Annotated in this window: 53 protein-coding genes and 1 tRNA gene (1 of these 54 cut by a window edge); 25 read left to right on the top strand and 29 right to left on the bottom strand. The window is 65.5% G+C overall.

The genetic code is table 11. The features are described from left to right. The 6 genes from WFP39_RS13000 to WFP39_RS12975 all read right to left on the bottom strand — a co-directional run. On the bottom strand, positions 1 to 203 hold a 203-nt coding region (locus WFP39_RS13000; protein ID WP_336920181.1), incomplete at its 3' end, for a head decoration protein. Between the two features lie 17 nt (positions 204 to 220). After that, the gene (locus tag WFP39_RS12995) at positions 221 to 1,537 is read right to left on the bottom strand and encodes a S49 family peptidase (protein ID WP_336920180.1); all 1,317 of its coding nucleotides are present in this window, start codon (positions 1,535 to 1,537) and stop codon (positions 221 to 223) included. Positions 1,538 to 1,544: 7 nt separating this feature from the next. Then, positions 1,545 to 3,020, bottom strand: coding sequence for a phage portal protein (locus WFP39_RS12990; RefSeq protein ID WP_336920179.1), 1,476 nt, complete (start codon positions 3,018 to 3,020; stop codon positions 1,545 to 1,547). Positions 3,021 to 3,023: 3 nt separating this feature from the next. Next, on the bottom strand, positions 3,024 to 3,236 hold the full coding sequence (locus WFP39_RS12985) for a phage head-tail joining protein (RefSeq protein ID WP_041375667.1): 213 nt from the start codon (positions 3,234 to 3,236) through the stop codon (positions 3,024 to 3,026). 10 nt (positions 3,237 to 3,246) lie between these two features. After that, positions 3,247 to 5,223: a phage terminase large subunit family protein gene (locus WFP39_RS12980; RefSeq protein WP_336920176.1), complete on the bottom strand. Its 1,977-nt coding sequence runs from the start codon at positions 5,221 to 5,223 to the stop codon at positions 3,247 to 3,249. Further along, a complete protein-coding gene (locus WFP39_RS12975) occupies positions 5,138 to 5,707 on the bottom strand; it encodes a hypothetical protein (protein WP_336920174.1) in 570 nt (189 codons plus the stop codon). Before WFP39_RS12975 ends, WFP39_RS12980 begins: the two co-directional genes overlap by 86 nt. Before the next feature lie 146 nt (positions 5,708 to 5,853). On the opposite strand from WFP39_RS12975, the gene WFP39_RS12970 reads away from it, so the two are divergent. The 3 genes from WFP39_RS12970 to WFP39_RS12960 all read left to right on the top strand — a co-directional run bounded on the left by WFP39_RS12970 (position 5,854) and on the right by WFP39_RS12960 (position 6,973). Continuing rightward, positions 5,854 to 6,075 carry a hypothetical protein gene (locus tag WFP39_RS12970; RefSeq protein ID WP_336920173.1) on the top strand — a complete coding sequence of 74 codons (222 nt, stop codon included), beginning with the start codon at positions 5,854 to 5,856 and terminating at the stop codon, positions 6,073 to 6,075. A 102-nt stretch (positions 6,076 to 6,177) separates the two neighbouring features. Next, complete coding sequence (locus tag WFP39_RS12965; RefSeq protein ID WP_336920172.1) at positions 6,178 to 6,723, top strand: DUF3489 domain-containing protein; 546 nt, start codon at positions 6,178 to 6,180, stop codon at positions 6,721 to 6,723. 4 nt (positions 6,724 to 6,727) lie between these two features. Continuing rightward, positions 6,728 to 6,973 carry a hypothetical protein gene (locus WFP39_RS12960; protein WP_336920171.1) on the top strand — a complete coding sequence of 82 codons (246 nt, stop codon included), beginning with the start codon at positions 6,728 to 6,730 and terminating at the stop codon, positions 6,971 to 6,973. A gap of 52 nt (positions 6,974 to 7,025) precedes the next feature. Here WFP39_RS12960 and WFP39_RS12955 read toward each other — a convergent pair whose 3' ends face one another. Next, on the bottom strand, positions 7,026 to 7,247 hold the full coding sequence (locus WFP39_RS12955) for a DUF7220 family protein (protein WP_336920170.1): 222 nt from the start codon (positions 7,245 to 7,247) through the stop codon (positions 7,026 to 7,028). Next, positions 7,244 to 8,566: a DNA modification methylase gene (locus WFP39_RS12950; RefSeq protein WP_336920169.1), complete on the bottom strand. Its 1,323-nt coding sequence runs from the start codon at positions 8,564 to 8,566 to the stop codon at positions 7,244 to 7,246. Before WFP39_RS12950 ends, WFP39_RS12955 begins: the two co-directional genes overlap by 4 nt. A 364-nt stretch (positions 8,567 to 8,930) precedes the next feature. Between WFP39_RS12950 and WFP39_RS12945 the strand changes: the two genes are divergently transcribed. Beyond that, positions 8,931 to 9,212, top strand: coding sequence for a type II toxin-antitoxin system RelE/ParE family toxin (locus WFP39_RS12945; RefSeq protein WP_336920167.1), 282 nt, complete (start codon positions 8,931 to 8,933; stop codon positions 9,210 to 9,212). Between the two features lie 6 nt (positions 9,213 to 9,218). Continuing rightward, positions 9,219 to 9,581, top strand: coding sequence for a HigA family addiction module antitoxin (locus tag WFP39_RS12940; protein ID WP_336920166.1), 363 nt, complete (start codon positions 9,219 to 9,221; stop codon positions 9,579 to 9,581). A gap of 134 nt (positions 9,582 to 9,715) precedes the next feature. Here the strand turns inward: WFP39_RS12940 and WFP39_RS12935 are convergent, their stop codons facing one another. The 17 genes from WFP39_RS12935 to WFP39_RS12855 all read right to left on the bottom strand — a co-directional run bounded on the left by WFP39_RS12935 (position 9,716) and on the right by WFP39_RS12855 (position 22,407). Next, complete coding sequence (locus WFP39_RS12935) at positions 9,716 to 10,156, bottom strand: DUF6362 family protein (RefSeq protein WP_336920165.1); 441 nt, start codon at positions 10,154 to 10,156, stop codon at positions 9,716 to 9,718. Then, entirely contained in the window at positions 10,149 to 10,349 is a 201-nt protein-coding gene (locus tag WFP39_RS12930) for a hypothetical protein (RefSeq protein WP_063185802.1), read from the bottom strand. Before WFP39_RS12930 ends, WFP39_RS12935 begins: the two co-directional genes overlap by 8 nt. Further along, positions 10,346 to 10,603, bottom strand: coding sequence for a DUF6378 domain-containing protein (locus WFP39_RS12925; RefSeq protein ID WP_186395544.1), 258 nt, complete (start codon positions 10,601 to 10,603; stop codon positions 10,346 to 10,348). The genes WFP39_RS12930 and WFP39_RS12925 overlap by 4 nt, the downstream gene beginning before the upstream one ends. Next, the gene (locus WFP39_RS12920) at positions 10,600 to 11,247 is read right to left on the bottom strand and encodes a hypothetical protein (protein WP_336920163.1); all 648 of its coding nucleotides are present in this window, start codon (positions 11,245 to 11,247) and stop codon (positions 10,600 to 10,602) included. The genes WFP39_RS12925 and WFP39_RS12920 overlap by 4 nt, the downstream gene beginning before the upstream one ends. Next, entirely contained in the window at positions 11,247 to 14,174 is a 2,928-nt protein-coding gene (locus WFP39_RS12915) for a DUF7146 domain-containing protein (RefSeq protein WP_336920161.1), read from the bottom strand. Before WFP39_RS12915 ends, WFP39_RS12920 begins: the two co-directional genes overlap by 1 nt. Next, positions 14,167 to 15,447 carry an ATP-dependent DNA helicase gene (locus WFP39_RS12910; RefSeq protein WP_336920159.1) on the bottom strand — a complete coding sequence of 427 codons (1,281 nt, stop codon included), beginning with the start codon at positions 15,445 to 15,447 and terminating at the stop codon, positions 14,167 to 14,169. The genes WFP39_RS12915 and WFP39_RS12910 overlap by 8 nt, the downstream gene beginning before the upstream one ends. After that, positions 15,444 to 16,214, bottom strand: a complete 771-nt coding sequence (locus WFP39_RS12905) for a hypothetical protein (RefSeq protein WP_336920157.1) — start codon at positions 16,212 to 16,214, stop codon at positions 15,444 to 15,446. Before WFP39_RS12905 ends, WFP39_RS12910 begins: the two co-directional genes overlap by 4 nt. 8 nt (positions 16,215 to 16,222) lie before the next feature. Then, complete coding sequence (locus WFP39_RS12900) at positions 16,223 to 16,438, bottom strand: DUF6511 domain-containing protein (RefSeq protein WP_206771947.1); 216 nt, start codon at positions 16,436 to 16,438, stop codon at positions 16,223 to 16,225. 140 nt (positions 16,439 to 16,578) lie between these two features. After that, on the bottom strand, positions 16,579 to 16,806 hold the full coding sequence (locus WFP39_RS12895) for a hypothetical protein (protein WP_027444218.1): 228 nt from the start codon (positions 16,804 to 16,806) through the stop codon (positions 16,579 to 16,581). A gap of 5 nt (positions 16,807 to 16,811) precedes the next feature. Further along, positions 16,812 to 17,555: a hypothetical protein gene (locus WFP39_RS12890; protein ID WP_336920152.1), complete on the bottom strand. Its 744-nt coding sequence runs from the start codon at positions 17,553 to 17,555 to the stop codon at positions 16,812 to 16,814. Positions 17,556 to 17,561: 6 nt separating this feature from the next. After that, complete coding sequence (locus WFP39_RS12885) at positions 17,562 to 18,395, bottom strand: ATP-binding protein (RefSeq protein ID WP_336920151.1); 834 nt, start codon at positions 18,393 to 18,395, stop codon at positions 17,562 to 17,564. Next, the gene (locus WFP39_RS12880) at positions 18,395 to 18,694 is read right to left on the bottom strand and encodes a hypothetical protein (protein ID WP_336920150.1); all 300 of its coding nucleotides are present in this window, start codon (positions 18,692 to 18,694) and stop codon (positions 18,395 to 18,397) included. The genes WFP39_RS12885 and WFP39_RS12880 overlap by 1 nt, the downstream gene beginning before the upstream one ends. Further along, a complete protein-coding gene (locus WFP39_RS12875) occupies positions 18,691 to 19,185 on the bottom strand; it encodes a hypothetical protein (protein WP_336920149.1) in 495 nt (164 codons plus the stop codon). Before WFP39_RS12875 ends, WFP39_RS12880 begins: the two co-directional genes overlap by 4 nt. After that, a complete protein-coding gene (locus WFP39_RS12870) occupies positions 19,185 to 19,526 on the bottom strand; it encodes a hypothetical protein (protein WP_336920147.1) in 342 nt (113 codons plus the stop codon). The genes WFP39_RS12875 and WFP39_RS12870 overlap by 1 nt, the downstream gene beginning before the upstream one ends. Positions 19,527 to 19,559: 33 nt before the next feature. Continuing rightward, a complete protein-coding gene (locus tag WFP39_RS12865) occupies positions 19,560 to 20,135 on the bottom strand; it encodes a hypothetical protein (protein WP_336920146.1) in 576 nt (191 codons plus the stop codon). A 129-nt stretch (positions 20,136 to 20,264) separates the two neighbouring features. Next, positions 20,265 to 21,200, bottom strand: a complete 936-nt coding sequence (locus tag WFP39_RS12860) for a hypothetical protein (RefSeq protein ID WP_336920144.1) — start codon at positions 21,198 to 21,200, stop codon at positions 20,265 to 20,267. Continuing rightward, positions 21,160 to 22,407, bottom strand: coding sequence for a hypothetical protein (locus WFP39_RS12855; RefSeq protein ID WP_336920142.1), 1,248 nt, complete (start codon positions 22,405 to 22,407; stop codon positions 21,160 to 21,162). Before WFP39_RS12855 ends, WFP39_RS12860 begins: the two co-directional genes overlap by 41 nt. Before the next feature lie 351 nt (positions 22,408 to 22,758). On the opposite strand from WFP39_RS12855, the gene WFP39_RS12850 reads away from it, so the two are divergent. The 11 genes from WFP39_RS12850 to WFP39_RS12800 all read left to right on the top strand — a co-directional run bounded on the left by WFP39_RS12850 (position 22,759) and on the right by WFP39_RS12800 (position 34,209). Continuing rightward, entirely contained in the window at positions 22,759 to 23,211 is a 453-nt protein-coding gene (locus WFP39_RS12850; protein ID WP_027444209.1) for a DUF2924 domain-containing protein, read from the top strand. Beyond that, positions 23,208 to 24,539 (top strand): recombinase family protein, encoded by a 1,332-nt coding sequence (locus WFP39_RS12845; protein ID WP_336920134.1) that lies wholly within the window; start codon positions 23,208 to 23,210, stop codon positions 24,537 to 24,539. Before WFP39_RS12850 ends, WFP39_RS12845 begins: the two co-directional genes overlap by 4 nt. Next, positions 24,536 to 24,964 (top strand): hypothetical protein, encoded by a 429-nt coding sequence (locus tag WFP39_RS12840; RefSeq protein WP_336920132.1) that lies wholly within the window; start codon positions 24,536 to 24,538, stop codon positions 24,962 to 24,964. The genes WFP39_RS12845 and WFP39_RS12840 overlap by 4 nt, the downstream gene beginning before the upstream one ends. A gap of 135 nt (positions 24,965 to 25,099) precedes the next feature. Further along, positions 25,100 to 25,726, top strand: coding sequence for a restriction endonuclease subunit S domain-containing protein (locus WFP39_RS12835; RefSeq protein ID WP_336920130.1), 627 nt, complete (start codon positions 25,100 to 25,102; stop codon positions 25,724 to 25,726). A 41-nt stretch (positions 25,727 to 25,767) separates the two neighbouring features. Further along, complete coding sequence (locus tag WFP39_RS12830; protein ID WP_336920128.1) at positions 25,768 to 26,073, top strand: hypothetical protein; 306 nt, start codon at positions 25,768 to 25,770, stop codon at positions 26,071 to 26,073. Positions 26,074 to 26,129: 56 nt separating this feature from the next. Further along, positions 26,130 to 27,668, top strand: a complete 1,539-nt coding sequence (locus WFP39_RS12825; protein WP_336920126.1) for a type I restriction-modification system subunit M — start codon at positions 26,130 to 26,132, stop codon at positions 27,666 to 27,668. Beyond that, complete coding sequence (locus tag WFP39_RS12820; RefSeq protein WP_336920125.1) at positions 27,661 to 28,875, top strand: restriction endonuclease subunit S; 1,215 nt, start codon at positions 27,661 to 27,663, stop codon at positions 28,873 to 28,875. Before WFP39_RS12825 ends, WFP39_RS12820 begins: the two co-directional genes overlap by 8 nt. Next, the gene (locus tag WFP39_RS12815; protein ID WP_336920123.1) at positions 28,872 to 29,573 is read left to right on the top strand and encodes a DUF3800 domain-containing protein; all 702 of its coding nucleotides are present in this window, start codon (positions 28,872 to 28,874) and stop codon (positions 29,571 to 29,573) included. Before WFP39_RS12820 ends, WFP39_RS12815 begins: the two co-directional genes overlap by 4 nt. Then, on the top strand, positions 29,573 to 30,034 hold the full coding sequence (locus WFP39_RS12810) for a hypothetical protein (RefSeq protein WP_336920121.1): 462 nt from the start codon (positions 29,573 to 29,575) through the stop codon (positions 30,032 to 30,034). Before WFP39_RS12815 ends, WFP39_RS12810 begins: the two co-directional genes overlap by 1 nt. Positions 30,035 to 30,295: 261 nt before the next feature. Next, a complete protein-coding gene (locus WFP39_RS12805; RefSeq protein ID WP_336920119.1) occupies positions 30,296 to 33,505 on the top strand; it encodes a type I restriction endonuclease subunit R in 3,210 nt (1,069 codons plus the stop codon). Next, the gene (locus WFP39_RS12800) at positions 33,505 to 34,209 is read left to right on the top strand and encodes a M48 family metallopeptidase (protein ID WP_063185851.1); all 705 of its coding nucleotides are present in this window, start codon (positions 33,505 to 33,507) and stop codon (positions 34,207 to 34,209) included. The genes WFP39_RS12805 and WFP39_RS12800 overlap by 1 nt, the downstream gene beginning before the upstream one ends. Positions 34,210 to 34,485: 276 nt before the next feature. Here the strand turns inward: WFP39_RS12800 and WFP39_RS12795 are convergent. Then, positions 34,486 to 34,576 (bottom strand) — tRNA-Ser (locus WFP39_RS12795). 204 nt (positions 34,577 to 34,780) lie between these two features. On the opposite strand from WFP39_RS12795, the gene WFP39_RS12790 reads away from it, so the two are divergent. The 3 genes from WFP39_RS12790 (at position 34,781) to WFP39_RS12780 (ending at position 36,584) form a co-directional block, all read left to right on the top strand. Further along, complete coding sequence (locus WFP39_RS12790; protein WP_336920117.1) at positions 34,781 to 35,185, top strand: metallopeptidase family protein; 405 nt, start codon at positions 34,781 to 34,783, stop codon at positions 35,183 to 35,185. Positions 35,186 to 35,292: 107 nt separating this feature from the next. Next, entirely contained in the window at positions 35,293 to 36,252 is a 960-nt protein-coding gene (locus tag WFP39_RS12785) for a peptidylprolyl isomerase (protein ID WP_336920116.1), read from the top strand. Beyond that, positions 36,249 to 36,584 carry a DUF1905 domain-containing protein gene (locus WFP39_RS12780; RefSeq protein ID WP_336920115.1) on the top strand — a complete coding sequence of 112 codons (336 nt, stop codon included), beginning with the start codon at positions 36,249 to 36,251 and terminating at the stop codon, positions 36,582 to 36,584. Before WFP39_RS12785 ends, WFP39_RS12780 begins: the two co-directional genes overlap by 4 nt. A gap of 136 nt (positions 36,585 to 36,720) precedes the next feature. On the opposite strand, the gene WFP39_RS12775 is transcribed toward WFP39_RS12780, so the two are convergent. Then, positions 36,721 to 38,802 carry a RelA/SpoT family protein gene (locus WFP39_RS12775; RefSeq protein ID WP_336920114.1) on the bottom strand — a complete coding sequence of 694 codons (2,082 nt, stop codon included), beginning with the start codon at positions 38,800 to 38,802 and terminating at the stop codon, positions 36,721 to 36,723. Positions 38,803 to 38,899: 97 nt separating this feature from the next. On the opposite strand from WFP39_RS12775, the gene gntA reads away from it, so the two are divergent. Both gntA and WFP39_RS12765 read left to right on the top strand, forming a co-directional pair. After that, positions 38,900 to 39,607, top strand: a complete 708-nt coding sequence (gntA, locus tag WFP39_RS12770; protein WP_336920113.1) for a guanitoxin biosynthesis heme-dependent pre-guanitoxin N-hydroxylase GntA — start codon at positions 38,900 to 38,902, stop codon at positions 39,605 to 39,607. Further along, complete coding sequence (locus tag WFP39_RS12765; protein WP_336920112.1) at positions 39,604 to 40,197, top strand: urea carboxylase-associated family protein; 594 nt, start codon at positions 39,604 to 39,606, stop codon at positions 40,195 to 40,197. Before gntA ends, WFP39_RS12765 begins: the two co-directional genes overlap by 4 nt. Here the strand turns inward: WFP39_RS12765 and WFP39_RS12760 are convergent. Continuing rightward, complete coding sequence (locus WFP39_RS12760; protein ID WP_336920110.1) at positions 40,194 to 42,125, bottom strand: M1 family metallopeptidase; 1,932 nt, start codon at positions 42,123 to 42,125, stop codon at positions 40,194 to 40,196. The two genes, WFP39_RS12765 and WFP39_RS12760, sit on opposite strands and share 4 nt — an antisense overlap. A gap of 176 nt (positions 42,126 to 42,301) precedes the next feature. On the opposite strand from WFP39_RS12760, the gene WFP39_RS12755 reads away from it, so the two are divergent. Further along, positions 42,302 to 43,186, top strand: coding sequence for a hypothetical protein (locus WFP39_RS12755; RefSeq protein ID WP_336920108.1), 885 nt, complete (start codon positions 42,302 to 42,304; stop codon positions 43,184 to 43,186). A gap of 37 nt (positions 43,187 to 43,223) precedes the next feature. Here the strand turns inward: WFP39_RS12755 and hemF are convergent, their stop codons facing one another. Then, positions 43,224 to 44,081: an oxygen-dependent coproporphyrinogen oxidase gene (gene hemF / locus WFP39_RS12750; RefSeq protein ID WP_336920107.1), complete on the bottom strand. Its 858-nt coding sequence runs from the start codon at positions 44,079 to 44,081 to the stop codon at positions 43,224 to 43,226. A 45-nt stretch (positions 44,082 to 44,126) separates the two neighbouring features. Between hemF and pdeM the strand changes: the two genes are divergently transcribed. From pdeM to WFP39_RS12735, 3 genes are all read left to right on the top strand, one after another. Then, entirely contained in the window at positions 44,127 to 44,864 is a 738-nt protein-coding gene (gene pdeM, locus WFP39_RS12745) for a ligase-associated DNA damage response endonuclease PdeM (protein ID WP_336920106.1), read from the top strand. A gap of 117 nt (positions 44,865 to 44,981) precedes the next feature. Beyond that, a complete protein-coding gene (gene infC / locus WFP39_RS12740; protein WP_336920105.1) occupies positions 44,982 to 45,503 on the top strand; it encodes a translation initiation factor IF-3 in 522 nt (173 codons plus the stop codon). A gap of 43 nt (positions 45,504 to 45,546) precedes the next feature. Further along, a protein-coding gene (locus WFP39_RS12735; RefSeq protein ID WP_336920104.1) for an SLC13 family permease crosses the window boundary here: on the top strand, positions 45,547 to 45,884 show its 5' end (the start). 1,117 nt of this gene lie beyond the right edge of the window; 338 of the gene's 1,455 nt are visible here — the first part of the coding sequence; the start codon lies at positions 45,547 to 45,549; its stop codon lies beyond the right edge, outside the window.

Raw genomic sequence — 45,884 nt, 5'->3', positions numbered from 1 at the left:
CTTGCGACTTCCGCGCCCTCGTCACCGACAACCTGGGCCGCCGGCGAGAGCCGGTACTTGCCCGAAGCGGTGATCCGGCCGAGGACGGATCCGAGCGCGTAGTTCGTGCCAGCCTTGAGGGTCACAGCCTCGCGGCAGTAGCTCGCGTTGAGCTCGTATTTGAGCAGGTCGCCGAGGGTCGGCGACATGGTGAGAACGGTCATGATGATCCTCCTTGTCGTCAGCTGCGGTTGGCCGAGGCGCGCTCACGCGCACGACGCACAATGGGGCTTTCGCCGCCGTTCGAGGCCGGCGAGCCGGCCGGTGACGGCCCCACGGCGACCACAGAGCTCGCCTCGGCGCGTGCCGCGAGGGCATCGAGGATGGAGCTTCGCAGCGCGTGCGGCGCCACCCCTTTCGCCATGGCGTCGGCGGCGTCGATGGCGACCCCCAGCCGGGCGCCTTGGGCGGCGATGGCGGCGATCTCCGCATATTCGGCGCGCAGCCGCTCGGCCGTTTGATCCGTCTGCGCCTCCGTCGCCTCCGGCGGCGCGGCGGGCGCCGCTGGTTGCGGCGTTCCGAGAGTTTCCGGATCGGACGCGTTCGTCTCCTCGACAGCCGCGTCTTCGGCAGCCGGGTTGAGGTCGGATTCTACTGTCATTGCGGTCTTTCTCCTTGAAGGTTGATGAGCGCGGGCGCGTTGCGATGCGCCCATGATGAGGCGTGGCGGGTCCAGCGCCCGGGCGAGATCCACAAGAGCGAGATCGACAGTGCCGAGCTTGTCGGCCAGGCTGGCGTCTATGCCGCGCTGACCCCGATAGATCGCGGCTTCGGTGGCGCGCACGGCGTCGGGACTCATGTTCCGATTGCGCGCCACCAGGGTGACGAGGTCGGCATGGAGCGCGTCGACATCCGCCTGGATCGCCAACAACGCGGCATCCGAGAGCGGCTCGTGGGCATTGCCCTCGATCTTGCGATCGCCCGCGTGAACGAGCGTCCATTTGAGGCCAGCCATGACGTCGGCGACGCTCTCGTCGACATGGATGGCCACGACGCCGATGGATCCGACCTCCGCCGTCCGGGTGACGTAGAGGCGGTCCGCCACGCTGGCGATGGCAAAGGCAGCCGACAGCGCGCTTTCGCTCGCGACAGCCCAGAGCGGCTTCTGCGCGGCTTCGCGCAACGACACGAGGCGATCGACCAGGTCGAAGAGACCGCCGACCTCGCCGCCCGGCGAGTCGATCTCCAACAACACGGCCCGCACAGAAGGATCGGCCAGCGCGGCTTCCACGGCGGAGGCGATCTCGCCATAGTCGCTGGCGCCCAGAAGACTGGTGAGCCAGTCGCCACGCGTCACCAACGGTCCGAGGATCGGCACCACGGCGATGCCGGGACCGGTAACGGAATGGCTCGCCACCGGCGGCGCATCGCGGGCCGGAAGCATGGCCGGCCGTGTATCGAGCATTGGGCCGGCGGCGAGCAGGCCGTCGAGCGCCCGCGGGGCGATCGCCAAGGGCCGGCCGCCGAGCCGGGTGAGCAGCGGATTCAATCGCGTCATGGAAACCTCAGTCGGCGGCGACTTTCGCCTGGTTGTCCGCTGGTGCTGCCTGAGCATCGTTCAGCAGCGTGGGGTCGGAGGATGCGCTGCCGAAGGAGAGGCCAAGCTGACGCTCTCGCGCACGGTCCGCAGCAATCTCGGCATCGACCTGATCGGCGTCATAGCCGCGCTCGGCGAGCGCCTGCGTCCGGCTCTTCAGCCCGGCCTCGATCTGTTCGATCTCGGCGCGGGCGTCCTTCAGCGGATCGACCCAGTCCCATTTGGGCGGCAGCCAGGAACAGCCGAGATAAACGCGCCTCTGCTGTTCGTAATCGGGCAAGGCAATCGCGCCCGCCATGACCGCCGTATCGAGCCATCGCGCCCAGACCCGTCGACAGATTTGCCAGACCATGACCGAGTGCTGGTAGGCCTCGATGCGGCGGCGGAACTCGAGGAGCGCGAGCCGCGAGTTCGAGTAGTTTGCCTTCAGCATGTCATTCGACAGATACGCATACGGGATGCCGAGCGCCGCCGAGACCTGCAGCAACGTGCGGTACTGGAACGGCTCGTAGGTCTGGCCGACATCGGCAGGCGCCGAGGTCTGCACTTCCTCGCCCGGCTCCAGCATGACGATCTGGCCGGGCTGCAGGTCCATCGTTCTTTCGCCACCTTCGTCACTCTCGGCAATGTCGAAGGGCTCCGCCGGCGCCGGCGTGGTGATGAAGAGCGCATGCATCGCCGCGACCTTCTTCCGGTCGAGCTCGGCATCGTCGTACTGATCGAGCAGGAACAGCTTCACGATGCCCGGCGCAAAGCGGGAAATCCCGCGCAACTGCCCAGCATCGACCGGATCGATCACGTGGATGACCTCGGCCGCCGGCACCCGCACGGTCTCGCCGGCGAGCCCTGGATCGGTCACGTCACCCGGATGGCGGCGCAGGAAGTGGTAGGCGACGCGCCTGCCGATCCGGTCGAACTCGATGCCCTGACGGACGACATTGCCGCCGGGAAGCTGCTCGTTGCGGCTGAGCGGCAGCATCTCGGAGGGGATCATCTGCAGCTGCAGCGGCACCATGAGCCCGTCCTCGGGCCGGCGCGGACGGAAGCGGAAGAACACTTCGCCGGCGATGAATACCTCGCGCGCGGCGCGCCGCTGCTGGCCATAGAAATCGGTGAACCCCTCGGCGTCGCTGTCGTCGGTCCAGTCGAGCCAGAGGCGCTGCACGCGCGCCTTGAGTTCGGCATCGGCGATCAGGGACGACGGCTTGATGCCGTCGCCCACCACATTGCCGGCCCAACTCTCGATGGCGTTCGCCGCATAGCCGTTGTTCCGGACCAGCCATCGGGCGCGCGCGGTGATGTCGGCGCCGGCGGCGGCGATCAGCGTGTTGAGATGCGCCCGGCTCGGTTGGAAGTGCCGCAGCCTTCGGCTTGCCTGTCCCGCTTCAAAGCCGCCCACCAGAGCGCCGATGCGGCGGCGCCACCGTGTGATCGATTCCAGCACGAGTCAGAGCCCCTTGCTTGCCGTCGTGCGAACGATGCGACGGCGCGCGCCGGTTTGCTCCTCGGCGATCCGCCGTTCGAGGTCGCCGAGGGCGGCCGCCATTTCGGCATCGCTCGCATAGGTGATGCGGCGCCCCTCGACCTCGACGGTGCGCACGCCGCGCCATCGGGCGGCGAGCAGCGCATCGCGGCGCGCGATCATGTCCTCAAGCGTCATGGTCTCGGTCTCAACTCAGATAGCTGGGCGTGAACACCCGTCGGCCGCGCCGGGCAGGCGCTCGTCGCACCAGTCCCGCGGAGGCGATCTCTGGCGCGCCGGGGTCAGAGGCCGTCGTCTCTGGCGCCGCTGTGTTGCTCGGATCGAGCGAGCCGACCTGGCGTTCGAGATCGCGCCATTTCTCCTCGCCCCAGCGGTCGGCGCCGGCGATCCAGGCGGCGGCACGGGCATAGACCCGGCAATCCAGCGCCTCGTTGCGTTCGCGCAGCTTCTGCCATTCGAGCCGCTGAAACCCGCGCCTGGTCTTCACCGTCACCAGCTGCTCGGCGACGAACTGCTTGCACCACTCGCTGTCGGCCCAAGCCGGCAGGTGGATGGTCCCTGCGGGAAAGCGCGCGCCTCCGGCACGCTCCTCGTCGGTCGGCCGTCCGAGCCGGAGGTAGCGATAGGTCTCGGCCTTGAAAGTCGAGACCGCGACCGACCACAGCCGCGCGCCGCGCCGCAGTCGCTTGCCGCCGGCTGTCGCATCGACAAAGGTCGGCCCGGAGACCGGGCTCGCCCGATTGAAACCCTCGACACCCTTGACCGGCGCCACCTGCGCGAAGCCGGCGCGCCGGGCCCAGCCGTAGACCGAAGGCGCCTCGAAGCCGGTGTCGATCGCGAGGCGCGACAGGCCCATCGCCGTCCCCGAGGCGTGCGGCCAGTTGCGGCCCAAGAGACCGTCCAACGCGGACCATGCGGCGGCATGTTCGGGGCCGCCCTCGATGACAATGTGGTCGACGAGCCAGCTCTCCAGCCCGCGCCCCCAGGCCCAGACGTCGACCTCGATCCGGTCCTTCTGGACGTCGGCGCCGGCGGTGAGAAACAAGCCGCCCATCGGCACTGTGCCGGCTGGCCAGCTCTCCCTGCGATCGTAGAGCCGCTGCCAGTCCGGCGCCTCGCCCGTCTCGACCCAGGTCTCCCCCAGCGAGGTGTTGACGAAGGTCTTCATCGCCTCGTCGCCGTGATCCTTCGCTGACAGAAAGGTGCGCACCATGGCTTCCAGACGGACCCAGGAGGAGTAGACCTCGTTCAGGTGAAAGCCGGCGATGCCGTCGAACGGGGCCTCGGCCCGCCATTCGCCCCTGCGCACGGCGGCCCAGCGCTCGGCGTCGCTCCAATGCGCGCCGCAATGGCGGCATTGGTATCGCGCGGTCTCCGGCCGGTGGGCGCCGTCCGCCTCGCGGTCCCAGCGAACCTGCTCCCAGACCAGCGTCTGATGCTCGCCGCATTCCGGGCACGGCACGAAGAAGCGGCGCCTGTCGCTTTCGGCATAGGCGGTCTCGATCCGGCTCGCGCCACGGATGGTCGGCGTCGAGACCAGCACGATCTTGCGGTTCCAGAAGGTGACGGTGCGCTTCTTCGCCAGATTGACCGGATCGCCCTCGGCGCCGGCGCTGAACGGATAGCGGTCGACCTCGTCGCACAGAAGGATGCGGATCGGCCGGCTGGCCAGGCCCGAAGGCGCATTGGCGCCGACGATGGTCAGATGCCCGCCGGGAAACTTCTTGTGCAGGATCTTGTTCGACCCGTCCCGCGACTTCGGATCCGAGATTCGCCCATGCAGACAGGGCGTATCGCGCGCCATAGGCGAGAAGCGGTCCTTCGACCAGGTCTCGGCATCCCGTTCCGTCGGCATCACCACCATCACCGGCGCCGGGTCCTGGTCGATGTGGAATGCAACGGTGTTGAGCAGCACCTCCGTCTTGCCGGTCTGGCTCGACGACATAACGACGACGCTTTCGACCGCCGGATCGGAGATCGCGTCCATGATGCCGCGCTGGTAGATGGCCCGCTCCGTACGCCAGCGGCCGGGCTCGGCGCTGGCTTCGGAACTCAGGCGGCGCCTGGCGTCGGCCCACTCACTGATCGTCAGGGTCGGCGGCGGCGCCAGGATCGTCAGCGCCTTGCGCGTCGCCTGCGCCAGCCGCGCCGGCCCCTTCAGCATCAACGGCGATGGCCGGGAGGCTGGCGAGTTCCGCGAGCGCTTCGGTGATCGCGTCGCGGATCTGCGCGCGCGTGCCGGCAATGGTAATCTCCTCGTGGACGAGCGGCGCCAGCCTGTCGGGCAGGACCAGCAGGCGCGCGCGCAGACGGGCCAGCACGGCGATCCACGCCTCCTCGACCTGAGCGGCCGGCAAGAGGTCGCCGCGCCGGACAGCTGCGTCCATTTCGGCGAGATCGGCCTTGGCCTTGATCAGCCGGGCGCGCTCGACACCGAAATCGGCGGCGCCCGTCTGCGACCGCGTCGCCAGCTCGCGCAGGTAACGCACATAGCCGCGCACCGTGCCGACGAGATCGTAGCGTCCGCGTTCGGGGCCGGTGCGAGCTGACGCCGGGATGATCCCGTCGCGCGCCAGCTGCTGGACCCGCCTTTCGGTCAGGTCCAGGAGCCGGGCGATGACCGCGATGGGTTGGGTATTGGTCGCCATGAACGGGGGCCGCTCCCGGGCAAGATCAGGTCATGTCAGGAGCCCCATCGTCGGCTCGAAAAAGCAATGAAATGATGCACTTATTGACTTGATGAGGTTGCCGATCAGAGCCTGTATGGGGTCACCATCAAGCGTTGGAGACCGCCATGACCAAGTCCCGAAACACCGCTTCCGCCCTCGACGCTTTCATCGCCAAGAAGGCGGAGATCGACGCGATGCTGGAGCGCATCAAGGTCCTGAGCGACGACCATTTCGACACCAGACCCGACGAGATCAACTGGGGCCACGTCGGAACGCTCAGCCACTACGCCGAACTCCTGAAGCGCATCACCGACGCCGCCTTCAAGGAGGGCGAGCACGCCGATTAGACGCGCCACTTCCCGCCTTCGCCCCGATGGGCTCGCCCTCGGGGCTCGGGGCAGTAGAAGGCCCGCGATGGTCGCGCGCCTCTCCTGAAGAAGGATTGCCCCATGACCAAACTCTCCGACACACAGATGATCGTCCTCAGCGCCGCCGCGCAGCGCGCGAACATGCTGGCTCTACCGCTCCCGAAGAACCTCAAGGGCGGCGCAGCGCAGAAAGTGATCGCCTCGCTCATCAAGCAGGGCCTGCTCGAAGAGATCGATGCCGACACGCGCATCGGCGAACACATCTGGCGCGAGACCGGCGACGGCCACGGCGTCACACTCGCGATCACCGAGCACGGGCTCGCCGCCATCGGCATCGAGCCGGAGGCCTCGCGTGACGCTGCGGAATCGACGCAAAGCGATCATGCTGCCGTCAAGACGCCATCGAAGCCAAATGCCCGCGAAGGCAGCAAGCAGGCCCAGCTGATCGCCATGCTGCAGGGCGCCGACGGAGCAACCATCGCCGAAATCGCTGCCGCATTCGGCTGGCAACCGCATACTGTGCGCGGCGCCATCGCCGGGGCGCTCAAGAAGAAGCTCGGGCTCGATGTGACCTCCGAGAAGGTCGACGGACGCGGTCGGGTCTACCGCCTCAGCCGGGAGGGCTGAGGCTATGGCGAGGATCACCATCCACGACCGTCTCGTCGCCGCCCTGCAGCACCGAGGCGAAGCGATCATCGCTGATGCACGCTCGACCCGCTACACGGTCCTCACGCGAACGCGCCGGGAAACCGGCGAGCAGGTCGGCTACTATTTTGTCGGCCGTGCCGGCGCGCTCCGCGCCGGTCGCACCGTGGGCGAGAGCCGGCCGGTGGGCGCCGACTTCAGGGCGAAGCTGCTCGGGACGACTGCCAGTTGAAACGCCATCCTCACTGAGCCGCCGCTGCCCGCCATGGGCGGCGGCGTTTCGCTTATGCAGACCACGCGCGCATCCGTTCGAAGATGCGCCGTACGGCATAGCTACGCGCCACGGATACCAGCGTGAACAGAGCGCCGATCAACAGATTGTCGCCCAGGGACACCTGCAGAGCGAACAACGGGAAGACCGCGATCTGGGTCAGCACGGCCACGCCGTAACCGATCGCGACATTGCTCAACGCCTCGATCAAGGACATTCGGCGCGACTGCTTCATGCGGCGTCCTGATCGCTGTCACGAGCGCCGATGCGCTCGGTCTTCACCTCGTCGAAGCTGCGATTCTCGCCGTCCAGCCTTGCCGATTTCCCCGTGAAGGCCTGCCAGCGCTTGACGATCACGTCACAAAAGATCTCGGAGAGTTCGAGGCCGTAGACGCGCCGGCCCGTCCTCTCGCCCGCGATGAGCTGCGAGCCCGAGCCCGAGAACGGCTCGTAGCAGATTTCGCCCGGCACGGTGTGCAGCTCCATCGGCAGCGTGAACACGCGCACCGGTTTCGAGGTCGGGTGTTCGCGCGTCTCGATCTCGCTCGACGGGATGGACCACACCGTCGTCGGCCAGTTCTCGAATCCTTCGCGATTGACGCGCGGCTTGTTGCCCGAGCGCCAGCCGAACAGGCACGGCTCGTGCGCCCACAGCATGATCGAGCGCGTGAGCACCGGACGGCTCTTGGCCCAGATGATCTGCTGGTGATGCAGCACATCGAACTTCGACCAGCAGGCTTCCAGCATCGCCTGGCGCCGCGAGGCATGCCAGCAATACCAGGCCGCGTCCTCCTTGATGGCGCAGTCGATGGCGACCTGCATGAAGGCCTCGTAGAATTGCGGCCCCTGTGAAGAATCGTCCCAGTGCTTCTGCTCGATGTAGTCGTCGGACCGGTCCTCGTTCGCGATCTTCTTGGCGCGGACGGACGCGTTCTTCTTCGTCGGATGGTTGGTGCCGTCATAGTCGACGAGATAGGGCGGGTCGGTCGCAAACAGTGCGGCGCGTTCGCCGTTCATCAGGCGGGTGACGTCCTCGGCCGAAGTCGAGTCTCCGCAGAGCAGGCGGTGGTCCCCGAGCATCCAGAGATCGCCGCGGCGGGTGACGGGCGTGGCGGGCGGCTCAGGAACCTCGTCTTCGTCCACCAGCCCCTCGACGGGCGCCTCGGCCAGGAGACGGGCCAGTTCATCGTCCTCGAAGCCGGTCAGCGACAGGTCGAACTCGTCGAGCTTCAGATCGGCCAGTTCGAGCTTGAGCAGCTCGTCATCCCAGCTCGCATTCTGATGCGAGCGGTTGTCCATCAGCCGGTAGGCGCGCAGCTGCGCCGGCGTCAGGCCATGGGCGACATGCACCGGCACGCTCGTCATGCCGAGCCGCTTGGCCGCCTCGTAGCGGGTGTGGCCGACGATGATCACCATGTCCTCGTCGACGACGATCGGCTGACGCCAGCCGAACTCGGCCAGCGAGGCGGCGACCGTGGCGACGGCCTCCTCATTGCGCCGCGGGTTGCGCGCATAGGGCACGAGCTTGTCGATCGGCGTTTCGACGACGTCCATGGTCGGTCCGGTGCGATGGGTGAAGGATCTGATCCGGCGGTCGCGAAACCAGCCGACGCGCTGTGCCGGCGAAACCAGTGCCGCTTCGCCTATGCGCTCGAAACGAAACGCCCCCGACCGGCGGCTTCGCCATAGCCGAGGCACGCAGACGCCCAAGTGTCTGAATTCGCGAGGCCAAGGATGCGGGCGAAACGAAATGGCCTATTTCGGCGCCGTCACTGGGAAAGCGTTGCGCCATTGCCGCCAGCATACGATTTCGGCCAGGGAGGAACCGCTATCTCTCTGAGTTCGTTGATATTAACGCCGTACCGTAAGACGGAGCGTCCCGCTTGACAGGACGTCCCGTTTTGCGTTACGCTTTGCCGTGATCAAGAGCTTTGCCGACAAACGCACAGCGGCGATCTTCGCTGGCTGCGCCGTCCGCGACCTGCCGCAGCAAATCCAGCGGCGGGCTCGCGCCAAGCTGCTGGCGATCGATGCAGCCACACTGCTGGACGATCTGCGGGTGCCGCCCGGCAATCGCCTGGAAGCGCTGCACGGTGACCGGCAGGGTCAACACAGCATCCGCGTCAACGACCAGTGGCGGATCTGTTTTGTCTGGCGCGACAACGAGGCGTGGGAGGTCGAGATTGTCGACTACCACTGAGGAGTGATGACCATGACCATCAAGCGTGAGGATCTCGACAGGCGCATCGTCGATTTCTCGGAGGTGACGACGGGCCGTCGTCTGCCGCCAGTCCATCCGGGAGAAATCCTGCGTGATGAGTTCCTGACTCCGTTGGGGATGAGCGCCTACGAACTCGCCAACGCGATCAAGGCGCCACGCTCGCGGGTCAACGATATCGTGCTTGGGCGTCGCGCGATCACGACCGACACGGCCATGCGCCTCGCGCGCTATTTCGGCACATCGCCGGAGTTCTGGATCAATCTGCAGGCCCGCTACGATCTCGATGTTGCCGACCGCACCACGCGGCGCAAGATCGAGCAGGAGGTCGCTCCTCGCAACGCCGCCTGACCGCGTGTTCTTTCGGGTGCGGAAGATCTCGAAACCGCGCCCACGCGCGGCTCGCCCGAGCATACCCGAGAACTAACCCAAATCGCCGATCTGTGTCTCGCCGGGAAATGTCTCAGCGAAAATTGTCTCACGCATCAAAATGAACTTGACGAGCGCACGCGGTCGACGAGGAAGGCGCGCGAACGTTTCGCCGGCACTTTCTGTCCGTTGAGCTTCCAGGTGATGACGCTGAGGCCGTACTCCCAGCGGCGGCACGCGGTGGCGCGGGAGATCCCAAAGCGCCAGCAGATCGGCTTCCACGGCGTGCCCTCCGCGCGCGTCCAGACAAGCCGGGCATCGTCGGGCTCCAGCCATCTGAGCCAGGGCAGCGTCGCCTCCATCCGGCTGATGGCGTCGGGCAAGGGCGGCGGACGCTTCATGCGCGGCGGCTCCTGACCGACGAGGTCAGCAAACTCGTGAACGATCTTCGGCCACACCGAGAAATAGCCCTGCACCCGAACCTCGGGGAGGCGCTTCATGACATCGGCAGCTTCGATCAGCCGCTCCTCGACCTGTTCGCGAGTCCAATCAGCCATGCCGTTGCTCCGTCGGCTGGCGCCGTCCGCCATAGAGCTTCTCGCCGAGCTGGCGAACCAGTTCTCGCTCGGGCCAGGTGAGGCGCGGATCGGTGGGACTGACGACGAGGAGGCCCTGCTCGCGCCAGCCCTCCCGCTTGACCTCTTCGGCCGACCGGCGTTCGCCGCCATATCCTTTGGGCAGCCATCTCATCGTCCGACCTCCTGAAGCACCGCTGCATAGCCGGCGATGTCGAGGATCGAATCCTGATGCTTAGGATCGTGTCCGAGCCGCGCCAGCTTCAGATCGATGAGGCAGAGCACGACCTCCGCTGGCGTGATGGGCCGGCCGAGCGTGATCGACCAGCGTCTGGCGACCACGGCCATCGCGGCGGCCGGATCGCCATATATCTTGCGGCGCTCGGCAACGACCGACGCGGCATGCCTGAGCATCGTCTCCCCACTCATCGCACGCCTCCATCGGTCTCGATGGCCCAGAGCAGGAGTGCGATCGCATCCGCTTCATTGTCGTCCGCGGGCGAGAAACCCCGGGCGCGAACGGCGGCCATGACGGCGGCCTTGTCGGCGTTGCCCTTGGCGGCGACGTGCCGCTTGATCGTGCCGACGGGAACGCCCTGATAGGCAATTGTCCGCTGCTCACACCAGGCGGTAAGCGTCGCCAGGAAGCCGCCATAGAGATGGGCAGCGTCGGTGCCGATGTGGCGGCGAACCTCCTCGAAATAGATCGCCGCAAGACCGTCGGCATCGGCGGCGATCTGATCCAGCCAGCTTCGGAAGCGCAGGTAGCGCAGGCCGCCTCCGTCATATCGGCTCGGCCGGAAGGAAGCCGTGCCGCTCGTGATCAGGCCGTCAAAGCTGCGCAAGGCCCAGCCGGTTGTGGTGCCGAGATCGAGGCTGAGAATGGCGCGGTGCGCATGAGCCGGATGCGGACGGAATGCGATGGCCCCCGCTTCGGTGGGGCCGGTTTCAATGGTCGAGATCACGATTATCTCCAAGGCGCGCGGGCAAGGGTCGGGTTCCGGAGCGAAGACCCAGCGCGGCGGACCGGTCGCTGCCGCCTGAAGACGGCCGAGTTGACGGAGCATGCCCATCAGAGCACCTCCTTGAGCCAGTCCGGCGCCCTGCCGTTCGGGGAACGTGGTGAGGGATGTTCCCCCGCATGTTCCCCGGCATAAGCCGCTGAAGAACAAGCGTTTGGGGAAGGTGACGAAGGTGGGGAACGTTTTTCCCCATCCTCCATCGCGTGGGCGCAGCCGCGCGCATGCGTTGGTGTCGAAAAACGTTCCCCATGTTCCCCACGTTCCCCTGAGCCTTTGGTTGCAATGGGTTGTGCCGGGGAACGTTGGTTATCGACGTTCCCCTCTTCGCCACAACGTTCCCCGCTCGGTCCTGCGACACCTTGCGGAAAACGTTCCCCACGTTCCCCCTCGATCGTGAGCTGCCAGCGCTTGGCCTGATGGGAAATGCCCAGCGTGCGCACGCGCATCTTGCGGCCGTCGATATCAAAGACCCGGTCCCGCATGCGGGCGAGCGCCTTGCCGAGCCGCGTGCGCTGCGATCGGTCGCCTCCGGTGCCCAGCGGCAGCGGGGGCTCGCAGGCCAACGCCACCTCGTAGAGATCACCGGTGCCGACCTCCGCCGTCCCGAAGCGGTCCCACCAGGCGCCGATGAAACTGCGCCAGATCGCGCCCTCACCATCGGCAGCAGCGAGCATCTCGTCGAGATTGGCGAGAAACCCTTCGATCCCGGCGACTTCGAGGACGCCGCCCATGATGCGCGACCAGCTCTCGTAGCTGCCGATCATGCGCGCGCCCCGTGGCCTGCCGGCGGCAATCCAGGCCCGGCACAGGGTGAGGCAGGCCGCGACCAGACGTGGCCGGTTGGCACGAACCCAACTCATGAGATCGGGGTGTCGAAACCCATCGCGCCGCCAGGGTTGATCGACGCGGGCATCGAGGCGGATGCGCACGATGCGGCGCGCCATCTCGTTGGAGAACTCGGGATTGTTGCCGGTCGCGATCCAGACACAGCGGATCGGCAGTCGCGTCATCTCGGACGCACCGAGAATGCGGTCCTCCCAGAAGGGCGCGGTGAGCGCTGCGGCGAGCGCGGAGGAGTCGAGCGGTTGGCGCAGATTGTCGATGAGCACGATCGAGGGGATCTGCCGCAGCTTGGCGGTCAGCCGCTTGCGCCACTCTTCATCGTCGCGGCCCTCGGTCATGACGGAGGCGCTGACGCCGGTGAGCACGGTCGCGATCGCGTCGACCATCAGGGTCGCGCCGGTGCCGGGCGTCGGCTTCTCGATCAGGTGGAGCGGCGTCGGCGCGTCGATCATGGCGCGAAGAAAGCCGAGCAGCATCAGGGCAACGGCATGCGCCCGCTCCGCTTCGCCGGTGAAGGGGAATTCGCCCAACATGTCGTCGACGATGAGACTGCGCGCGGCCGCGATCTGCGCCGGCGACGGGCGCTCCGGCACCTGCGGCACGGCAAAGCCTGGTGTCGGCTGGTAGAGCAGCCGCGCATCGGGGTGATAGCCGGGCTCGGTCAGGAGCGCGCCATTGCGGCCGAAGACCGGCGTGGTGACGATCCCCGCCAGGACCGGCAGGCCGGGATCGGGTGTCGCCAGCAGTGACTTGATGAGCGGCGTCGGCGGATGCGCGGGGACGAGATCGCCGTTTCGCGCCAGACGCCGCCAATCGGCGAGCTTGGCCAGCATGTGGCGCAGGCGCTCTTCCGTGACGGGCCGGGCCATGGGCAGGCCGTCATCGTCATGCACGGCCCATGTCGGCATGCCGCCGCTGCGAAAGAGCCAGGGCGTCCTGTTCGAGGCAAGAAGCAAACCCCAGCTGCGTGCATGAGCCCGGGCGAGATCACCCTCATCGGCGCGCAGTTGCGGCAGGCGGCCCTGCGGCTCGACGAAGCCGATCGGACGGTTTCGGCCACCGTCATCTGCATCGGCGGCGTCCGCCACTGCACACGGCTCGGCCGCGTCGACGATCTGGCGGACCGCGTCCGCGCCGTCGCGCAGCAGGACGTCGTTGAAGTCATCGCCTTCCGCTCGCGGCAGGGCGATGGCGACGCTGCGGCCTTCGGCGCGGAGACGTCGCGCCGCCGCTTCGGCTGCACGAAGGCCCGCTCCCGACGCATCGTGGTCGGCGAGCAGAACGACACGCCGGGCCTCTGGCGGCAGGACGACCTGTTCGAGATTGGTGGCCGAGAGTGTTGCCCATACCGCCATGCCCGGGCAGGCCGTCATCACGGCGAGCGCCGTTTCGATGCCTTCGCTGAGACCAAGGACAGCGTTGTCGCCGATCGGCGCCAGGCGCACGGCGCCGCCGCCGACCCGGCCCAGCATCTTCTTCGGCTTTTCGACCTCGGCTTTCGCCGCCCCGTCCGGGCGCAGATAGATGCGGTGCAGGGCAACCACGCTGCCGGCACAGTCGCGAACCAGGCCGACGATGGCCGGGAACCCGGTCCTGCTTTCCCAGTGCGCGAGGTCCGGATGGAACAGGAGGTCGGACGGTGTCGGGACCGTGAGTCCTCGTGCGCGCAGATAGGCCTCGCCCGGTGTGTCGGCGATCGGGATGGCCCGGGAGAGGATGATCTCGATTTCTCGGGCAGGATCTTTCTCCGGTTTCGCGGAGACCGCCGAGGGTTCGCGACGCGCTGGCGCCGCGGCCGACCATCCGACCAGATCGGCGGCATAGGCAAAGAGGTCGCGGCCCTTGAGACCGGTCGCCTGTTCCAGCGTGCTCAGCGGTCCGCCGCCCCGGCCGCCGTCGAAGTCGATCCAGTCGCCGGCGTGCTCACCTCGGAGCGTGATCACGCAGGAGCCGTTCTTTCGCGGCGCCGCGCCATTGATGTTGGCGAGACGCCATTCGTCGCCGTTGCGCCGACCGTTCGGGAAATGCTGCGGCACCCAGGCGTCGGTCCTGTCACGCAGGCCAGCCACGATGGCGTCGAGATCGTAATGGACCGCAGGCGTTCTGGCGGGCGCGATGTCGTTGAAGTCAATCAAGGATCACCAGCCCTTGCTCCGCGCGCGTGATGGCGGTGTAGAGCCAGCGGGCGCGGTCCTCGGCGGTCCGCCCGAGGCCGTCGTCGTAGACGATCACGTTCTCCCACTGCGACCCTTGAGCCTTGTGGCAGGTAATGGCGTAGCCCCAGACGCTCTCGACAAGCCCCCGCATGTCACGCCAATCGCGGCGCAGGCGCTCGGCGTCATAGGTGACGTGGTCGTCGAAATGCCCCTTGTAGAACCATTGGCGGCCGGGAACGCTCGTCCCGTCCTCGGTGCGCACCGTCGCGCTGAAGGCGAGCGGGCTTTCGTCGCGGATGTCCGAAAGGTCCAGGAACATGCCATTGACGAGACCGAGATCGTGCCGGTTCTTGAGGCAGATGATCTTCTCACCGCGCCCGCGCGGGTAAGCGTCCGGAAAGCCGGCCGCCTGCTTCATGGCGGTATTCAGAAAGAGCCGCGTCGCGTTGCGGCCGCAGATCACCTGACCGCCCTTGAGGAATTGATGCGGGCCGATGTCGGAGCGCCGCATCTTCCAGACGAAGTCGTCGTGCTCGCCGTAGGGAATGGGCATGCTCTGCCGCGCGAGCGTCGCAAGTCGGATGATCGCGCTGGTCTCCGCCTGGCGATGGATATCGGTCAGCATCACGTCGGGATCGGCGTCGGTGAAGGCGCCGTCGCCCTTGATCGGCGGCAACTGGCCGGGGTCGCCGAGCACCAGGATCGGCTTGCCGAAAGCAAGCAGATCGCTCGCCATTTCGGCGCCGACCATGGAGACCTCGTCGAGCACGATCAGGTCGGCGTCGCGGACCAGCGACTGCTCGTTCAGAATGAAACGAGGCTGATGGATGTCGGCGAGCCGGAGCGCGAGTTGACGGATCCGGGTCTCGGCGAAGGAGCGCTCGGCCGGTCCCATACTGCGCACGCCTTTGCGCAGCGTCTCCAACTCGCGGGTGACGCGCTCGATTTCCTCCGGCGTCGCCTCGGAGACCTTGTAGATCAGGCTGTGGATCGTCGAGGCTGGCGTTCCCTTCCGGGTCATCACCAGGGCCGCCTTGCCGGTGAAGGCGGCATAGAGCACGCCGCCCGAGCCGCCCGTGCGATCCATCGGTTCAAGACCGAGCTCGCCGATTGCATGCCGTGTGATGGTGGTCTTGCCCGTTCCTGCGTAACCGAACAGGCGGAACACCTGCTGATTGCGCGTGCCGTGCCGAAACCAGTCCTCGATCGCGGCGATTGCCGCCGCCTGCTGCGCAGAAGGGATGAAGCTCATCGCTCGCCCTCCCAGCAGCGCCGCGCATAGGAGCACATGCGGCAGAGATAGAAGTCCTGGGCTGTGGCGATACGCGGTGGAAGTTCGCCGGCTGTCGCGGCGCGCAGGATATCCACGGCCTTGTCAGACAGCGCCTGCGCGCAGGGCGGATCGAACGCGACCACCTCGTGGTGGAGCGCCTCGGTGTCCTTGTTGAGCGCCGTGACGAGGGCGGTCTCCAGCTCCAGATAGCCCATGTAGAGCTGGACCTGTGCGTAGTAGACCGGCTTGGAGGCGCGCAAGCCACGCTTGACCAGGTCGTTCCAGGATTTGGCGTTGAGCGCCTTGTGCTCCCAGAGCACGGGCCAGTGCAGACCAACATCGGGACCGGCGACGATCACGCCGTCGATGTGGCCGCGCAGTCTCCCGCCCGCCGTCTCGAACCCGAATTGTCCGCCGTCCGCGCGCTCGGTGCGAAGGTCGAAGCCCGCGCCGCGCAGCCAGCAGATGGAGAGCGTCTCGAACTGGTGGCCGGCGTCGAAGATGCGCAGGATCGCGCCGTCGAAATCCCGTCCCTCATCCTTGGGCGTATGGGTCACCTCGTAGACGAGCTTGCGGGCGCAGGGCTCGCCGATCCGACTGCCTCCGAGATAATTGCGCGGCGCCTGCCGGCAATTGCGTGCGACGAGCGCCGCATCGATCAGGGCATTGACCCGATCGGACACGCTGATCGCGTGGCCGACGCGGCGATAGATAAAGCCGGAGCCGTGGTTGAGATCGATTCCCATGCGCCACCTCAAAAGGGAATCGGATCGTCGAGCGGGTCGCGGGCGGCTGCCTGGCGCTGCATCGACTCCTGAAACCCGTCAACGCAGGCCTCGATGATGCGGTCGATCTCTTCCGGCTTCCGGTCATAGAACGGCGCCATCAGGTCGAGCTCGGTGAGCGTCTCGGCGAGAAATCGGCGCGCCTCCTTGATCGCTCGGGTCTCCATGTCGGTCTTGTCGATCATCCCGTTGTTCCTGTTCGCGAGGGCCGAACCGGCGTCGAGGCAGCGCATCGAGCAGAAGCGGTGGTGCGGAAATTGGTCCCACTGCAGCCGGTGGACGTAGCCGAAGCCCCGCGCCTCGCGTCCGCAGACGGCGCAGACGGCTACCCGAGCAAGAGCCGGGTCAGGTCCTCTGCGTCGTCCGGCTGATCCTTGATCCGGTGTGAGGCCAGGACGATGAACCGCGCGATCGCGTTCGCCGCCATGGCTTCCAGTTCGGGGAGCGTGAGAGCGGCGATGGGCTGGTGAAGCCTTCCGCGTCCTTCGAGCCATTGTCCCATCGCCTTCGCTGCCTCGCGCGTGACGTGCGCCTGCCACTCATCGGCCGTCATGATGGTCAGGTGTTGAGCCAGGCCGGGCCACTCGGGGCCGGCGTCGCTGCAGATGCGGCTGCCGGGGCCGTTGCCGGAGCCGTGCCCGGCTGTGCCGACCGGCTCCAGGCCGGGGCAGCGCTCGCGGGCGGCGATGCGGCGGGCTGCCCCCAGGCCGGAGCTGCGGGCGATGCGGGTGATGCAGCCTTCGGCCGCGCGCGGGTGCTGGGGCTCGGCGCCAGGACCTCGCCGTCCATCACCTTCCGCCATTCCGGCTCGCTCGGCAGAACCACACGGTCGAGCTTGTTGCTGTCGCCGTAGCGCGGGTCGTCGCTGGGCTCGACCTTGATCTTGGCGACGAAGGTGATGCCGTTGAGGTCGGCCAGACCGCGCAGGATCCGCTTCGCCTTCGCCGCCTCGCTCATGTCCTGCGGATCGAGCCCGAGCGCGCTGTCGATCATCGCGCGGAAGCTGCCCTTGGAGATCTTCCAGCCGATCGAGACACCCTGCTCGTCGACCTTGCCGCCGGAGACGGTGAACATCTGCCAGAACTTGCGTCGGACGTGAGGGCCCTCCGCGACGGTGAACTCGGCATCCACCATCAGCACGTCGCTGCCGGGCGCGTTCGAGGCCTTGAGCAGCCCCCGGTCGATCTCGCTCTGGCCGTCGGTGCCGCCCGGCCGGATGGTCATGGTGATCTTGGCGAAGGTGCCGTCGGGGATCAGTTCGCCGCTCTTCTGCGGCTCGGCGTCGTTCATGTCGAAGCTCATGGCTCGTCATCCTTTCCGGGTTGCGTTGATCTTGGAGAGCAGCGCGCCGAGGTCGGGCGGCTCGGTGACATCGAGACGGCCGCTGCGATCCTTCGCCGGCAGGCCGAAGGGATTGCCGGCGCGGCAGACGAGGCGGCGGTCTTCGCCGCGCTCGGGCTCATGTCGCCAGCCGTCCCCGTCGCGCGCGAACAGGCTCATGGTGATGACCTGATCGACGATGCCGGGAAGCTCACGGCCGGCCTTGCCGCCTTCCATCTGCGGCTGCCAGGTCGTGCGGTTGAACTCGTCGGTGACACGTTCGAGGATGCCGACGAAGATCACGGTCTTTCCGGGGGCGTGCTGCAGATGCTTGAGCAGGCCGATGACTTCGCGGGCGAGCAGGCCATAGGCGCCGCGGGTGTCGGGTTTGCCGGTCCTGTCGGAGAAAGCCTCGGGCCGGGTCTTCGCCCAGGCCATGGCCTGGCGCGTAAGGTCCGTGATCGAGTCGACGAAGATGATGCGCTTGCCCGCAATCATCTGAACGAGCTCGGGATAGCTTTCCCTGAGATGCTGGTAATGCGCCTCGGAGAAGAAGCCGCTCGGATCGGCCGATGGGTTGACCCCACCGACAAGGCAGCCGATGTCGAGGGCGTCGGCGAAGGTGCGCACCGGGATGCTGTCGCCGGGCCAGTCCTGGACCGACTTCATGCCTGCCTCGAGGTCGATGCAGAGGGTCTCGGCAGGCGGCAACGATTTCAGCAAGGATGTCTTGCCGACGCCGCTCGGGCCGAAGATCGCCATGGTGGTCTTGGCGCCGGCGGCGGACAGCCGTTCGTCGGCGCTGACGATACGCAGCGCCATCAGCGGACTCCAGCGTCGCGTGTCGCGACATCGAGCGCGCACTCACTCCCGCGCGCGCCCGCCTGCCGGGCGAGACCATAGAGTTTGCGCAGAGCGTGCAGGCGGTCACCGACGGCGCTGAACTCGGCCTCGACACCCAGCAAGGCGAAGGCGATATCGTCGAGCGTGGCGTCCTCGATCGGCTTGACCACCTGCTCGCGGCGGATCTCGCCTAGCACGGGAATGACGATGGTGTCGGGCAGCGCTTCAAGCGCGTAGTGGCGCTTGCGGATCTCGGTCAGGGCAGCAGAGCTGGTCATCGGGCATCCTCGTTCGTGATGGTGAGACGGAAGGTCGGCTTGGCGGTCCGGACCGTGCGGGCGGAGGCGAATGCCTCGCGGATGGCGGCGGGCCAGGCGGTGTATTTGCGCTCGGGGACCTTGAAGCCGATGTCGACGTAGTCGGCCGGGTTCTCCCCGCTCGCGCGGATGCGCTCGACGAGCGCGGCGAGCAGCGATTGGTCCCAGTCGACCTTTTTCGGGAGATCGGCAGCGACCATCACGGCGCCGTCCGCGAAACGAACCAGGCCGGTGTCCTTGCCTGCGGCCCTGCGTCTGGCGGCTGCCGCGTCGGCATAGCGAAGCGCGATCGCGCCTTCGAGCCACTCCTTGAGCCGCTTGGCGGCATCCAGGGCCGCGTCGGCATCTTCCTGGAGCAGCGCCAGATGCTCCGCCGGAAGCTTTGCGATCTCGCCGACCGGCATGGTGCGGATGTCGTCGAGGCTGGGGCGGTTGCTGCGAGCCGGTACCATCACGCCGCCTCCGCCAGCAGGAGCGAGGACAGGGAAACCGCGGTCCGCCGGGGCTTCGGGCGAGCAATGGCGAGATAGCTGTAATCGTTGGTCCGATGGCGACGCTGCACGAGATGGATCAGTCCGCATTCGGCCGCCCACCAGGCGCGGCGCGCGACACGCGCGAGTTCCGCCCGCTCCCGCTCGGCAAGCCGCGTGCCCTGCGACATGGTGTCGAGGGCGAGGAAGCCGCGGTGATATTCGAGGATGTCGCCGGGGGCTGCCTGACCGACCCAGCCGCAGAGATCGATCTCGGTGAGCGGAATCCGGACAGCGGGGAATCTGGATGCAATGACGTTCATGATGGGCTCTACTCATGCGCTCGCCGAACCGTCTCACGCGGCCCGGATGCCGACGGCCGTCAGGGCGAGGCGGATGTCCTTGATGCGGCGGTAGATGCTGCTGCGGGCGCCATGCCCGCTCGCGGCAAGGCGCTCGACGCTGGTGCGGGAAAGGGCTGCGCACAGAGCGCCATCGGCGGGTTCGAGCGAACCGAGACCGCGCTCGACATCGATACGCTCCTCGGCGGCGGCGAATGCATCGACGGGCTGGCCGAAGAGCGCCGACAGCCCGTCGGCTTCGGCGACGAGGTCGCCACGGGTCAGCCCGTCGCTCTCGGGAATGACCTCATCGAGCGAGATCGACGTCGTGCCATACATCCGGCGCTCCCGCTTCACCTTGTTGGCGATGCGCGTCGCCCGATTGGCGAGGATGGCGCCGGCGAAGGCGCCGAGCGTGCCGCGATCTGCGTCGTAGGCGGGAAGCCGGGCGATCAGATCAACGAGCAGGTCCTGGCGGACATCGTCGAGCTCGGCAGGGGCAAGCCGCAGCCCGCGGACGAGGCGGCGGGCGGCGATGTCCGCCTCATTGAGAAGGATTTGAAGGTCGTCTCGGGAAATCGAAGAATGCATCGGTATGGCCTCGGGTCATCGCTGTTGATGGCCTCAAGCCTGCCGAAGCCGCCGATCCGTCAGGTGGGAGCGGGATGGGTTTGGGATGGGCGAGAATGGGAAGACGGGCCGAGACGCGGGCCAGCTGCCCTATGGCCGCAGATCAAACTCTCCAGCAGCCAGCCCCAGGAAATAGCGGGTCGGGCTTTGGCGGGTCCTGATCAGCGTCTTCTGATCGTCGTGAAGTGCATTTCTCAGGTCACGGATCAGGTCGCCAGCGCTGCGGCCGCTGTTCTCGGCCTCGATTTCCTGCGGGGTCAAATGGCCTTTCCGAGTTCCCACAGCCTCGGCCAGAATCACGAGAAGCTTGAACGGCTGCTGCGGGATGTGCATCTCGATGCCATCCAGGATCACCCGCTGGCTCTGACGGAAAATGACCAGACGCGGCTCGAAAGTCGCAGCGGATTCCAGCTTCGAAAGGTCGATCGCGAAGCCCGTCGCGTTCCTGCCCAGACAACCGTCAATCGACATGACGGAGATCGCAGCTTCGACGAAGCGGGCGAGTTCGTCCGCCGCCATCGCGGGCGCGATCACTATGATGGGCGACGACCGGGCGGCCGAACGCATCAGGCCGATCATTCCCGGTTGAAGCACTGCATCCCGCGACAGTGCGAGGAACAGCGCCCGCTGGTCCGACGTCTCCCCCAGATGCCAGACGCCTGCCGCCACCGGCGCCGGCGTGCCTCCGAACCCGGACGCCATGGCGATTTCGCGGACCAGCGCGGAGGGATGAATCCGAAAGCTCCGCAAATCGTCAGCGCCGAGAACGACGTCGTTGCGCAGGTCCGTCGGACAAACCGCGATGTGTCGCCCGTTGACCTGATGGATGGGCCGCGCGTCGAGACCGCAATCACAGGCTGGGCACACATCCCACTCCGTTGCGGGCGCCTGCTCGACCAGGACGCCCCGATCGAGCAGTCGCTCGAAATCACGCCCGGCATGAGGCGCAGCCTGTCGGCCCCAAAGAATTGCGGGATCGCCCGCCTCACTCAGCCGCAACAGCAGCCTGGGCAGCGTCTCGGTCATTGAGCAGTCCGTTGCGGCGAAGGAGCGTCATGATCCGGTCCTCGAACTGCTGACGCTTGAACATGGCTTGGGCCGGCGGCTTGAGCTTGACGGTCACCCTCCTCGCCGACTTGCCGCCGGTCGCGAAATGAACGCGGATGACGATGTGGTTGAGGCGCCAATCCGACCCGAGACGAGCGCCCCGCATCATCTCGCCCAGCCTGGCCAGGGCATTGTCGCGTCCGTCGCGCGCAACATAGGAGTAGAAGCTTCGTGTCTCGCCGGTCTTCGGATCGGCGCCGACGCGGTCGACCTGGACCTCGGTGATCTGGACCCGCTGGATGCCCGGATCGAAATCATGGTTGAACGCGAAGCCGAAGCCCGCGCGCTGCACCGGGTCGAGCGTGTAGAGGTTCTGCGCGTCATCGCCGGCGAAGAATTCGGGCTTGCCCAGGATCTTGTCGGCGAACAGTTCCGCGAGGTCGCCGCGACGCGCCTTGGCGACGCCGCCGATCTTCAACAGGCCCGTCGTGGAGTTGTAGGACAGCACCGCGTGTTCGGCGGCGCGGAAGCTGATCACGCGCTTATGATCCTTCTGCAGGACGTCGGTCGTGGTGATCGGAGAGCCATGCTCGATCACCAGGACGAGTTCGTCGGCATCGTCATACCAGCCGACCCGGCAGTAATTGCTGCGCAGATCCTGCTCGAACATCGCGGCGGCCGCGGTTTCAAACTCAGCCTTTGCGCGATCGTCCATGATCGCCTCAACGCCTTCGTCGCGGCCCACGAACTCAGCGAGCGACGTGCGCGCCATGAGCGCCATCATGTCCGACGCGGCGTCGAAGACATCGGGATGGTCGAGGAAGACGCGCAGGGCGACGTGCTTGGGATCCTGGTGAGCCTCCGGCTCGTCACCCTTCGCTTCGGGTATCACGCGTATCCCGAGCCGCGCGGCCTGCTGAAGGATGATGTCGAGGCCTGCCGCGTTGCCGATCTCGGCGATCCGGTGCAGGTCGGCGACGAGTCCCTCTGGATAGTTCTCTTCCGGTCCCGCGAAGAAATCCTGGACGGCGCTTCGAGCATCGTCCTGCGCCGCCTCATCCCTGAAGACCCCAAGGTCCAGCCCATTCAGCGCCTCGCGGTGGCGCTCGAACAGGCGACTCAGCAAGCCAAGATCAACGGTCCGCGTGAACTTGGGATTGACGAATTTCTTCAGGTTCTTAGCCATCTCAGCCGCCCATGATTGCCTCGCATTTGTTCGTCTTATGTTCTTATCGCAAATGCCTGGCGGAGTCGATTCAAAAGCCATCATCTTGGGACGGATCGTCCGCACCGTGAGTAGAGGCCAAGGGAATCCAATCCCTTAGGTGACCTCTGCGATGGACATGCCGAACCCGATCCACCCCGGGCATATGACGCCGGACGAGCGAATCGGGGAGGTCTGCAGGATTCTTGCGCGCGGGCTGGTTCGGCTCAAGGCACGCCAGTCAAGGCAAGTATTTGGCGACCGCGGAGAAAGTTGCCTTCACTTCCCGCCCGACCGGAGCGGTCATGGAACTCCAATTTGCAAAGGAGACGCATGACCATGACAGAAAACATCCTGTCCCGGCTGGCCGCACTGAAGACCACGCCGACGCCCGACCTCAAGAAGCAGTGGCGCGAACTCTTCGACACCGAGGCGCCACCTTACAATCGGCGTTTCCTCGAAAGCCGGCTCGCCTATCGGATCCAGGAATTGGCCTATGGCGGTTTGAAGCCCGCGACCGTCGAGCGCCTCGAAGCTCTGGGCGAGCAACTCGACGGCGGCAACATCGTGCTGCGCCGGATCCGCGCCGACGACAAGCCGATCGCCGGCACGCGGCTGATCCGCGAATGGCAGGGCGTCGAGCACACCGTCACGGTGCTGAACGACGGTTATGAATGGCAGGGGCGTCCCTACCGCTCGCTCTCCGCCATCGCGCGCGCCATCACCGGCACGCGCTGGAACGGCTGGGTCTTCTTCGGCCTCAAGAACCGGCGAGGCCAGGCATGACGAAATCGCCCGCATCTGCCAAACCCATCCGCAAGCTGCGCTGCGCGGTCTATACGCGCAAGTCGACGGAAGAAGGGCTGGAGATGGAGTTCAACAGCCTCGATGCCCAGCGCGAAGCCTGCGAAGCGTATATCGCCAGCCAGAAGCCCGAAGGCTGGCTGCTCATCCCCGAGCCCTATGATGACGGCGGCTTCTCGGGCGGGACTCTGGACCGGCCGGCGCTGAAGCGCCTGCTTGCCGACATCGAGGACGGCCGGATCGACGTGGTCGTCGTCTACAAGATCGACCGGCTCAGCCGCTCGCTGATGGATTTCGCCAAGCTGGTCGAGGTGTTCGATCGCGGCGGCGTCACCTTCGTCAGCGTGACCCAGTCGTTCAACACCACGACGTCCATGGGGCGGCTGACGCTCAACATCCTGCTCAGCTTCGCCCAGTTCGAGCGCGAGGTGATCGGCGAGCGCATCCGCGACAAGATCGCCGCCTCGCGCAAACGCGGCATGTGGATGGGCGGCTTCGTGCCGCTCGGCTACGAGGTCCGGGACCGCAAGCTGGTGATCAATGATGCCGAGGCCGCGACGGTCCGGATGATCTTCGAGCGCTTCGTCGAGGTGGGTTCGGCGACCGCGTTGGCCCGGGCACTCGCGGCCGAAGGCGTGCGGACGCGGCGCGGACGTCTCGTGGACAAGGGCTTCCTCTACAAGCTGCTCAACAACCGGGTCTATATCGGTGACGCCGTGCACAAGGGGACCGCCTATCCCGGAGAGCACGAAGCTATCATCACGCGCGCCTTGTGGGACAAGGTGCATGGAATCCTGCGCGAGAGCCCGAGGGTGCGCGCGGGCCGGACACGGGCCGCGACCCCGGCCCTGCTGAAGGGTCTCATCTTCGGGCCGACCGGCTGCGCCATGACGCCGACGCACACGCGGCGCGGCGACAAGCTCTACCGCTACTACGTCAGCCAGTCGGTTCTGAAGCGCGGCGCGGATGCCTGCCCGGTGGGACGCGTGCCCGCCGCCGAGATCGAGGGCGCGGTGGTCGACCAACTACGCGGCCTCCTTCGTGCCCCGGAGGTGATCGTCGGCACATGGCGGTCGGCGCGACCCGAGATCGACGGTTTGTCCGAGGCCGAGGTGAGGGACGCGCTCGAAGGGCTCGACCCGCTGTGGGACGAGCTGTTCCCCGCCGAGCAGGCCCGCATCGTCCAGCTCCTCGTGGAGCGCGTCGAGGTCGGACAGGGAGGCGTCGATATCCGCCTCCGCGTCGATGGGCTGGCTCGTCTGGTTCATGAGCTTGGCGGCATGGCCGACGATCCGCGGAGGGCAGCATGAGAGCCGGCGACGCCGCCACCGATGACGGGCGCACGCTGACGGTCCGTGTGCCTCTGACCCTCCGGAAGCGTGGCGGGCGCAAGCAGGTGGTGATGCCCGAGGGGGCCTGTTGGGGCCAGCCCCGCCCGCGCGTCGACAACACCATGGTCAAGGCGATCGCCCGGGCCCACCGCTGGAAGCGCCTCATGGAGAGCGGCCGATTCGCCTCGGTGACCGAACTGGCCGAGGCCGAAAAGATCAACCAGTCCTACCTGTGCCGGGTCCTGCGCCTGACCCTGCTGGCCCCGGACATCGTCGAGGCGATTCTCGACGGAAGGCAGCCATCAACCTGGCAGCTCGAACTACTCCTCAAGCCGTTTCCTGGCGATTGGTCGGCGCAGCGGGCAGCGCTGGCCTCAGAACATAAATATGAATCAAAGACTTAGCAGCATACGCCTGCGCCAAGCCCCCACCTTTTGCGCGCTTTTTACGTTTGCAGCAACGGCGTGTCTGCAGCAAGATTGACGGGCCGCTTGCCAGCGATTATATTCTTTGCAGACAAGCGTTGGCGTGGTGAAGAAATGCTTCTGTCCGAAGTCGTCGAGATCCTGCCGGGGGTTCCGTTCCGCACTCGCATCGAGAGCGAAAAGAACGGCGCCTGCATCGTCGTGCAGGCGCGCGACCTCGTCGGCGACGGCACGGTCGACCTCGCAGGCGCCGCCCGCATCGCGGCCCCACCCAGTTCGACACGGGGACTTTTGCGGCCGGGCGACGTCGTGCTGCAGCCGCGCGGCAATCGCTACTCGGTCGGCAAGGTGGAGGAGGTCAAAGGTCCTGCCGTGGCGGCGGCGCCCCTCTATATCCTCCGACGCCGCGCAAGGGGCATCGATCCCGACTTCCTCGTCGCCTTCCTGGAGGCGGCGTCGACCCAGAGCGCATTGCGCCAAGATGCCGTCGGAACCCATGTTCCGCAGATTCCCAGGCAGGCCCTCGAAGCCCTGCACATCGAGCTTCCCGACCTCTCAAGCCAGATCAGGCTCGCCGACCTCGCCCGGCTCGAACGGCGCGAGATCGAGGTGATGGACCGCCTTCGCGTAGCGCGGGGCCGGCTATTCGACCTGGCTCTGCGGGAGATCGCGAAGAAAAGCCGGAAGCGCGCCAACGCTCCCGGCTCCATCTCGGGCCTCAAAGGTGCGCCAACACCCTGAGGTCCTTTGTCCAACTGTCTTAGACGAAAGGCAATCTACGCATGTCCATCACGATCGGCAACTACAGCTTCGAGGGCCCCTTCGGCAACACGGCCAACCTTCGCAACAATTCCGGCGTCTATGCGATCCTCAGCCGGCGGACCGACGCGGACCGCTACACGGTGATCGACATCGGCGAGGCCGGCTGGATCCAGGACCGTGTGGCCAACCACGACCGACGGGATCAGTGGGGGCGCAACAACCACGGTACTCTCGCGGTCGCGGCGCTTTACTGCGACGAGCCGGCGCGGATGCGGATCGAGCGGGAGCTCCGGGCGCAGTTCAATCCGGTGTGCGGCGTACGCTGACAGCAATCGAGGACGGGCGGGCGCGCCGGCGCCCGCCCGATCCCAGGGAGAAAACCATGGCAGACAGAACCACCCTCGACGACGTCAAGCGGATCGCCTGGGCGGCATGCGACACCTTCCGCGGCGTGATTGACGCCTCGGAATACAAGGACTTCATCCTCGTCTTCCTGTTCTACAAGTACGTCAGCGACGTCTGGAAGGAGCACTACCAGGAAGCGGACCAGCGCTATAAGGGTGATCAGCTTCGCGTCGAGCGGAAGATGGCGCGCGAGCGTTTCGTCATCCCGAAAGGCGCCAGCTTCGACGACCTCTATCGCCAGCGCAACGCCGACAACATCGGCGAGCTGATCGACCAGGCGCTGGACGCCATCGCCGAGCGGAACAAGACCAAGATTGGCGACGCCTTCGCCGACGTCATGTTCAACAGCGAGACGAAGCTTGGCGACACCAGGAACCGCAACCGGCGCCTCAAGTCGCTGATTGAGGACTTCGCGAAGCTGGATCTGCGGCCCTCGCGGGTGGTCGGTGACGGCGAGGATCACAAGACCGCCGAGGACGTCATCGGCGAAGCCTACATCTACCTGATCGAGCGCTTCGGCTCGGAGGCGGGCAAGAAGGCTGGCGAGTTCTATACGCCGCGTCAGGTCGCCCGTGTGCTGGCCAGGATCGCGGCACCGCAGCCGGGCGATCGCATCTGCGACCCAGCCTGCGGCTCGGGCTCCCTGCTGATCAAGGCTGCGGAAGAGGTCGGCTCGCGGGACTTCGCTCTGTTTGGGCAGGAAGTGAACCGCGGCACGTGGGGCCTCGCGCGCCTCAACATGTTCCTGCACGGCATCGACGGAGCCCGGCTGGAATGGGGCGACACGCTCAACGATCCGAAGCTCGTGGACGGCGCCAACCTGATGAAGTTCGACGTCGTCGTCGCCAACCCGCCGTTCAGCCTGGACAAGTGGGGCGCCGAGAATGCCGAGAACGACCGCTTCGGACGCTTCTGGCGGGGCGTGCCGCCGAAGTCCAAGGGCGACTGGGCCTTCATCACCCACATGATCGAAGCCGCGAAGACGCGCGAGGGGCGCGTCGCGGTGGTCGTCCCGCATGGGGTGCTGTTCCGGGCCGGCAAGGAAGGCATCATCCGCAAGGCGGTGATCGAGGAGAACCTGCTCGACGCCGTCATCGGCCTGCCGCCGAACCTGTTCCAGACCACCACCATCCCCGTCGCGGTGTTGTTGTTCGACCGCCGGCGCGAGAAGGGCGGCGTGCTGTCCGACCGCCGCGACATTTTCTTCATCGACGCGAGCCGGGAGTTCCAGCAGGGCAAGAACCAGAACCAGCTCCTCGATAGTCATGTCGACCGCGTCGTCAGCACGCTTCGGGCACGAAAGGATGTGGAGCGCTATGCCCGCGCCGTTCCGGTCGAGGAGGTGAAGGAGAACGGCTTCAACCTCAACATTCCCCGTTACGTCGACACGTTCGAGCCGGCAGAGGAAGTCGACATCGCGGAGGTGCAGAAGGAGATCGACGCCCTTGAGGACGAGCTCACAACCCTGCGCGCAAAGATGCGGGAGCACCTGAAGGAGCTGGGGCTCAATGTCTGACGCCAAGGCACAGCGCCCAACATCGGTTGCTCCGACCACGCGCGAGCCAGTTGGCGGAAGCAAGTGGATCGACGCATATCTTGGCGATGTTGCCGAAATTATCAGTGGGCAGCATGTATTGGCCTCACTGGTTAATGAAGATGGCCGGGGAGTGCCCTATTTGACCGGACCATCTGACTTTGTCGGCCAAAGGCCCCACGCGACAAAATGGACCACCTCACCATCTGCCGTCTGCGAGGGCGGTGATCTACTCATTACTGTGAAGGGATCGGGGTGCGGGTCGATTGCAATGGCCGATCGGCAATACGCGATCAGCCGCCAGCTCATGGCTATTCGCGCTAAGGAGATTGAACCGGGATTTCTTCGACCGCTGGTCCCGTTTCTAGTGTCGATGAACCAGTTGATTCCCAGTGGGACAATCCCCCAGTTCACGAGGGAAGAACTTAAAGCTTTACCTACAAAGATTCCGCCTCGCCACCAACAGATGCGCGTCGCAGAGATGCTGTCAACTTGGGACGAAGCTCTGGAGCGGCTCTCAAGGCAGATCGAGCATAAGGAAAGGCTGCTGGAATCGATCCGCGAGCGCCTCATCCACGGCGCGCATCGTCTTGGTGACCGGAATGCGCCTTGGCCGATGGTCGCGCTCTCGGAGGTTACCAGGCAGCTGACCGGGCGCAATGGCGACCGCTACGGCCGAGACCTCGTCATGGGCGTGACCAAGGCCGAAGGCATCGTTCCCATGCGCGAGCATGTCGTCGCGGAGAATATCAGCCGCTACCTTGTCCTGCCGCCCAACGGCTTCGCCTACAACCCCATGCGCATCAACATCGGCTCCATCGCCATGTCGGAGCACGAGGGCGACGTCATCGTCAGCCCCGACTATGTCGTGTTCACCTGCAAGGAAGACCGGCTTCATCCGCGCTTCCTCAACCACCTGCGTCGGACGAAGGCATGGGCCGACTTCATGACCATCGCCGGAAACGGCAGCGTCCGCGTCCGCATCTACTATGCGAGCCTGGCCGAATTCGAATTCCATCTGCCGCCGCTCGACGAGCAGCGCGCCATCGTCGAAATGCTCGATGATGCGGAGCGCGAAATCACCGCCCTCGAGGCCGAGCGGGCGGCGCTCGCCAGGCAACGCGACGCGCTCGCGACCGAGCTGCTGACGGGACGCCTCCGGGTGCCACAGGCAGAGGCAGCGTCATGAAGTTCGAGGTCTACTGCGACGAGGCTCTTCCGGATCTCTTCACATCCCAGCGCCCGCGTGCCCGCTATCTGATGATCGGCAGCCTCTGGCTGCCGGCCGAGATGCGCGAGGAGGCCAAGGCCAGGATCGCCGCGCTGCGGACAGACCATGCGGTGTGGGGCGAGATGAAGTGGACGAAGATCTCGCCGTCGAAGCAGGCCTTCTACGAGGAATTGATCGACGTCTTCATGTCCTTCGGCATGGACATGCGTTTCCGCTGCATCGCCGTCGATCGCGAGCAGGTCAATCTCGCCCTGCATGGCAACGACGGCGAGTTGGGCTTCTACAAGTTCTACTACCAGCTCCTGCATCACTGGATCCTGGACTTCAACGAGTACCGCATCTTCTGCGACCTGAAGACCAACCGGGATCGGAAGCGCCTGCGCGACCTCCAGCGCTGCCTGCACTATTCCAACCTCTCCGCCACGATCGCCGACATCCAGTCGCTGCCATCGCCGGAAGTTGCTCTCCTTCAGCTGTGCGACGTGCTGCTCGGCGCTGCTTCCAGCCGCATCAATCAGACCCTCGGCGCGGGAACGGCCAAGGAGGCGGTCGTTCGGAGACTGGAGGAACGCCTCAACCGCAGGCAGATCGGACCGACATCGAGGACGGAAGAGAAGTTCAACGTCTTCAAGATCCGTCTGGGCGGAGGCTGGTGATGCCGTTGCCGCCGCTTCTCCAACTGCCCGACGAGGCCGCCTATCGGCAGCATTTTATTGGCACCTACTGCCGTGAAGCGATCGAGACGCATGACGGTATTCGCGTCTTCTTCCGGCAGAATCAGTTTGACCACGCCTTCTACGAAAGCACCAACCGCGACGGCGCCAAGGACGCATTCTCGTGGGTGCGGGCTGAGCGCATGAACTGGATCGACGCCACGCTGACCGATCCGGCGGCCGTCCGCTACCAGGGGTGGGTTGCCAGGACGCGGAGCTACGACCCGGCGCGAAGGGTCGATCTTCTCTATGAGGATTTCGTGGTCGTTCTGGCGCTGGGGCTGAACCGCGACGGGGCGCTGAGGGCGAACTTCGTCACCTGCTTTCAGGCGGACAACAGCGTGGCCAAGATCCGCACCTCGCCCCTCTGGACAAGGGAGGACTGCCTCCATGCGCTTCGTTGAAAAAGTTTGGGCGCTGATTCGCCATGCTGGCTCAGCGCCCGAAGCCTCGATTGGTTCAAAGCCGATAGGCAGTGAACTCGTGGATATACATGCGAGCATAGCGCCCGAATGTCAAGGATTTGTTGATGGGCGGGTGGCCCGGTCCAAGGGCGAAGCCTGTAGGACCCATTCCATCGGACCGGCTCAAGCCTCTGAACTGAAACATCATTTTACCGGTCATCGAGTTCATCTAGCGAATCCGGGCCGACCGGGAGCCTGCCAATGACCAAGGCATCAACCGCCCGCATCCAGGACACCGAGAAGCACCTGTCGCAGCTTCCGGCGCTGCACCTGCTCCAGAAGATGGAGCCCCGCTGGCGGCTGCTCACACGCGAGGAGGCGGAGCGCGAACGAGGCGGCAAGCGCGCGAATGTCTACTTGGATGGCATCCTGAAGGAGAGCCTTGCGCGCATCAACCGGGTGGAGCTCCGCGGGCAGTTCTACCCCTTCACCGAAGGCGGACTTGCCGAAGCCATTGAGCGGCTGAAGCGCCCGCGCCCGTCCGGCCTGCTCCGCATCAACGAGGAACTGACGGACCTGCTGCTCCTGGGGACGGCGGTAGAGCAGACGGTGGACGGGATCACGCGGGCGTTCCAGGTCAAGTTCGTCGACTGGGCAGATCCGTCGGCAAACGTGTTTCATGTCTGTGCCGAGTTCGATGTCGAGCGCGAGCACACGACGGATACGCGGCGCCCGGACCTTGTGCTGTTCGTGAACGGCATTCCCTTCGCGGTGATCGAGTGCAAGGGCCCGTCGACAGGGGTGGAGCAGGCGGTTTCGCAGCACATCCGTAACCAGCAGGACGGAGAGATTCCCGGTCTCTTCCGGACGGTCCAGCTTCTCGTCGCGACCAACAAGAATGACGTGCGCTATGGCACCGTCGGCACTGCGGCATCCTTCTGGTCGAAATGGGCCGAGTTGGAGGACCGCGAGGCCGACGTCCTGGCCGCGATCAATGCGCCACTCGATGCCGACCAGAACCGTCAGACCTTCGCCGACGGCTTTCGCGAGGACCGCGCCTCCTACGACGCGCGGTTCGGACAAGGCGACAGACTCGTCACCGAACAGGACCGGGTGTTGTGGGCGCTCGCCCGCCCGGAGCGTCTGCTCGATCTGGCGCGCCGCTTCACGCTGTTCGACGCCGGTGAGAAGAAGATCGCGCGCTACCAGCAGTTCTTCGCTGTCCGCAAGATCCTTCGCCGCGTGACAGGCGAGCGCGACGAGGAAGGGCGCCGCCGTGGCGGCGTGATCTGGCACACCCAGGGCTCCGGCAAGTCGTTGACGATGGTCATGCTGGCGCGCGCCCTCGGCCTCGAACCGTCGATCCCCGATCCTCGCATCGTCCTGGTGACCGACCGGATCGATCTGGACGAACAGCTAGAGGGCACGTTCAAGGCGTGCGGCCTGGAGCCCAAGCGCGCGACCACAGGCCGAAACCTGCTCGATCTCGTCGCAACCGAGAAGCGGGCCGTCGTCACCACCCTCATCAACAAGTTCGACACCGCCCTGAACGTCCGCGACTTTTCCGATCCGTCGGAGGACGTCTTCCTGCTGGTCGACGAGAGCCATCGCGGACAGTACGGCCGGCTGCATTCCCGGATGCGGAAGATCTTCCCGAACGCCTGCTATCTGGGCTTCACCGGCACGCCGATTCTCAAGACCGAGAAGAATACCGCCGCCAAGTTCGGCGGCATCATTGACGTCTACGCGATCGACCAGGCGGTCAAGGACAAGGCGGTCGTGCCGCTCCTGTACGAGGGCCGTCATGTCGAGCAGCGTGTCGACGAGACCGCCATCGACGCTTGGTTCGAGCGGGTGTGCGCCGGCCTTTCCGAGGACCAGAAGGCGGACCTCAAGCGGAAATACGCCAGGACGGCGCGGCTGTTCCAGACGGAGCAGACCATCGCGCTTATCGCGTTCGACGTGTCGGAGCATTTCCGCCGCACCTGGAAAGGGACGGGATTCAAGGGACAGCTTGTCACGCCTTCCAAGCGGTCCGCCATCCTCTACAAGCGCGCACTGGACGAGCTGGGCGTGGTCACCTCCGAAGTCATCATCTCGGCGCCCGACGACCGCGAAGGCGAAGAGCGGATCGACGAGGCCTCGTCGGACGAAGTCAAGCGCTTCTGGAAGACCGCGATGGACCGCTACGGCGACGAGGCGACCTACAACTCGCGCATCATCGAGGCGTTCAAGAAACGGGAAGATCCCGAGATCCTGATCGTGGTCTCGAAGCTGCTGACCGGCTTCGACGCTCCCCGCAACACCGTCCTCTACCTGGCGCGCCCGCTCACCGAACATAACCTGTTGCAGGCGATCGCACGGGTGAACCGGGTCGCGGAAGGCAAGGACTACGGTTACATCGTCGACTATTGCAGCGTTCTCGGCGAGCTGAACCAGGCCCTGTCGAGCTACTCGGCGCTCGAAGGCTTCGATGAGGCCGACCTCGCTGGGACGGTCACGTCGATCAACACCGAGATCGAGAAGCTCGGCCAACGGCATTCGGAATTGTGGGACGTCTTCAGGGGCGTTGCGAATACGGCGGATGAGGAGGCGCTGGAGCAGCATCTGGCCGACGAGGCCCGGCGCGACGAGTTCTACGACCGTCTCAATGCCTTCTCCAGGACCCTGGCCATCGCGCTGTCGAGCCACGAGTTCGCGAACGAGCCCTCGAACCAGCGTCGCATCGCCGGCTATCGCGACGACCTTCGCCGTTTCGAGAACCTGCGCCGCGCCGTGAGAACGCGCTACCAGGATGCCGTGGACTACGGCCAGTACCGCAAGCGGATCGAAAAGCTGCTCGATACCTACGTCGTCGCGGACGACGTCCGGCCGATGACCGACCTCGTCAACATCTTCGATGAAGATGCGTTTGCCGAGGTTCTGAACTCCAACGCATCGGCGGCAAGCCGGGCGGACTCCATCGCCCATGCCACGAAGCGGACCATCGACGAGCGGTGGGAGGAAGATCCGACATATTACAAGCGGTTCTCGGAGCTCATCCGCCAGGCGATCGAGGATTTCCGGGCCAAGAGCATCTCCGACCTCGAGTATCTCAAACGCGTGCGCGACATCCGCAACCAGATGGTGCGACGAGATACGACGGATATCCCCGAACCGATCAGGGACGATCCGCTCGGGCGAGCTTTCTACGGTTGCCTTCGCGAAGCTTTGTCTGGCGTCCAGGGCTCCGGCGAGGCCAGCACCGAGACATTGAGCGCGGAAGCCGCCGCCCACCTGGTCGGCATCATCAACAGCCATCGGCGTGTGGACTGGGCGCAGGATCCGGACGTCGAGAACGCCATGAAGAATGACATCGACGATTACATCTTCGATGTGATCCGGGGTGAGCACAACGTACCGATTTCGCCGGAGGCGATCGACGCCCTCATCGATCGCCTGTTGATGGTCGCTCGCCGTCAGGCAGCGTGATGATCAGGTCGACGAGCTACGGCAGCGCGGTCATCGAATACACTCTTACCCAAAGTCCGCGCTCGTCTCTTTCGATCTCGGTACTCCCGGATGGCGCCGTCACCGTCGCGGCTCCAGAAGAGGCGGATCCGGCCGAGATCGACGAGCGCGTTCGACGGCGCGCGCGCTGGATCTTGCGGCAGCAGAGGCGGTTCGCGGAGTTTCGGCCGAGAACGCCCCCACGGCAGTTCATCGGCGGAGAAACTCATCGCTATCTAGGCCGGCAGTACCGCCTGAAGATCGATACCGCCGAAAAGGATCGGGTTCTGATCCGGTCCGGCCGACTCGTGGTCGAGACGCGGTTTCCGGACGATCGCGACTGGACCCGGGTGCTGGTTCGCCGCTGGATGCGCCAGCGCGCGCGGAAGGTGCTCAAGGAGCGCTATGACGAAGCGCGCCCCATCATGGCGGCTCTGGGAATCGAACCGCCGCCGTTGATGATCTGTCCCATGAAGAAGCGTTGGGGCAGCCACACGTCGTCGGGACGGGTCCTGCTGAATGACATGCTGATAGCGGCGCGGCGAGATTGCATCGATTATGTGATCGTGCATGAGCTCTGCCATGTCGTCGAGCCGAACCACTCACCTCGCTTCTTCCGCCTCCTGAACCGCCACATGCCTGATTGGGAGCGCCGCAAGGAACTCCTCGAAAAGTCGATGATCTAGAATCCAAAGGAGCCGCGTTGGATGGAGGGTTTTCCCGGCCGCCGAACAGCATTCGAAATTCGAGCTCAGCGCGTCCGAATCTTTCGTTTAAGTACAATGCTCTAGAAGCCGTACCAGAACGGCCGCAGTCCAGAGGTCGAGAGAAAAAGGGCGGAGAGAGAACGCTCAAAGCCGAGTGTGCCGACGTCGCAGTTCAGAGGTTCGCGCCCGAACCGCGCGGTTCCTTGGCGTTTCAGCGCCGCGTCCGCGTGCGGAGAACGTTCGACAGGGTAGAAATGGCGGAGCGGGAGGGATTCGAACCCTCGATACGGTTTTGCCGTATACACACTTTCCAGGCGTGCGCCTTCGACCACTCGGCCACCGCTCCGTTGCCTCTTCAGGCGAGGCGTGCCCTAGTCCTGCTTTGCGCTGCGCGCAAGGCGTGCGCGTTGGAAGCTTTCGCTTCCGCCTGCGCTGCGCTGCGGCCCGACCACTCGGCCACCGCTCCGCATGCCTGTCTTGAACAGAGGCGGCTCCCTAGCTGGCCGTGCAGCGGATGACAAGCACAAGCGCCGCCCCTATCTCTGTGCCCATGACACGCGTTTTCGGGGAAGCCCCCTCCGCCGCCGAAATGGAAGCCCTGGCCCGCGCTGCGCTGGCGCGCCTGCCCGCGCAATTCCGTGCGCATCTGGACGACGTCGTGATCGCGGTGGAGGATTTTGCCGAGGACGCGCTGCTCGACGAAATGGGCATTGAAAGCCCGTTCGATCTGACCGGCGTGTATGAAGGCCTGCCCGTTGGCATGCGCAGCATCGACCATTCGGGCACGCTGCCCGACCGTATCCGCCTGTTCCGCCTGCCAATCCTGCTCGAATGGTGCGAGCGCGGGGACGAGACGCTGGAGCATCTGGTGGCGCATGTGCTGATCCACGAAATCGGCCACCATTTCGGCCTGTCCGATGACGATATGCACGCGCTGGAAGAGATGGCGGGGTAGACACCGCAAACAAGACCTTGCGAGGATCGTCGCAACGAAGCAGTCTGCAACCGCGCAGCAAAGCTCTGGATTGCTTGGCTTTGTTCGCAGCAACGAAAGGCAGTTTCATGCGTTTGCTTGCCGCCCTGTTCCTCGCCGCTCCTGCCGCCGCGCAAGAGGCCGATCCGGTCACGCCCGCCTCCATCGTGGCTGAATCTGCGCCCGAAGAATGGGTGGCCATCGCCCCGCAAGACCTGCTGGTGATGGAGCTTGCCCCCGATGCGCAAGGGCGCGTGCGTCAGGTGGTGATCCAGTTGTTGCCCCCTCCCTTCAGCCAGCCGTGGGTGGAGAATATCCGCACGCTTGCCCGCGCCCACTGGTGGGACGGAACAAGCGTGTACCGCGTGGTCGATAACTGGGTAGCGCAATGGGGCGGCGGCGAGGGAGAGGAGTTTGCCGAAAAGCCGCTGTCCGAAGGGGTGGTGTCGCCCGACGCCCCTTATGCGGCCGATGGTGTGCACCGGATGATCGACCATGCTCTGGGTGAGCAAGTCGCAATCTTCGAGCAAGTTTTCGGCACCAGAATCGCATGGCCATTCGGCAAGGATGCCTATGCGCCGCATGCCTTTATCCTGCGCGGATGGCCGCTTGCCGCCGATGATATGCGCCTGAACGCCTGGCCCGTCCATTGCTACGGCCATGTCGGCGTGGCGCGCGATCTGGCGCCCGATACCGGCACCGGGGCAGAGCTTTACGCCGTGATCGGCCATGCGCCGCGCCAGCTCGATCGCAACATTGCCGTGATTGGCCGGGTGATCGAAGGGATCGCGCATCTCTCCACTTTGCCGCGCGGCACGGGGGATGCGGGGGTTTACGAAACCCGCGCCGAGGATACGCCGATCCTGTCGGTGCGGCTGGGCAGCGACCTGTCCGATCCGCCCGCGTTTGAATATCTTTCCACCACAAGCGCCAGCTTCGCCCGCTATGTCGCCAGCCGCGCCAACCGCAACGATGCCTTCTACACCGTGCCTGCGGGCGGGGTGGACATATGCAATGTGCAGGTGCCGATCCGGCGCACCCGCGAATGAGCGAGACGGTGCACCATTCCGGCCTGCTGTGGCGCTGGGCAGGGGCAGACGGGTCGGGAAGCTGGCATTTTGTGACCTTGGATGGCGATGCGGGCAATGCCATTGCCGCGCATGAAGCGATGCGGCGGCTGGAACTGGGCGCAGGCGCGGCAAGAAATCGGGGCTTCGGCTCGGTCAAGGTTGAAGCGCGCATTGGCGCAACGTGCTGGCGCACATCGGTGTTTCCCAGCACAGCGCAGGGTGGATATCTGTTGCCAGTAAAACAGGCGGTGCGCCGCGCCGAGGATCTGGCCGAAGGGGATGCGGTGCAGGTTTCGCTGGAATTGCTCTAGCCTTGCCGGGCACTGGCACCATCCCCGCCCCTGCCCCGTTCGTGTCGAGCGAAGTCGAGACACCTGCGCAAGGCATCTCGACTGCGCTCGATGCGAACGGAAAGCTAAAATCGCATGGCCACCGGCGGGCCGCTGCCTAAACCCGCTCTGCCTCGGCTACGCTGTCGCTGGCGCGCAAGCTGGATACGATGCGCGTGATATGCGCCAGATCCTGCACTTCCAGATCCACCGCATAGGTGTGGAAGGGATCGTCGCGTTGGGTGAGCACGATGTTCATCACATTGGCGTTGTTGCGCGCAAAGGTGCCCGCCATTTCCGCCAATGTCCCCGGCCGGTTATACAGCGTGACGTTGAGCCGCCCCACCGCGCCGCGCGAATGTTCCCCCCAGGACAGGTCGACCCAATCGGCATCTTCGCCATTGGCGAGTTCGCGGCAATCGATGGCGTGCACTTCCACCCCCTTGCCGGGGCGGCGCAGGCCCACGATCCGGTCGCCCGGCAGCGGGTGGCAACATTCGGCCAGTTGAAAGCCCATCCCCGGCGTCAGCCCCTTGATGCTGATCGCACGGGCAATATGCGGTTCGTCGGGCAGATCGGCGGTGGAGCCGGGAACAAGTGCTTCCATCACTTCGCGGTCGGACAATTTGGCCGAACCGATGGCGACCATCAGGTCTTCCTCGTCCTCCATCTCCAGCCGCTTCACCGCATCCTTGATGCCTTTCTTGCCCACCTTGGCAGGCAGGCGTTCGACGATATCCTCGAACAGCTTGGCGCCGATCTCGGCAATTTCGGCGCGTTCCTTCTGCCGCACCGCGCGGCGGATGGCGGCGCGCGCCTTGCCGGTAACGACAAAGCCCAGCCACGACAATTGCGGGCTGGCGGTTGGGCTCTTGATGATTTCCACCACATCGCCATTGCCCAGCGGGGTGCGCAGCGGCACATGGCGGCCGTTGATCTTCGCCCCCACCGTCTGCGCGCCCAGATCGGTGTGCACGGCAAAGGCAAAATCCACCGCAGTCGCCCCGCGCGGTAATTGGAACAGCGCGCCCTTGGGGGTGAAGGCGAAGATGCGGTCCTGGTAGATCGCCAGCTTGGTGTGTTCGAGCAGTTCCTCGGCATCGTGGCTGGCATCGACAATCTCGATCAGATCGCGCAGCCAGCCAACCTGCCCGTCGGGCCGCCCTTCCTGCTTGTAGGCCCAATGCGCCGCCAGCCCGAATTCGTTGGTGCGGTGCATTTCGCGGGTGCGGATCTGCACCTCCACACGCATCGATCCGGCATGGATCAACGTGGTGTGCAGCGATTTGTATCCGTTGGATTTGGGGGTGGAGATGAAATCCTTGAACCGGCCGGGCACCATCTGCCAGGTGGTGTGCAGCACGCCCAAGGCGCGGTAGCAATCCTCCACATTGTCGGCCAGCACGCGGAAGGCCATGATATCGGTGATTTGTTCGAAGGAGACATGGCGTTCGGCCATCTTCTTCCAGATCGAATAGGGGTGCTTTTCGCGGCCCCATACCTCCACCTGCAAGCCCGCCTCGGCCAGCGCCTGCTTGATCTTGAGCGCGATGGCATCGACTTGCCCCGTATCGCTCGACCGGATCTGTTCCAGCCGCCCGGTGATGGTGGCATAGGCTTCGGGTTCGAGCTGCTCGAAGGCGAGCAGCTGCATCTCGCGCATATATTCGTACATCCCCACGCGCTCGGCCAGCGGGGCGTAGATATCCATCGTCTCGCGCGCGATGCGCTGGCGCTTTTCGGGCGATTTGATGAAATGCAGCGTGCGCATGTTGTGCAGCCGGTCCGCCAGCTTGACCAGCAGCACGCGGATATCTTCCGACATCGCCAGCAGGAACTTGCGCAGGTTTTCCGCCGCCCGCTCGTTCTCCGGCATCTGCTCGATCTTGGACAGCTTGGTCACGCCATCGACCAGCCGGGCGACATCGGGGCCGAATTTCAGCTCGATATCCTCGATCGTGGCGAGCGTATCTTCCACCGTATCGTGCAGCAGCGCGGTGACGATGGTTTCCTGATCGAGCTTCAGATCGGTCATCAAACCGGCCACTTCGATCGGGTGGCTGAAATAGGGATCACCGCTGGCGCGTTTTTGGCTGCCGTGCTTCTGCACGGTGTAAACATAGGCGCGGTTCAGCAACGCCTCATCCGCATCCGGATCGTAGGCCTTTACGCGTTCGACGAGTTCGTACTGGCGCAGCATGACACCAAAGATAGGCCGGAAATTGCCAAAAAACACCCGCACAAATGCGGTCCGCATCGCCAGGGGAACATTTGCTGTCGCGCATTGTTTGTACACCATGCCACCTGCCCAGCTTGCCTCTCGCCCAGCAGCGGCGTCTGCCCCGCGTGCCGATCTGCGCGCCGAGCTGGAGGATTGGATCAGCGATCGAGCCTTTCCTTGCGTGGGCGCGAAATCGGCCCTTGCCCGCCGCAGCCTGCACATGCTGCTCGCCCGCGACATCACCAGCGCGTGGAACGATGTGCAAATCCATGACGCGCTGCTTCACTGGGCATGGGAATACCGCAGCAATCCGGGCGGGCTGCGCAGCCTGGCGGTCGTGTTCGAAGGGCCGGACGACCTCACCGAAAAGCAGTTCGAGACGCATTTGTGGAACCGCCTGCAATCGCTGGCGGACAAGGATCACTGGCGCGGCCAGCCCTATGACAACCGCGTGAGCGCTGACCCCGACAGCCCGCATTTCTCGCTCAGTTTCGGGGGTGAGGCGTTTTTCGTGGTCGGCCTGCATCCACATGCCAGCCGCCCCGCCCGCCGCTTTGGCCGCCCGACACTGGTGTTCAACCTCCACGACCAGTTTGAGAAACTGCGCAAGGAAGGCCGTTACGAAAAGATGCGCGCCGCGATTCTGGAACGCGACCGCAAGCTGGCGGGCGACATCAACCCCATGCTGGCCCGCCATGGCGAGGCGAGCGAGGCGCAGCAATATTCCGGGCGCAAGGTCAGCGCCGACTGGTCGCCGCCCTTCTGCGACAAGCGCGCCCGATGACCGGCGGCATTATCCCCCCGCGCAGCGGCACCGCCTTTCATCTCGCCAAGGGGCAGGTGCTCGAAGTCACCGATGTCGAAGGCTGCCAGGTCGCTGACCTCATTGCCTATGCCGCCGGTGACACGCGCGAGGCGCTGTCGAACGGGCGCACATTCGATTACGAAGAAACGCTGAAACTGACCACGGGCAACACGCTGTGGTCGAACCGGTCGAACCCCATGCTGACAATCGTGCATGACGATGTGGGGTGCCACGATTTCCTGCTCACCCCGTGCAGCGAGGCGACATTCCGGCATTTCTATCCCGAACACCCGGCGCATCGCGGCTGCTTCGGCAATCTGGCCGAGGCACTGGCGCCCTATGGCGTCGAACCCGACAGCATCGGCACCGCGTTCAATGTGTTCATGAATGTGCCGTTTGACGGGGCAAGCGGGCGCATCAGCGTGGAGCCGCCGCCGTCGCGCGCGGGCGATTGTCTGCGGCTGGAGGCGCAGATGAATGTGGTGATCGGCCTCACCGCCTGTTCGGCCTATGCCTCGAACGGCGGCAGTTTCAAGCCGATTGGCTGGCGCATCCTTCCCGCCGCCTAGGACGCGCCGCCGCCCCCCAGCACGCTGTCGACATTGCCGCGTGTCATCGCATGGTAGCTGCCCCGCGTCCGCGCATACAGCGGGCGCGCGATCGCCATGCCCCATGCGCCCTGCTCCTGCATGGCGCGGTAAAGCGGGGTGACGAATTTGTTCCGGCCCACCCGCGTCAGGAACTCCTCGGCCTGCGGCACGGCAGGCTGATAGCGGTTCTTCAGCGCCAGTTCGAGCCAAAGGAAGCGTATCTCGTTATTGCCGGTGGCCGACAGGCCGAATGCCTCGTCCAGCGCGGCAAGCTGCGCGGCGCTGCGCTGCTGCGGCGCCTTTTGAAGGAAGCGCATCCGCTCCGCCGTGCTCCACCCGTTCCACGCGGCGGGGTTCAGCATGCCAGCGGTTGCATAGGCATCGGCGGCCGCATCCACTTCGGCAAAAGCCGCCGGATCGGGGCGCGCGGCATTGGCGGGCAGGCCGGTGCCATAGACCCATTCCTCCAGCATCAGCGCCTCGTCCAGCACCGCGTCATCACCCACCAGCTTCTCGCGCAGATCGGCAATGAACATTTCGGATGTGGCGGGCTGGAAGGCGTGCGTATCGAACCACTGGCGCAGCCACAGATCGAAACGGTCGCGCCCGATAATGGCCTCCAGCGTGTGCAGGAACAGCGCGCCCTTGTCGTAGATGATGGCCGAATCATATTCGAGCGGGTTGAGCCCGTCCGGCGTGCGCAGCGCGGTCATCGGGGAATCCGCGCCGTGGGTGGCAATCGCCTCCTCGACCGCGGCGAAGGACAATGCGCGTTCCTGCATCGCCCGCTCCGGCCCGAACACGGCTTCGGAAATGCGGCTTTCGATATAGGAGGTGACGCCCTCGTTCAGCCAGCCATCGCGCCAGCTGGCATAGGTGACCAGATTGCCCGACCAGCTATGCGCCAGTTCATGCGCGACAAGCCCGGTCAGGCTGCGGTCGCCCGCGATGAATGTGGGGGTGAGGAAAGTCATCACCGGGTTTTCCATGCCCCCATAGGGGAAGGACGGCGGCAACACGATCATGTCATACCGGCCCCAGCGGTATTCGCCGTAAAGCCCTTCGGCTGCGTCAATCATCGCTTCGGTATCGACCAGTTCCGCCTTCGCCGCCTCCAGCATGGCGGGTTCCGCCCAGACGCCCGAACGCGGGCCCAGTTCGGCAAATGCGATGTTCCCGGCGGCAATCGCGATCAGATAGGGTGCGACCGGCTTGTCCATCACGAAGCGGTAGGTGTGCTGCGCGGTGCCATCGGCGGCGGCGGGCGCATCTTCGGCCTCGCCCTGGATGATGCCGCTCATCACCACTTTCAGATCGGCGGGCAGCGTGATGCGCGCATCCCATGTCTGGCGGATGCCGGGGCTGTCCTGCGTCGGGATCCAGCTGCGGTTGAGGATTGCCTGCCCCTGGCTGAACAGGAAGGGATGCGTGCCGTTCGCGGTCTGCTCCGGACTGAGCCATTGCAGCGCCTCGGCATTCGGGGCGGCGGAATAGGTGATGGTGATCTGCCGCGCATCGCCGATTGCCACGGTCAGCGGCTCGCCCTTGCCTTCGACCGGCGCGCCCTTTTCCCATGCGAGCTCGCGGCCGCCCGCTGCGGTGATGCTGCCGATTTCCAGCCCGTTCGAATCGAGGATGATTTCCTGCGCCCCGTCCGCCGCCGCAATATCGAGCGTGGCGGTGCCCGAAATGTCCTGCGCGGCGAAATCCAGCGTCAGGTCGAGCGCAACATGGGTGACGCGGGCCACGTTGGGCTGCGCAAAGGTGTAATCATCAAACGCCTGTTCGGTGGTGTGGATCGGGGCAACCATCCGCTCTGCCGGGGCGTCCGAACAGGCGGCAAGCGCGGCAAGGTTCACGGCGGCGATCGCGGCAAGCAGGCGCATCAGGATGGCTCCGGTCAGCAAGGTGTCGGCATGGGAAAGGGTGGACGGTTACCGATGCAACGACTGGCGCGCAAGGGCGCTGTTGACCACCGCGGGTGCGGTGCCTTGCCATTCGTCGAGGGCGATTGGCGCTTGGCCGGGGATGGCTGGCGGTTCCGCGCCAAACCTGCCAGAGCAAGAAAGGAAAGGATCACATCATGTTGACGCGCAAATCCGGTCTGGCAACGCTCGCCCGCATGGCCTGTCTTGCCGCCCTGCCGCTCGCCCCGCAGGCAGCTGCGCAGGATCGCGCCGATCCCATCGTGGTGGAAGCGGACAGGCAACAGCTCGAAGTCGATGGCGGCGAAGTGCGCTCGCAGGCGCGCGCGGTCACGCCGCGCGGCGCGGTGCTGGGGGAACCGCTGGCCCGGTTTCAGGACCCGATCTGCCCCGGCGTGTGGGGTCTCTCGGCCGCGAGTGCGCAATACATCATCGACCGCATCTACTACAACGCGGAGGCCGCCGGGATTGCCGTGGATCTGCGCGAAGGCTGCGCGGCCAATGTGATTGTCGCTTTCGTCGATGACCCGCAAGCCGAATTCGCCGACATGGTCGCAGGCCGCCACCAATTGGTGAACGGCCTCAGCTTCGACGAACGCAAACGGGTGCGCGAAACGCGCGGGCCGGTGCTCGCGTGGAATATCGTCGCCACCCGCACGCGCGACGGGCAGGATCGCGACGGGCGGCCACCGGTGTTCGAATCGACCGAAATCTCGCGCCTGAACGCGGGCACGCGGCGCGACATGCTCGCCTCGGTCATCATGCTCGATACCGATTTGCTGGAGGATCTGGACGGGCTGGCGCTGGCCGATTACGCCACGATGCGAACGTTGGCGCGCACGCGTCCGGTGGAACAGGATGCCGCCGCCTACCGCACGGTCCTGTCGCTGTTCGACGATCCGGTTCGCGCGCCCCAGTCGCTGACCGATTTCGACCGCGCCTATCTCGCCAGCCTCTATTCCGGCAGGGCGAACCAGCCGGGGCAATTGGCGCTGCGCGATATTGGCAATCGCATGGAAGCGGCCTTGCCCGAAACGCCCTAGGCGGTGCAACAAACAGCGTGGAGAGGCGGCGCGCGCCTCAGCTCCACGTCACTTCGGGCGGCAGGCTCATCAGGATGGCATCGATATTGCCGCCGGTCTTCAGCCCGAACAACGTGCCCCGGTCGTAAACCAGGTTGAATTCGACATAGCGGCCGCGCCATTCCTTCTGCGCTGCCTTGTCCTCTGGCGTCCATTCCATGCCCATGCGCTTGCGCACTAGGCGCGGAAAGACATCCAGAAACGCTTCGCCCACATCGCGGGTGAAGGCGAAATGGCGTTCGAACGCCGCATCGTCCTCGCATTCCAGATGGTCGTAGAAAATGCCCCCCACGCCGCGCGCGACATTGCGGTGCGGGATGAAAAAATACTCGTCCGCCCATTTGGAAAAGCGTTCGTAGTAGGTCGGGTTATGCGCCATGCAGGCCGCGCGAAAGCGGGCATGGAAGGCTTCGGTATCCTCGGCATAGGGGATGGGCGGGTTGAGATCCGCCCCGCCGCCGAACCAGGCCGCCTGCGTGGTGAGGAAGCGGGTGTTCATATGCACTGCGGGCACGTGCGGGTTGGCCATATGCGCGACAAGGCTGATGCCGGTGGCGGTGAATTGCGGCTGCTCGGCGCTCGCTCCGTTCACGCTGGCGGCGAATTGCGGCGCAAATTCGCCCGACACGGTAGAGACATTGACCCCCACCTTCTCGAACACGCGGCCCTTCATAACCCCGCGCACACCGCCGCCGCCGTCAGAGCCATCCTCCGTCTCGCGGTTCCACGGAATATAAGCAAAGGCTGCGTCCGATCCCGCCTCGCGCTCGATCGCTTCGAACTCGGCGCAGATGCGGTCGCGCAAGGCTTCGAACCAGTGGCGGGCAGCGGCGGTCTGGGCGGTCCAATCGGTCATGCAAACTCCCTTGCCAAAGCCGGGCGATCACGGCAAGAGCGGGCCATGGTTCCCGTTTCGTTCACATTCGGCTTCTGCGGGGAAGAGCTGGCGCTCGTGCCGTGCCCGCAAAGCGGCGCGGCGGGATCGCGGGCGCTGTTCTGGCCGCGGGAAAACGCGCTGCTGGTGGCAGATCTGCATCTGGAAAAGGCCAGCTTTTTTGCCCGGACGGGGCAGTTCCTCCCGCCATATGACAGCCGCGAAACGCTCGAACGGCTGGCGGCGGCGATCAGGGCAACCGGCGCGCGGCGCGTCTATACACTGGGCGACAATTTCCACGATGCGGGCGGAGCCGCGCGGCTGGAAAGGCACGCGGCCGGAATGCTCGACGCGCTGACCCGGTCGCTGGATTTCGTGTGGGTGACGGGGAATCATGACCGGGGGCACGGCAAAAGCCCGTCGCAGGGGATCGGCGGCACCTTCGTGGAGGAGCTGGAGATTGCCGGCATCATCCTGCGGCACGAGGCCCTAGCGGGCGAGGTGCGGCCCGAACTGTCCGGCCATTTCCACCCGCGCCTGCAAATCAAGGTTTCGGGCCGTCACATCCGCCGCCACTGCGCGGTGCAAAGCGCGGACGGGAAAGGCGCAGGCCGTCTGATCCTGCCTGCTTTCGGCACGCTGACGGGCGGGATGGATGCGGCCGATCCGGCGATTCTGGCGGCGCTGCAACCGGCCCGGAAGATCGAGGCGCTGGTGCCTGCGGGGAAGAAGCTGGCCCGCTTCACCCTGTGGCAGGCGCAATAGGCGCGCCGATTAGCCAGCCCGCCAAGTGGCCACTAGCGCGACAGCCATTTCGCCTCTACATAGCGCGCTTCACACAACCATTTCAGGAGCACGCCCATACCTCGTCCGCCCCGCCGCATGATGGCACCGCCGGTCAAATCCGGCCCCCGTTTCGACCAGTTTATCCAGTCCGAGAAGGTTCGCGTCATTGACGAGAACGGTGAGAATCTCGGCGTCATGTATACCGATGAAGCCATCGAACAGGCAGCCAGTGTCGGGCTGAACCTGGTCGAAGTCTCGCCCAATGCGGACCCGCCGGTGTGCAAGTTCCTCGATGTCGGCAAATATCGCTACGAAGCGCAGAAGAAGGCCAACCTCGCCCGCAAGAGCCAGAAGACGCAGGAGATCAAGGAGATCAAGGTGCGTCCCAACATCGACGATCACGATTACGATGTGAAGCTCAAGGCAATGCACAAGTTCATCGAGCATGGCGATAAGGTGAAGGTGACGCTGCGGTTCCGCGGCCGTGAAATGGCGCACCAGCATCTGGGCGCGGAATTGCTGCGCCGGGTGCAGGACGACATGGCCGAAACCACCAAGGTGGAAAGCTTCCCGCGGCTGGAAGGCCGCCAGATGGTGATGGTGCTGGCGCCCAAATAAGCGCCGCATCTGCAGGAGAATCGCGCGAAAAGGGGAGCGCTGAATGACGGCCAGCCGCATCGGTTTCTGGATCGGGCTGGCAGGTTTTGCCGTAACCCTCCTCCTTCCCGCCCCCGGCACCATGCCCGTTGCTGCATGGATCGTCGCGGGCCTTGTCTGGTGGATGGCGGCATGGTGGATGACCGAAGCGGTGCCGCTGACCGCGACTGCCCTGATCCCCTTTGTCGTCCTGCCCTTTGCCGGGATATCGAGTGCGGCGGAAACCGCCTCGACCTATTATTCGGACATCCTGTTCCTGATACTGGGCGGCGCGTTTCTGGCGCTGGCGATTGAACGCACCGGCCTGCACCGCCGGCTGTCGCTGGCAATCCTGCGCGGCGT

The organism is Alteraurantiacibacter lauratis, assembly GCF_037154155.1.
Classification (GTDB): domain Bacteria; phylum Pseudomonadota; class Alphaproteobacteria; order Sphingomonadales; family Sphingomonadaceae; genus Alteraurantiacibacter; species Alteraurantiacibacter lauratis.
The sequence above is the reverse complement of the archived record's forward strand: the minus strand, read 5'-3'. Positions and strand labels throughout refer to the sequence as shown.

Coding starts and splice junctions, on each gene's coding strand:
- hemF (WP_336920107.1), bottom strand. CDS start 44,081: ATGACCGATTGGACCGCCCAGACCGCCGCTGCCCGCCACTGGTTCGAA.
- WFP39_RS12965 (WP_336920172.1), top strand. CDS start 6,178: ATGACCAAACTCTCCGACACACAGATGATCGTCCTCAGCGCCGCCGCG.
- WFP39_RS12790 (WP_336920117.1), top strand. CDS start 34,781: ATGACACGCGTTTTCGGGGAAGCCCCCTCCGCCGCCGAAATGGAAGCC.
- WFP39_RS12855 (WP_336920142.1), bottom strand. CDS start 22,407: ATGGCTAAGAACCTGAAGAAATTCGTCAATCCCAAGTTCACGCGGACC.
- WFP39_RS12860 (WP_336920144.1), bottom strand. CDS start 21,200: ATGACCGAGACGCTGCCCAGGCTGCTGTTGCGGCTGAGTGAGGCGGGC.
- WFP39_RS12765 (WP_336920112.1), top strand. CDS start 39,604: ATGACCGGCGGCATTATCCCCCCGCGCAGCGGCACCGCCTTTCATCTC.
- WFP39_RS12815 (WP_336920123.1), top strand. CDS start 28,872: ATGAAGTTCGAGGTCTACTGCGACGAGGCTCTTCCGGATCTCTTCACA.
- WFP39_RS12885 (WP_336920151.1), bottom strand. CDS start 18,395: ATGGCGCTGCGTATCGTCAGCGCCGACGAACGGCTGTCCGCCGCCGGC.
- WFP39_RS12895 (WP_027444218.1), bottom strand. CDS start 16,806: ATGACGGCCGATGAGTGGCAGGCGCACGTCACGCGCGAGGCAGCGAAG.
- WFP39_RS12930 (WP_063185802.1), bottom strand. CDS start 10,349: ATGAGATGGCTGCCCAAAGGATATGGCGGCGAACGCCGGTCGGCCGAA.
- WFP39_RS12835 (WP_336920130.1), top strand. CDS start 25,100: ATGCTTCTGTCCGAAGTCGTCGAGATCCTGCCGGGGGTTCCGTTCCGC.
- WFP39_RS12800 (WP_063185851.1), top strand. CDS start 33,505: ATGATCAGGTCGACGAGCTACGGCAGCGCGGTCATCGAATACACTCTT.
- infC (WP_336920105.1), top strand. CDS start 44,982: ATGATGGCACCGCCGGTCAAATCCGGCCCCCGTTTCGACCAGTTTATC.
- WFP39_RS12755 (WP_336920108.1), top strand. CDS start 42,302: ATGTTGACGCGCAAATCCGGTCTGGCAACGCTCGCCCGCATGGCCTGT.
- WFP39_RS12890 (WP_336920152.1), bottom strand. CDS start 17,555: ATGAGCTTCGACATGAACGACGCCGAGCCGCAGAAGAGCGGCGAACTG.
- WFP39_RS12980 (WP_336920176.1), bottom strand. CDS start 5,223: ATGCTGAAGGGGCCGGCGCGGCTGGCGCAGGCGACGCGCAAGGCGCTG.
- gntA (WP_336920113.1), top strand. CDS start 38,900: ATGCCACCTGCCCAGCTTGCCTCTCGCCCAGCAGCGGCGTCTGCCCCG.
- WFP39_RS12955 (WP_336920170.1), bottom strand. CDS start 7,247: ATGAAGCAGTCGCGCCGAATGTCCTTGATCGAGGCGTTGAGCAATGTC.
- WFP39_RS12870 (WP_336920147.1), bottom strand. CDS start 19,526: ATGAACGTCATTGCATCCAGATTCCCCGCTGTCCGGATTCCGCTCACC.
- WFP39_RS12775 (WP_336920114.1), bottom strand. CDS start 38,802: ATGCTGCGCCAGTACGAACTCGTCGAACGCGTAAAGGCCTACGATCCG.
- WFP39_RS12970 (WP_336920173.1), top strand. CDS start 5,854: ATGACCAAGTCCCGAAACACCGCTTCCGCCCTCGACGCTTTCATCGCC.
- WFP39_RS12920 (WP_336920163.1), bottom strand. CDS start 11,247: ATGGGCATGCTCCGTCAACTCGGCCGTCTTCAGGCGGCAGCGACCGGT.
- WFP39_RS12780 (WP_336920115.1), top strand. CDS start 36,249: ATGAGCGAGACGGTGCACCATTCCGGCCTGCTGTGGCGCTGGGCAGGG.
- WFP39_RS12950 (WP_336920169.1), bottom strand. CDS start 8,566: ATGGACGTCGTCGAAACGCCGATCGACAAGCTCGTGCCCTATGCGCGC.
- WFP39_RS12960 (WP_336920171.1), top strand. CDS start 6,728: ATGGCGAGGATCACCATCCACGACCGTCTCGTCGCCGCCCTGCAGCAC.
- WFP39_RS12875 (WP_336920149.1), bottom strand. CDS start 19,185: ATGGTACCGGCTCGCAGCAACCGCCCCAGCCTCGACGACATCCGCACC.
- WFP39_RS12865 (WP_336920146.1), bottom strand. CDS start 20,135: ATGCATTCTTCGATTTCCCGAGACGACCTTCAAATCCTTCTCAATGAG.
- WFP39_RS12940 (WP_336920166.1), top strand. CDS start 9,219: ATGACCATGACCATCAAGCGTGAGGATCTCGACAGGCGCATCGTCGAT.
- WFP39_RS12845 (WP_336920134.1), top strand. CDS start 23,208: ATGACGAAATCGCCCGCATCTGCCAAACCCATCCGCAAGCTGCGCTGC.
- WFP39_RS12850 (WP_027444209.1), top strand. CDS start 22,759: ATGACCATGACAGAAAACATCCTGTCCCGGCTGGCCGCACTGAAGACC.
- WFP39_RS12925 (WP_186395544.1), bottom strand. CDS start 10,603: ATGAGTGGGGAGACGATGCTCAGGCATGCCGCGTCGGTCGTTGCCGAG.
- WFP39_RS12900 (WP_206771947.1), bottom strand. CDS start 16,438: ATGATCGACAAGACCGACATGGAGACCCGAGCGATCAAGGAGGCGCGC.
- WFP39_RS12785 (WP_336920116.1), top strand. CDS start 35,293: ATGCGTTTGCTTGCCGCCCTGTTCCTCGCCGCTCCTGCCGCCGCGCAA.
- WFP39_RS12910 (WP_336920159.1), bottom strand. CDS start 15,447: ATGAGCTTCATCCCTTCTGCGCAGCAGGCGGCGGCAATCGCCGCGATC.
- WFP39_RS12995 (WP_336920180.1), bottom strand. CDS start 1,537: ATGACGCGATTGAATCCGCTGCTCACCCGGCTCGGCGGCCGGCCCTTG.
- WFP39_RS12805 (WP_336920119.1), top strand. CDS start 30,296: ATGACCAAGGCATCAACCGCCCGCATCCAGGACACCGAGAAGCACCTG.
- WFP39_RS12935 (WP_336920165.1), bottom strand. CDS start 10,156: ATGGCTGATTGGACTCGCGAACAGGTCGAGGAGCGGCTGATCGAAGCT.
- WFP39_RS12975 (WP_336920174.1), bottom strand. CDS start 5,707: ATGGCGACCAATACCCAACCCATCGCGGTCATCGCCCGGCTCCTGGAC.
- WFP39_RS12905 (WP_336920157.1), bottom strand. CDS start 16,214: ATGGGAATCGATCTCAACCACGGCTCCGGCTTTATCTATCGCCGCGTC.
- WFP39_RS12825 (WP_336920126.1), top strand. CDS start 26,130: ATGGCAGACAGAACCACCCTCGACGACGTCAAGCGGATCGCCTGGGCG.
- WFP39_RS12985 (WP_041375667.1), bottom strand. CDS start 3,236: ATGACGCTTGAGGACATGATCGCGCGCCGCGATGCGCTGCTCGCCGCC.
- pdeM (WP_336920106.1), top strand. CDS start 44,127: ATGGTTCCCGTTTCGTTCACATTCGGCTTCTGCGGGGAAGAGCTGGCG.
- WFP39_RS12840 (WP_336920132.1), top strand. CDS start 24,536: ATGAGAGCCGGCGACGCCGCCACCGATGACGGGCGCACGCTGACGGTC.
- WFP39_RS12880 (WP_336920150.1), bottom strand. CDS start 18,694: ATGACCAGCTCTGCTGCCCTGACCGAGATCCGCAAGCGCCACTACGCG.
- WFP39_RS12810 (WP_336920121.1), top strand. CDS start 29,573: ATGCCGTTGCCGCCGCTTCTCCAACTGCCCGACGAGGCCGCCTATCGG.
- WFP39_RS12830 (WP_336920128.1), top strand. CDS start 25,768: ATGTCCATCACGATCGGCAACTACAGCTTCGAGGGCCCCTTCGGCAAC.
- WFP39_RS12820 (WP_336920125.1), top strand. CDS start 27,661: ATGTCTGACGCCAAGGCACAGCGCCCAACATCGGTTGCTCCGACCACG.